The sequence below is a fragment of the Serratia ureilytica genome (assembly GCF_013375155.1).
In the GTDB taxonomy this organism is placed as follows: Bacteria; Pseudomonadota; Gammaproteobacteria; order Enterobacterales; family Enterobacteriaceae; genus Serratia; species Serratia ureilytica.
Map to the genome: position 1 here is coordinate 1 of NZ_JABXOF010000004.1, position 57,671 is coordinate 57,671.

A 57,671-nucleotide genomic window follows, 5' to 3' on the forward strand; every position below is an offset into this window, starting at 1 on the left:
GTGGTCCCACCTGACCCCATGCCGAACTCAGAAGTGAAACGCCGTAGCGCCGATGGTAGTGTGGGGTCTCCCCATGCGAGAGTAGGACACTGCCAAGCATCAAATAAAACAACAAGCCTCATGCGAAAGCATGGGGCTTTTTGTTTTGTCTGTTATCTGGCGTTCTGCTCGAGCATGGGCATGCGAAAGGCCCGTCGGGAACGGGCCTTAACGCCGCTTGCGGCGGCCCCGCAGGGGAGAGTCTCAGGATGAGACGAATACTGTAGGACACTGCCAAGCATCAAATAAGCCAAGAGGCCATCCGAAAGGATGGCCTTTTTGCTTTCCGTGCCTCTCATCCTCCCTGCCAAGATCCTGACGCAGATCGCGCAATGAAACATTTTCACCTTTCCGCTGAACGCTCGACATCGAAGGAAAAAAACGCTATCTTCGGGCATCTAGAAGTCTAAACGTATAAATGGATGTGTGAGGGTTAAGCAATGCCGATTCGTGTTCCTGATGAGTTACCTGCGGTCAATTTCTTGCGCGGTGAGAATGTCTTCGTGATGACATCCTCGCGGGCAAAAACACAGGAAATCAGGCCGCTGAAAGTGCTGATCCTCAACCTGATGCCAAAGAAGATCGAAACGGAAAACCAGTTTTTGCGCCTGCTTTCCAACTCGCCGCTGCAGATTGATATCCAGTTGCTGCGCATCGACAGCCGCGAGTCGAAGAATACGCCGGCCGAGCATCTGAACAACTTCTACTGCGACTTCGAGGATATCCAGAATGAGAACTTCGATGGCCTGATTGTCACCGGCGCGCCGCTGGGGCTGGTTGATTTCTGCGATGTTGCCTACTGGCCGCAGATCGAACGGGTCATTGACTGGGCCAAAAACCATGTCACCTCTACGCTGTTCGTGTGCTGGGCGGTGCAGGCGGCGTTGAATATCCTGTACGGCATTCCCAAGATGACGCGCGAAGTGAAGCTCTCCGGCGTTTATCCGCACCAAACGCTGCAGCAGCATGCGTTGCTGACGCGCGGCTTCGACGAAAGCTTCCTGGCGCCGCATTCGCGCTATGCCGATTTCCCGACCGAGGTGATTCGCCAATATACCGACCTGGACATCTTGGCCGAATCCGAGCAGGCCGGCGCCTACCTGTTCGCCAGCAGGGATAAGCGACTGGCGTTCGTCACCGGCCATCCGGAATACGATACAATGACGCTGGCGGGAGAGTATTGTCGCGACAACGAAGCTGGCCTCGATCCTGCCGTACCGCTCAACTACTTCCCCGATGACAACCCCGCACTGACACCGAAAGCCACCTGGCGCAGCCATGGCCACCTGCTGTTTTCCAATTGGCTCAATTATTACGTCTACCAGATCACGCCTTACGATCTGCGCCATATGAATCCGACTCTCGACTGATCTTTTCTGCCTGCCGGCGGCTGAATCGAGGCCGCCGCACTGCTCATCCTCTGCACGATCCTCTTTTTACCCGTCAATTCTCCCAAAAAACCATTGCCTAACAACGCGTTAGTCCGTCTTTGCAATTCTATTGGAACCGATTTCCTTACCTGTTGATCGTGTTTTTTATCCTAACCAATTGATAATAAAGTGTTAATAAAATATTTAATAATAAAATGGAAATGGTTTTTGATTTTTATTTTTTGTTGGGTATTCTTAACGCTATCGGGATGAGATCTGACCAGTTTAGGATCGTTTCATCCGCCCTGATCCACAGTGATTTCTGATGAAAATGCGCCGGTCGCCCGGGTGCAACGATGGGAAGGAGCAAGGTCATGACGCAACAGATAGCAGGCACGGAGTTAAGGTTTACGCAGGGTTTCGCCGCTGCGGAGCGCCAGGTGTTAACGGATGAAGCGGTTGAATTTCTGGCGGAACTGGTGGGGAAATTCACGCCACGTCGCAATGAGCTGTTGGCGGCGCGTGCCCGCTGGCAACAAAATATCGATCGCGGCGAATTGCCTGGGTTTATTTCGGAAACCACTTCCATTCGTGAAGGCAATTGGCAGATCCGCGGTATTCCGCAAGACCTGCGCGATCGCCGGGTAGAGATCACCGGGCCGGTCGAGCGCAAGATGGTGATCAATGCGTTGAACGCCAACGTAAAAGTGTTTATGGCGGACTTCGAAGACTCGCTGGCGCCAAGCTGGGACAAAGTCATCGACGGTCAAATCAACCTGCAGGATGCGGTTAACGGCACCATCTCCTACACCAATGAAGCCGGCAAAATCTACCAGTTGAAACCGAATCCGGCGGTGTTGATCGCTCGCGTGCGCGGCTTGCACCTGCCGGAGAAGCACGTGCTGTGGCGTGATGAAGCCATCCCCGGCGGCCTGTTCGATTTCGCGCTGTACTTCTACCACAACTATCGCCAGCTGTTGGCCAAGGGCAGCGGCCCGTATTTCTACCTGCCGAAAACCCAGTCTTGGGAGGAAGCGGCCTGGTGGAGCGATGTCTTCAGCTTTACCGAGGATCGTTTCGATCTGCCGCGCGGCACCATCAAGGCGACCGTGCTGATCGAAACTCTGCCGGCGGTGTTCCAGATGGACGAGATCCTGTATCACCTGCGCGATCACATCGTCGGTCTGAACTGCGGCCGCTGGGATTACATCTTCAGCTACATCAAAACGCTGAAGAACCACGGCGATCGCGTGCTGCCGGATCGTCAGTCGGTAACCATGGAAAAACCTTTCCTCAGCGCCTATTCGCGCCTGTTGATCAAAACCTGTCATAAGCGCGGCGCGTTCGCCATGGGCGGCATGGCGGCGTTTATCCCGAGCAAAGACGCCGAGAAAAACGCCTGGGTGCTGAATAAGGTGCGGGCGGACAAAGAGCTGGAGGCCAACAATGGCCACGACGGCACCTGGGTGGCGCACCCGGGCTTGGCGGACACGGTGATGGAGGTGTTCGGCAACGCATTGGACGATCGTCAAAATCAGCTGGACGTGCTGCGTGAGCAGGATGCGCCGATCAGCGCCGCCCAACTGCTGGAGCCGTGCGACGGCGAACGCACCGAAGCGGGGATGCGCGCCAATATCCGCGTGGCGGTGCAGTACATCGAAGCCTGGATCTCCGGCAACGGCTGCGTGCCGATTTACGGTTTGATGGAAGATGCGGCGACGGCGGAGATCTCCCGTACGTCTATCTGGCAGTGGATCCACCACGAGAAGAGCCTGAACGACGGGCGCCCGGTCACCAAGGCGCTGTTCCGCCAGATGTTGCAAGAAGAGATGTTGGTGGTGCGTGAAGAAGTAGGGGAAGCGCGCTTTAACGCCGGCCGGTTCGAAGAGGCGGCGGGCCTGATGGAGCGCATCACCACGCAAGATGAATTAATCGATTTCCTGACGTTGCCCGGCTATGAGCTGCTGGCCTGAACTTTCCCAATCAACCCTACATGACTGAAAGGATAAAAATTATGTCTACCTCTCGCTCTCAACAGATCCAGCAGCTGGAACAGGAATGGAAATCGGCCCGTTGGGAAGGCATTACCCGCCCTTACAGCGCTGAAGACGTGATCAATCTGCGCGGTTCGGTCAACCCGGAATGCACCCTGGCGCAAAACGGCGCCGCCAAACTGTGGGCGTTACTGAATGGCAAGGCGCGCAAAGGCTACGTGAACTGCCTGGGCGCGCTGACCGGCGGCCAGGCGCTGCAGCAGGCCAAAGCCGGCGTCGAGGCCATCTACTTGTCCGGTTGGCAGGTGGCGGCCGACGCCAACAGCGCGGCCGCCATGTACCCTGACCAATCGCTGTATCCGGTGGACTCGGTGCCGAAGGTGGTCGAGCGCATCAACAACACCTTCCGCCGCGCCGATCAGATCCAATGGGCGAACCAGATTGAGCCGGGCAGCAAAGGGTACACCGATTATTTCCTGCCGATCGTCGCTGATGCGGAAGCCGGCTTCGGCGGCGTATTGAACGCCTTTGAGCTGATGAAAGCGATGATTACCGCCGGGGCCGCCGGGGTGCACTTCGAAGATCAGCTGGCGGCGGTGAAGAAATGCGGCCATATGGGCGGCAAAGTGCTGGTGCCGACGCAAGAAGCGATCCAGAAACTGGTCGCCGCGCGCCTGGCGGCCGACGTGCTCGGCGTGCCGACGCTGGTGATCGCCCGTACCGACGCCGATGCGGCCGACCTGCTGACCTCTGACTGCGATCCGTATGACAGCGCCTTCGTCACCGGCGAGCGTACGGCGGAAGGCTTCTTCCGTACCCATGCCGGCGTCGAGCAGGCGATCAGCCGCGGTCTGGCTTATGCCCCTTACGCCGATATGGTGTGGTGCGAAACCTCAACGCCGGATCTGGATGCCGCCCAGCGCTTCGCCGACGCCATCCACGCCAAATACCCAGGCAAGCTGCTGGCCTACAACTGCTCGCCGTCGTTCAACTGGAAGAAGAACCTCGACGACCAGACCATCGCCCGCTTCCAGCAGGCGCTGTCGGACATGGGCTACAAGTATCAGTTCATCACGCTGGCGGGCATCCACAGCATGTGGTTCAACATGTTCGACCTGGCGCACGCCTATGCGCAGGGCGAAGGGATGAAACACTACGTCGAGAAGGTGCAGCAGGCGGAGTTCGCCGCGGTGGAGCGCGGTTACACCTTCGCGTCGCACCAGCAAGAGGTGGGCACCGGTTACTTCGACAAGGTCACCACCATCATTCAGGGCGGCGCCTCTTCGGTCACCGCGCTGACCGGTTCGACGGAAGAACAGCAGTTCTGATGCGGCAAGCTTGAAGACGTTTCACCCGGAGCCTGCATGCGCAGGCTTCTTTTTCTGGCGGGGGTAAGGATGGCGGCAAAACTGGAGTTGTTGATCGCACAGACGATCCTGCAGGGCTTCGATGCGCAGTACGGCCGCTTTCTGGAAGTGACCGCCGGCGCGCAGCAGCGCTTTGAGCAGGCGGACTGGCCGGCGGTGCAGCAGGCGATGAAAAAGCGCATCCATCTGTACGACCATCACGTCGGTCTGGTGGTGGAGCAGCTTAAATGCATCACCGGGCAGAAATATTTCGACGCCGACTTCCCCAGCCGGGTCAAAGCGGTCTATATCGACCTGCTGCCGGACTACCCGCGTTTTGAGATCGCCGAAAGCTTCTTCAACTCGGTCTATTGCCGGTTGTTCAAGCATCGCGATCTGACGCCGGACAAGCTGTTCGTCTTCAGTTCGCAGCCGGAACGGCGTTTTCGCGACATTCCGCGTCCGCTGGCGCGCGATTTTACCCCCAATGGCGATCTGCCGGCGATGCTGCGCAGCGTATTGAGCGATCTGCCGCTGCGGTTGCCGTGGGAGGATCTGACACGCGATATTCGCTACATCACTCAGGCGCTGCAACGCGCCTTCAGCCCACAGCAACTGACGGGGGCGACCTTCCAGATCGCCAACGAGCTGTTCTATCGCAACAAGGCCGCCTGGCTGGTCGGCAAGTTGCGCTTGGCCGACGGCGTTTACCCGTTCCTGTTGCCGATTCACCACAGCGAATCGGGCGCGCTGTTTATCGACGCCTGCCTGACCGGCAAGGCCGAGGCCAGCATCGTCTTCGGTTTCGCCCGCTCTTATTTCATGGTCTACGCACCGCTGCCGGCGGCGATGGTGGAGTGGCTGCGCGAGATCCTGCCGGGCAAGACCACCGCCGAGCTGTACATGGCGATCGGCTGCCAAAAACACGGCAAAACCGAATGCTATCGCGAATACCTGACCTTTATGGCGCACTCACAGGAACAGTTCATCATCGCGCCGGGCGTGAAAGGCATGGTGATGCTGGTGTTCACCCTGCCGTCCTTCGATCGGGTGTTTAAAGTGATCAAGGATGAGTTCGCCCCGCAGAAAGAGGTGACGCAGGCGCAGGTGATGGCTTGCTATCAGCTGGTGAAAGAGCACGATCGCGTCGGGCGCATGGCGGATACCCAGGAGTACGAAAATTTCGTCGTCGACAAGGCGCGTCTCAGCCCTGAGCTATTGGCGGAGCTGCGGCGTGAAGTGCCGGGCAAGCTGGAAGATCTCGGCGATCGCATCGTGATCAAACATCTGTATATGGAACGGCGCATGACGCCGCTGAACCTGTATCTGGAGCAGGCCAACGACCAGCAAATGCGCGATGCGATTGAAGAGTACGGCAACGCGATCAAGCAGTTGGCCGCCGCCAATATTTTCCCCGGCGATATGCTGTTCAAGAACTTCGGCGTGACGCGCCACGGGCGTGTGGTGTTCTACGACTACGACGAGATTTGCTACATGACCGAGGTCAACTTCCGCGACATTCCACCGCCGCGTTATCCGGAGGACGAGCTGGCCAGCGAGCCGTGGTACAGCATCGCGCCCAACGATGTGTTCCCGGAAGAGTTCCGCCACTTCCTGTGCGGCGATCGGCGCATTCGGCAGGTGTTTGAAGAGTTGCACAGCGATCTGTTTACCGCGGAGTATTGGCGCGGGTTGCAGCAGCGCATCCGCGAGGGGCATGTGGAAGACGTGTTCGCTTATCGTAAGAAGCAGCGGTTCAGCCAGCGCAGCGGGGCGGCGCTGCCGGCCGCCACCGCTGCGATGTAAATCAGGCCTGGGCGCCCGCGACGGCGGCGCGCGCCAGTTCGGTAATGCGCGCGTAGTCGCCGCTTTCGAGCGCGTCCGCCGGCACTAGCCAGGAGCCGCCGATGCACAGCACGCTTTTCAGCGCCAGATAGCTGCGGTAATTGTCCGGCGAGATGCCGCCGGTCGGGCAGAAACGCACCTGCGGGAATGGGCCGCCGATCGCCTGCAGCGTTTTTACGCCGCCGTTGGCTTCCGCCGGGAAGAATTTAAATTCGCGCAGGCCGTAATCCATGCCCTGCATCAGCTCGGAAACGGTGCTGATGCCCGGTATAAGGGGAATGGAACCGGCGGTGGCGGCTTTGAGCAGCTCGTCGGTCAGCCCCGGGCTGATGGCGAACTGTGCGCCGGCCTCGGTCACTTCCCGCAGCTGCTGCGGATTGATCACCGTACCGGCGCCGATGATCGCTTCCGGCACCTCTTGGGCGATGGCGCGAATGGCGTCCATGGCGCAGGCGGTGCGCAGCGTCACCTCCAGCACCCGCACGCCGCCGGCGACCAGCGCTTTCGCCAGCGGCACCGCATGTTCCAGCTTGTTGATCACGATGACCGGCACCACCGGCCCCGCCGTCAGGATCTGCTCGGCGCTTGTTGTCCACTTGTTCATGCTGACGTTCTCCTCTGTGGCCGCCGCCAGGCGGCGATGCGGCCAGGCTATCGATTAAAATTTGATGCAGCAGGCGCCCTGCTCGGCGCCTGACAGCTGGCTGCGCAGCGCGCCGAACAGCTCGCGGCCGCAGCCGATGTGTTCGGCGCTCAGATCGGGTTGGCAAGGCGTGCGCCGCGCCAACTCGTCGGCGTCGACCAGCACCTGCAGCTCGCCGCTGCGGCCGTTGACGCGGATCGGATCGCCGTCGCGCACTTTCGCCAGCAGGCCGCCGGTATAGGCTTCCGGGGTGACGTGAATGGCGGAAGGCACCTTGCCGGAGGCGCCGGACAGGCGGCCGTCGGTCACCAGCGCCACTTTGAAGCCGCGATCCATCAACACGCCCAGCGGCGGCATCAGCTTGTGCAGCTCTGGCATGCCGTTGGCCTGCGGCCCCTGGAAGCGCACCACCACCACGCAATCGCGATCCAGCTTGCCGGCTTCGAACGCCGGCACGATATCGTGCTGGCTGTCGAACACCACCGCCGGCGCTTCGATGATCTGGTTATCGGCGGGCACCGCCGAAGTTTTCATCACTGCGCGGCCCAGATTGCCGGCCATCACTTTGGTGCCGCCATGATGTTCGAACGGCTGGGCCACGCTGGCGATCACGCTGGCGTCGAGCGAGCCGGCCACGCCTTCGCGCCATATCAATTGGCCGTTGTCCAGCCACGGTTCCTGGGTGTAGCGGCGCAGGCCGAAACCGGCCACGGTGTGCACGTCTTCGTGCAGCAGGCCGTGTTGCAGCAGCTCGCGCACCACCAGCGGCACGCCGCCGGCGGCCTGGAATTGGTTGATGTCGGCCGGGCCGTTCGGGTAGATGCGGCACAGCAGCGGCACCGCCTCCGACAGCTCCGAGAAATCGTCCCAGGTGATGATGATGCCCGCCGCCCGCGCCATCGCCACCAGATGCATGGTCAGGTTGGTGGAGCCGCCGGTGGCCAGCAGCGAGACGATGCCGTTCACCACCACTTTCTCGTCCACCAGGCGGCCGATCGGCAGGTAGTTGCCGGCGGTATCGGTCAGTCGGGTCACCTGGCGCGCGGCGGCATCGTTCAGCGCGTCGCGCAGCGGCGTGTCCGGATGGACGAAGGAGGCGCCCGGCAGATGCAGACCCATCACTTCCATCACCATCTGGTTGGTGTTGGCGGTGCCGTAGAAGGTGCAGGTGCCGATGCCGTGATAAGAGGCCGCCTCGGCCTCCAGCAGCGCCAAACGGTCGGCCTTGCCCTCGGCGTACAGCTGACGCACGCGCACTTTTTCCTTGTTCGGCAGGCCGCTGCTCATCGGGCCGGCCGGCACGAACAGCGCGGGCAGGTGGCCGAAGGAGAGGGCGGCCATCACCAGCCCCGGCACGATCTTGTCGCAGATGCCGAGGAACAGCGCGCCGTCGAACATATTGTGCGACAGGCCGATGGCGGCCGACATGGCGATCACGTCGCGGCTCATCAGCGACAGCTCCATGCCGTCCTGCCCCTGCGTCACCCCGTCGCACATCGCCGGCACGCCGCCGGCCACCTGGCCCACGGCGCCGACCGCCTTCAGCGCCTGCTTCAGCCGCTGCGGGTAGTGTTCGTACGGCTGGTGGGCCGACAGCATGTCATTGTAAGCAGTGATGATGGCGATATCGCTGCGCACCATGTTTTTCAGCGACGCCTTGTCATCGGGCTGACAGGCGGCGAAGCCGTGGGCCAGGTTGCCGCAGGCGAGCTGCGCGCGGTGGACGGTTTGGGAGCGGGCCGCCTCGATACGCGCCAGATAGGCGGCGCGGCTGGCCTGGGAACGGTCGATGATGCGCTGTGTGACACGGGACAAGGTTGGATTAATCATGCCTTCCTCACATTGCTGTTGTTATAGTCGCCGCCTGTGGCGGTGCCCCCGGGGGTGATTTGCAGCCCTGGTGTGCAAGGCCGGGGGCGATTTAGGATTTAAAACATCGTGAATGCAATCATGCCGATGGCGCCGCCGACGCTGCCCAGAATGGTTTCCATCACCGTCCAGGTTTTCAGCGTTTGCAGTTCGTTGGCGCCGGTGAATTTGCCGAACAGCCAGAAGCCGGCGTCGTTGACGTGGCTCAGCACGATGGAGCCGCCGGCGATGCAGATGGCCAGCGCGGCCAGTTGCCCGCCGTTCAGACCGAGCTGACTGGTGACCGGCAGCACCAGACCGACGGTGGTCAGGCAGGCGACGGTGGCCGAGCCCTGAATCACCCGCACCATGGCGGACAGCGCGAAGGCGGCCACGGCGATCGGCAGGCCGGCGCCGATCATGGCGTCACCCAACGCCGGCCCGACGCCGGAATCCACCAGGATCTGCTTGAACACCCCGCCGGCGCCGGTCATCAGCAGGATGATCCCGGCCGGCTGCACCGCAGCTGAACAGATGGCCAGCGTCTGTTCGTTGCTCATGCCGCGCGGCTTCGCCAGACCGTAAATCACGATCAGGCAGGCCAGCAGGATGGCGGTGAACGGGTGGCCGATAAACTCCAGCCACTGCTGCAGCTGCGAGCCGGGGGTGACCAGCCGCGCGCCGATGGTTTTCATGCCGACCAGCACCAGCGGGCACAGCACCAGCGCCAGACTGAAGCCGAACGACGGCAGATTGCCCTTGGTCAGCGTCGGCTCATTCTCTTCCGGCGGCATCGGCCAGTTGACGAAACGGCTGATAAAGCTGCCGTACAGCGGGCCGGCGATCAGCATGCCGATCACCGCCGCCACCAGGCCGATGGCGATCATCCAGCCGAAATCGGCCTTCATCTGTGACGCCAGCAGCATTGGCACCGGCCCCGGCAGCAGGAAGGAGGCGGCGGCGGCCACGCCGGCGAACAGCGGGATGGCCAGCTTGACGATATTGCCGTCGGTGCGGCGCGCCACGGCGAACACGATGCCGATCAGCAGCACCACCGCCACGTCGAAGAACAGCGGCAGCGCGCAGATCAGCCCGGCGATGCCGAGCGCGTAGTGCGCCTTGCTTTGTCCGAATCGTTTCAGCAATTGCGCCGCAATTTGGTCGAGCGCGCCGACCTCATGCAGGATCTTGCCGAACATCGCCCCGAGCGCCACCACGATCGCCAGGAAGCCCAGCGTGTCGCCCATGCCTTTCTGCATGGTGTCGGCGATGTGTTCCAGCGGCATGCCGGAGAAAATGCCGGCGGCGATGGACACCAGCATCAGCGCGACGAAGGCGTGCATGCGCGCCTTCATCACCAGGAATAACAGCAGTAAAACCGAGCCGACTGCGGTACCGACCAGCGTTACGGTACTCACGCGCACACGTCCTGCGGCAGGAAGCTCTGGATATGGCGCACGGTATCGGCGATCACCGCGTCCAGCGGCTGATTGATGTCGATCGCCATCACGTCGTTCTCGTCGGCGCCCGGTTGCTCCAGCGCGGCGAACTGGGTGACCAGCATCTGCGGCTTGAAGAAGTGGCCGTTGCGCGCCGCCAGGCGGGATTCGATCACCGGGAACTCGCCGTGCAGATAGATGAATGACAGGTTGCCGTTGCCGGCGCGCAGGCGGTCGCGATACTGCTTTTTCAACGCCGAACAGACGATGATCGACACGTTGTTGGTGCGCTGCATGGCGAAGGCGGCGTCGTTGAGCGCGGCCAGCCACGGCGCGCGATCGTCGTCGTTCAACGCTTCCCCGGCGGCCATCTTCAGGATGTTGCTGCGCGGGTGCAGGAAGTCGCCGTCGAGGAAGCCGGCGGAGAGTTGGCGGGCCGCGGCGGCGGCGACGGCGGACTTGCCGCTGCCGGAAACGCCCATAACGACGTAAATGCGATTTTGATTGTTGGTCATGGCTTGGCTCCAAAACACCGGGTGACGTTACCTTCGTTCAGCTTGATTGTTACCGGTAACATGTTATCGGTAACATTGTCGAAGGAAGTTTGAGCGGTTGCAATGGGCTTTCGCCGTGAGGATCGTTAACTGTGATCGGCTTCAAGCTTTTTTCCTGTGCGCTAAACAGGATGCCGACAGCCTGTTACATGCTGACAACAGAGCATGGCAGGGGAGCAGGGGCGCACTGGGGCGCCCCTCGGATGAGCAGGATTAGCGCACGCCGCCGTAGGCCAGGCTGATCTCTTTCGCCGCGTGGATCACCAGCGCGCCCAGCTCGATCACGCGATCGTCGGTGATGCGCGACACCGGGCCGGAGATGGAAATGGCGGCGAAGGCTTCGCGGTGCTCGTCGAAGATGCAGGCCGCCACGCAGCGCAGGCCGAGCGCGTGCTCTTCGTCGTCAAAGGAGAAGCCCTGTTTGCGGATCTGCGCCAGCCCCTCTTTCAGGTTGTGCGGCGTCAGGGTATGCGGCGTGTAGGTGTGCATGCCTTTCTTGTGCAGCAGTTTGGTCACCTGATCGTCCGGCAGGGTGGCGAGGAACGCTTTGCCGGCACCGGAGGCGTGCATCGGCAGTTTGCCGCCGATCGGCGCCGACATGCGCATCAGCGCCGTGCACTGCACCTGATCGATGATGATCGCCTGGTACTCGCTGGTATCCAGCACCGCCAGGTTGACGGTTTCGCCGGATTCCTCCATCAGGCGGCGCAGCGTCGGATGCACCATCGCCAGCAGGTTGCGGCTTTGCAGGAAGCTGCTGCCGACCACAAAGGCGTGCGAGCCGATGGTCCACAGGCCGAGATCGCCGACCTGGCGCACGAATCCCTGCTGCTGCATGGTGGTGAGCAGGCGGTGAGTGGTGGAGTTCGGCAGGCCGGCCTGCTGGGCCAGATCGGTCAGCGCCACGTTGCCCTGGGCTTCCGAAATGTATTCCAACAGTTTCAGGCCACGGGTCAACGATTGTACCTGACCGGTCGCCGCACTGGCGGCGGGGGCTGCTGCGCGGGGCTTCTTGCCGCGCTTGGCGGGAGCAGGGGTGGCCATGGGTGAGATTCCTTTTTCCGTATGATGGAATTCATTTTCGTTTTTTGCCGATGAATTGCAAGCCGCCGTCAGCTCATCGGAGGTGTTGGCGCACAACCTGAAAAACTCTCAATTGTCGCCTGGCCCTTTGTCCTTACAAGCTGTGCTAGGATGACTCGTTGGTTTTTGCGGCAGTTGAGCAATGGGCTGGATGGCAATGGAAGGGGTTACAGTGACGAATCGAGTAGAACAACTGCGCCGCCAGTTAGCGCAGCGCATTTTGGTGTTGGACGGCGGCATGGGCACCATGATCCAGAGCTATCGCCTGAACGAGCGCGACTTCCGCGGTGAGCGTTTCGCCGACTGGCGTAGCGATCTGAAAGGCAATAACGATCTGCTGGTGCTGACCAAGCCGGAAGTGATCACCGCCATTCATTACGCCTATCTTGAGGCGGGCGCCGATATCCTTGAGACCAATACCTTCAACTCGACCTCCATCGCCATGGCCGACTACCATATGGAGTCGCTGTCCGCCGAGATTAACTATCAGGCCGCCTGCCTGGCGCGCGCCTGCGCCGACGAATGGACGGCGCGCACGCCGGAAAAACCGCGCTACGTCGCCGGGGTGTTGGGGCCGACCAACCGCACCGCGTCCATCTCGCCGAACGTCAACGATCCGGCGTTCCGCAACATCTCGTTCGATGAACTGGTGGCGGCTTACCGCGAATCGACCCGCGCGCTGGTAGAAGGCGGCGTCGATCTGATCATGATCGAAACCATCTTCGACACCCTCAACGCCAAGGCCGCCGCTTTTGCGGTGGAAACCGAATTCGAAGCGCTGGGGGTGGAACTGCCGATCATGATTTCCGGCACCATCACCGACGCCTCCGGCCGCACCCTGTCCGGCCAGACCACCGAAGCGTTTTACAATTCACTGCGCCACGTCAAGCCGCTGACCTTCGGCCTGAACTGCGCCCTGGGGCCGGATGAGCTGCGTCAGTACGTCGCCGAGCTGGCGCGCATCTCGGAGACCTACGTCACCGCACACCCGAACGCCGGTTTGCCGAACGCCTTCGGCGAGTACGATCTGGATGCGGCCGAGATGGCGCGCCAGGTCGGGGAGTGGGCGCAGGCCGGCTTCCTCAATATTATCGGCGGCTGCTGCGGCACCACGCCGGAACATATCGCCGCGATGGCCAAGGCGGTCGAGGGCGTGCCGCCGCGCCGGCTGCCGGATATCCCGGTCGCCTGCCGCCTGGCCGGTCTGGAGCCGTTGACCATCGACGCCAACACCCTGTTCGTCAACGTCGGCGAGCGCACCAACGTCACCGGCTCGGCGCGTTTCAAACGCTTGATCAAAGAAGAGAAATACAACGAGGCGCTCGACGTGGCGCGCCAGCAGGTCGAGAGCGGCGCGCAGATCATCGACATCAACATGGATGAGGGGATGCTCGACGCCGAAGCGGCGATGGTGCGCTTCCTCAACCTGATCGCCGGCGAGCCGGATATCGCCCGGGTGCCGATCATGATCGACTCCTCCAAGTGGTCCGTTATCGAGAAAGGCCTGAAGTGCATTCAGGGCAAGGGCATCGTCAACTCGATCTCGATGAAGGAGGGCGAAGAGGCCTTTATCCACCACGCCAGGCGGGTGCGCCGCTATGGCGCCGCGGTGGTGGTGATGGCGTTCGACGAAGTGGGCCAGGCGGACACCCGCGAGCGCAAGTTCGAGATCTGTCGCCGCGCCTATAAAATTTTGACCGAACGCGTCGGTTTCCCGCCGGAAGACATCATTTTCGACCCGAACATCTTCGCCGTCGCCACCGGCATCGACGAGCACAACAACTACGCCGTCGACTTTATCGAAGCCTGCGCCGACATCAAAACCCACCTGCCGCACGCGATGATCTCCGGCGGGGTGTCCAACGTGTCGTTCTCGTTCCGCGGCAACGATCCGGTGCGTGAAGCGATCCACGCGGTATTCCTGTATCACGCCATTCGCAACGGCATGGACATGGGCATCGTCAACGCCGGGCAGCTGGCGATTTACGACGATCTGCCTGGCGAGCTGCGCGAGGCGGTAGAAGACGTGATCCTCAATCGTCGCGAGGACGGCACCGAACGCCTGCTGGAACTGGCGGAAAAGTACCGCGGCAGCAAAGACGGCGAAGCGGCGGTGCAGCAGGCGGAATGGCGCGGCTGGCCGGTGGAGAAGCGGCTGGAATACTCGCTGGTGAAGGGCATCACCGAGTTTATCGAACTGGACACCGAAGAAGCGCGGCAGCAGGCCGAACGCCCGATCGAAGTGATCGAAGGGCCGCTGATGGCCGGGATGAACGTGGTCGGCGATCTGTTCGGCGAGGGCAAGATGTTCCTGCCGCAGGTGGTGAAATCCGCCCGCGTGATGAAGCAGGCGGTGGCCTACCTGGAACCGTACATCGAGGCCAGCAAGCAGCAGGGCACCTCCGCGGGCAAAATCCTGTTGGCGACGGTGAAAGGCGACGTGCACGACATCGGCAAGAACATCGTCGGCGTGGTGCTGCAGTGCAACAACTATGAAATCGTCGATCTTGGCGTGATGGTGCCGACGGAGAAAATCCTGCGCACCGCGCGCGAGGAGAATGTCGACATCATCGGCCTGTCGGGGCTGATCACGCCGTCGCTCGACGAGATGGTCAACGTGGCCAAAGAGATGGAGCGCCAGGGCTTTACGCTGCCGCTGCTGATCGGCGGCGCCACCACCTCCAAGGCGCACACCGCGGTGAAAATCGAGCAGAACTACAGCGGCCCGACCACCTACGTGCAAAACGCCTCGCGCACCGTGGGCGTGGTGTCGGCGCTGCTGTCCGCCACCCAGCGCGACGAGTTTGTGGCGCGCACCCGCAAAGAGTATGAAACGGTGCGCATTCAACACGCGCGCAAAAAGCCGCGCACGCCGCCGGTCGATTTGCACAAGGCGCGCGCCAACGCCATGGCGCTGAACTGGGCCGACTATCAGCCGCCGGCGCCGCGGCAGCTTGGCGTGTTTCCGGTGTCGGCCGGCATCGAGACGCTGCGCCACTATATCGACTGGACGCCGTTCTTCATGACCTGGTCGCTGGCGGGCAAATACCCGCGCATCCTCGAGGATGAGGTGGTGGGGGAAGAGGCCAAGCGCCTGTTCCATGACGCCAATCAGATGCTGGATCGGTTGGCCGCCGAGCGTAGCCTCAACCCGCGCGGCGTTTACGGCCTGTTCCCGGCCAACCGCGTCGGCGACGACGTGGAGGTATACCGCGACGAACGGCGTGACGAGGTGCTGGCGGTGAGCCGCCACTTGCGGCAACAGACGGAAAAAACCGACTTCCCGAACTACTGCCTGGCGGACTTTGTGGCGCCGAAAAGCAGCGGCAAAGCCGACTACTTCGGCGCCTTCGCGGTGACCGGCGGGCTGGAGGAAGACGCGCTGGCGGCGGCGTACGACGCGCAGCACGACGATTACAACAAAATCATGGTCAAGGCGCTGGCGGATCGTTTGGCGGAGGCTTTTGCCGAATACCTGCACGAACAGGTGCGCAAGCTGCACTGGGGCTATGCCGCCGACGAGAGCCTGAGCAACGAGGAGCTGATCCGGGAAAACTATCAGGGCATCCGGCCGGCGCCGGGCTACCCGGCCTGCCCGGAGCACACCGAAAAAGCGACCATCTGGCAGCTGTTGGACGTCAACCGCCACACCGGTATGGAACTGACGGAGTCCTTCGCCATGTGGCCGGGGGCGGCGGTATCCGGCTGGTACTTCAGTCACCCCGAGAGCAAGTACTTCGCGGTGGCGCAGATCCAGCGCGATCAGGTGGAAGACTACGCGGCGCGTAAAGGGATGAGCGTGAGCGAGGTCGAGCGCTGGCTGGCGCCAAACCTCGGCTACGACGCCGACTGACTTTCCTCTTTAAGGGCGCAGCGATGCGCCCTTGTCATTTACAGCGCTTCCACATCGATGTGCAGCGCGTCGTACCGCCAATACTCCAGGTCGCAATCGATCACCCTGTCGTGCTGATCGCGATTCACCCGCGTAATGAACAGCGCCGGGCTGCCGTAGGTCACCTTCAGCATGGCGGCGGCCTGCTGCGGCAGCAGGGTGGGCAGCATGTCGAAACGCACCCGGCCGTAGTGAATGCCGTAGCGCGCGGCGTACAGCGCGGTCAGCGACTGGGTGAGATCTTCGTCCAGAATGCCGGGGAAATAGGCCGGATTGAGGTAGTGCTCGCAGTACAGCACCGCGCGTCCGTCGATGTAGCGCAGCCGGCGAATGCGATAGGCCTGCGCGCCGGGAGGCAGCGCCAGGCGGCCGGCCAGCGGCGCGTCGAGCGTGACGACCGCGCTGTCGATCGCTTCGGTATGCGCGGCGCGCCCCTGCTGCTGCGCCATGGCGTGAAAATGGCTGCGCTGCAGCGGGTTGTAGATCAAACGTGGCGGCGAGATGAACCAGCCGCGCCGCACCTGGCGGTAGATGACGCCCTGCGCCTCCAACTGACCGAGCGCCTCCTGCAAGGTAATGCGGGTGGTGGCGAATTGCTCGCTCAGGGCGCGTTCGGAGGGCAGCTTGCCGCCTACGGCGAACTCGCCGGCGGTGATGCGGGCGCTCAGCGTTTGGCAGATGGTGGCGACGGTCGTCGGTGCTTCACTCATACAGCGGGTGTCCCGTTTCAGTGCGTTTGGCCTTCCTTAAGGTAGACCAGCGTCGCGTTTTCGCCGTTGCAATGGGTGATAAAACTGTCGCTTTTTTAAGCTGACATATAATTATCACATTCGTCCGTTAGATTGGTTTGGTCCTTGCTGGACTAGTCCAGCCATCCCCACACTACCACCTGGAGCATCAGTTATGAAACGTTTGTGCGCTTCTGTGTTAACCAGTGCCATCGTGTTATCCAGTCAGATGAGCTGGGCCGCGGATACCGATTTGGCGGCGCTGGAGCAGGCCGCGAAGAAAGAAGGCGAAGTCAACAGCGTCGGCATGCCGGACAGCTGGGCCAACTGGAAAGGCACCTGGCAAGATCTGTTGAGCAAGTACGGCCTGAAACATGTCGATACCGACATGAGCTCCGCGCAGGAGATCGCCAAATTTGATGCGGAAAAGAACAACGCCACGGCGGACATCGGTGACGTCGGCGCGGCCTTTGGCCCGGTGGCGGTGCAGAAGGGTGTAACGCAGCCGTACAAACCGTCTACCTGGGATCAGGTGCCGGAGTGGGCGAAAGACAAAGACGGCCACTGGGCGCTGGCTTACACCGGCACCATCGCCTTCATCATCAACAAGCAGCAGGTGAAAGACATCCCGCACAGCTGGGCCGATCTGCTCAAGGGCAGCTATCAGGTCACCATCGGCGACGTCGGTACCGCGTCGCAGGCGGCCAGCGGCGTGCTGGCGGCCACCTACGCCATGGGCGGCAACGAGAAAAACCTCAAGCCGGGCCTGGAATTCTTCGGCAAGCTGGCCAAGGCCGGCCGCCTGAGCCTGAGTAACCCGGTGATCGCATCACTGGAGAAAGGGGAAGTGCAGGTTGGCGTGGTGTGGGACTTCAACGGCCTGAACTACCGCGATCAGATCGACAAAACCCGTTTTGAAGTGCTGATCCCGTCGGACGGCTCGATCACCTCCGGCTACACCACCATCATCAATAAATACGCCAAGCACCCGAACGCCGCCAAGCTGGCGCGCGAATACATCTTCTCCGACGCCGGCCAGATCAACCTGGCGCGCGGCTATGCCCGCCCGATCCGCGCCGAACATCTGACGCTGCCGGACGACGTCAAGGCCAAGCTGCTGCCAGCCGAGCAGTACAAGAATGCGTACCCGATCGCCGATCCGGCGGCCTGGGAACAGAGCGCCAAAGCGCTGCCGCGCCTGTGGCAGGAAAACGTCATTATGTTTATGCAGCAGTGAGTTAACGCACCATGAAAACGATCCTCGTGCTGCTGGACGGCCTCAACTACCGGGTGGCGCACGACGCCATGGGGTATCTGCAGGCCGAATGCGCGGCGGGACGCGGGCGGTTGTACCTGCTGGAGAGCGAGTTGCCCTCGCTCTCCCGGCCGCTGTATGAATGCATCCTCACCGGCGTCACGCCAGTGGAGAGCGGCGTGGTGCATAACCACGTCTCGCGCCTTTCTCATCAACAAAGCGTGTTTCATTACGCGCGCGCCGCCGGGCTGAGCACCGCCGCCGCCGCGTATCATTGGTTCAGCGAATTGTATAACCGCACGCCGTTCGACGCCGCGCGCGACCGCCATACCGACGCCCCCGAGCTGCCTATCCAGTACGGGCATTTTTATTACGACGACGGCTATCCCGACAGCCATCTGTTCGACGACGCCGAAAGCCTGCGCCAGCGTCATCAGCCGGATTTCCTGCTGATCCACCCGATGAACATCGACGACGCCGGGCACCGCTTCGGCCTCTCTTCGCCGCAGTACCGCAACGCGGCGCGCCGCGCCGACGGCTCGCTGTCGCGCTACCTGCCCGAGTGGCTGGCGGCCGGTTATCAGGTGCTGGTTACCGCCGACCACGGCATGAACGACGATCGCAGCCACGGCGGGGTGTTGCCGGAAGAGCGCCAGGTGCCGCTGTTCGTGTTCGGCGCGGGCTTCAGCCTGGACGACGCCGATCCGCAGCAAACCGAGCTGTGCGGCACGATCTGCGATCTGTTGCAGGCGCCGCACGACAAGCCGCGCTGCCGGGCGCTGCTGGCGCAGGATGCGCGATGAACAGCAAAACCAAATGGATCGCCGCGCTGTGCCTGCTGCCGTTTATCGTGCTGTTCGGCGCGTTTCAGATCGCCCCGCTGGTGTGGATCGCGGTTCACAGCTTTTTCAGCGAGAGCAGCGGCTGGGGATGGGGCAACTATGTCGATATCCTCACGTCGCCGTTCTACCTGCAGGCCTTTCAGTTCTCGCTGGAGATCTCGCTGTGGTCGAGCGTCTACGGCTTGCTGATTGCATTAGTGGGCAGTTACTCACTTCGCCAGCTCGGCCAGACCCGCTTTCATGACTTCGTGATGTCGTTCACCAACATGACCAGCAACTTCGCCGGGGTGCCGCTGGCGTTCGCCTTCGTCATTCTGTTGGGGTTGAACGGCTGCCTGACGCTGCTGCTGCGCAAATACGGTTTGATGGAGAGCTTCAACCTCTATTCCAAGAGCGGCCTGATCGTGCTGTATACCTACTTCCAGATCCCGTTGGGCGTGCTGTTGCTGTATCCGGCGTTCGATGCGCTGCGCGCCGATTGGCGCGAGTCGGCGGCGCTGCTCGGCGCCGGCCCCTGGCGCTACTGGCGGCATATCGGCCTGCCGGTGTTGGCGCCGGCGCTGATGGGCACCTTCGTCATCCTGCTGGCCAACGCGCTGGGCGCCTACGCCACGGTGTACGCGCTGACCACCGGCAACTTCAACGTGATCCCGATCCGCATCTCAGCGCTGGTGGCGGGGGACATCTCCCTCGATCCGAACCTGGCCAGCGCGCTGGCGATGCTGCTGGTGGCGATGATGGCGTTTATCACGGTGATCCACCAATGGATGCTGCGCAGGAGTTACCTCAATGCGCGCTCATAATCGGATGGAGAATGCTCATGTCGCGTGTTGAACGCCTGTACCACCGCACGGTGACCGGCCTGCTGCTGTTGATTCTGCTGCTGCCGCTGGCGGCGACGCTGGTTTACGCGCTGGCTACCCAGTGGGGCGCCACCATTTTGCCGGACGGTTTTACCCTGAAGTGGCTGACGGCGCTGTGGAGCGATTCGCGCTTTTTGCTGGCGCTGTGGCACTCGCTGTTGATCTGCTTTGGCACGTTGCTGCTGTCAGTGGTGGTGATCCTGCCGGCGATGTTTGTGATCGCTTACTACTTCCCCAAGCTGGACGCGGTGATGAACGTGCTGATCCTGCTGCCGTTCGCCGTGCCGCCGGTGGTGTCGGCGGTGGGGCTGATGCAGCTGTTCGCCGCCGATCCGCTGCCGCTGCTCGGCACCCCCTGGATTTTGGTGGGCTGCTATTTCACCATCGCGCTGCCGTTTATCTACCGCGCCATCAGCAACAACATGCAGGCGATCAACCTGCGCGATCTGATGGACGCCGCGCACCTGCTCGGCGCCAGCACCTGGCAGGCGGCGCTGTGGGTGGTGCTGCCGAACCTGCGCAAGGGCGGAACGATCGCCGTGCTGCTGTCGTTTTCGTTCCTGATCGGCGAGTTCGTGTTCGCCAACCTGCTGGTAGGCAGCCAGTATGAAACGCTGCAGGTCTATCTGTTCAATATGCGCAACGGCAGCGGGCACTTTACCAGCGCACTGGTCATCTCCTATTTCGCCGTGGTGCTGCTCGTCACTTGGCTGGCGAACCTGCTGAATAAAAACAAGGGCTAACCCGATGGCTTATCTCAACGTCACCCGCCTGAACAAACACTATGGCCAGACCCAGGTGTTTCAGGATATCGATTTCACCGCCGAAGAGGGGGAGTTCGTCACCCTGCTGGGGCCTAGCGGCTGCGGCAAATCGACGCTGCTGCGCTGTCTGGCCGGCCTGACCCCGGTCGACAGCGGGCAAATTTTGCTGCAGGGCCAGGATCTGGTGCCGCTGGCGCCGCAAAAGCGCGGCATCGGCATGGTGTTTCAAAGTTATGCGCTGTTTCCCAATATGACGGTGGAAGGCAACGTGGCCTTCGGCCTGAAAATGCAGAAGCTGGCGGCCGGACAGATCGGCCAGCGGGTGCAGGAGGCGCTGGCGCTGGTGGAGCTGACCGATTTGGCGAAGCGCTATCCGCATCAGCTGTCGGGCGGCCAGTGTCAGCGCGTAGCGTTGGCGCGATCGCTGGTCACTCGCCCGCGTCTGCTGCTGCTCGACGAACCGCTGTCGGCGCTGGATGCGCGTATTCGCAAACACCTGCGCGAGCAGATCCGGCGCATTCAGCGCGAGCTGAACCTGACGGCGATCTTCGTCACCCACGATCAGGAAGAGGCGCTGACCCTGTCGGATCGCATCGTGCTGATGAACAAGGGGCAGATCGTGCAGAGCGGCGATGCGGAAACCCTGTATACCCAGCCGGCGGATGCCTTCGCCGCCGGGTTTATCGGCAACTACAACCTGCTGAGCGCCGAACAGGCCGGCCGCTTGACCGGGCGCAGCTATGTCGGCAAGGTGGCGATCCGCCCCGAATCGATCGGCCTGTTGCCGGCCGGACAGGGGATCGGCGGGGTGATCCTGGGTCACAGTTTGCTCGGGAATGTGGTACGGTATCGGATTCAGGTTTGCGAGGTAGAATTGCTGGTTGACGTGCTCAACCGTTCGGTGGCCGACCTGCGGCTCGACGGCGCGGAAATTGGGCTACACTTGGAACCTGTTGTATTGCGGGAAGTTGCATGACTTCGCAGCGCGGCGCCGGGGCCTTCCCGCCGCCGCATTAACCCTTCTCTTCTGCGGTCTGCCGCCCGCCCGCTGTCCTGCCAGACCCACGCCCGGCAGGCGGGACCGCGCGCTGTATCCGTCATCCTTTGGCTCGCCTCTCTGCGTCGCGTGACAAGCATCGGGTATCAGCCTCCTTTGGCCGGGCGTTAATGGAGCGTATCTTCCGTGCTGACCCTTCTTCACCTGCTTTCGTCCGTGGCGCTGTTGGTGTGGGGCACCCACATCGTGCGCACCGGGATCATGCGGGTTTACGGCGCCAATCTGCGGCGCGTGTTGAGCGACAGCGTTGAGAAAAAACCGCTGGCGTTCGTTTCCGGCATCGGCGTGACCGCGCTGGTGCAAAGCAGCAACGCCACCGCGCTGCTGGTGACCTCTTTCGTCGCGCAGGGGCTGTTGGGGCTGGCGCCTGCGCTGGTGATCATGCTGGGCGCCGACGTCGGCACCGCGCTGATGGCGCGCGTGCTGACCTTCGATCTTTCCTGGCTGTCGCCGCTGCTGATCCTGGTCGGCGTCTTCCTGTTCCTCAGCCGCAAGCAAATGCGGATCGGCCAGATCGGGCGCGTCCTGATCGGCCTTGGGCTGATCGTGCTGGCGCTGGAGCTGATCGTCGCCGCCGCCACGCCGATCACCCAGGCGGCCGGGGTGAAAGTGCTGTTCTCGTCGCTGACCGGCGACGTGATGCTGGATGCCCTGACCGGCGCGCTGTTCGCCATCGTCAGCTATTCCAGCCTGGCGGCGGTACTGCTGACCGCCACTCTGACCGCATCCGGCGTGATTTCGCTGAAGGTGGCGCTCTGTCTGGTGATCGGCGCCAACCTCGGCAGCGGCCTGCTGGCGATGATCAACGCCAGCGGCCAGAACGCCGCGGGGCGGCGCGTGGCGCTCGGCAGCCTGCTGTTCAAGCTGGTGGGCTGCATACTGGTGCTGCCGTTCGTCTCCTATCTGGCGGATTTGATGGCTCAACTGCCGGGCGGCAGCGAAGAGCTGGTGATCTATTTCCACGTGTTCTACAACCTGATCCGCTGCCTGGTGATGATCCCGCTGGCCGGGCCGATGGCGACGCTGTGCGAACGGCTGATCGTCGACGAAGCGGCCGACGATCCGCGCATGCGGCCGCGCCATCTGGACGCCAGCGCGCTGGACACGCCGACGCTGGCGTTGGCCAACGCGGCGCGCGAAACGCTGCGCATGGGCGACGTGGTGGAACACATGATGATCCTGCAGCGCGAAGTGCTGCACGGTAAGCAAGGCGTGGATAAAGAGGTGCGACGCCTCGACGATGACGTCGACGTGTTGTACACCGCCATCAAACTGTATCTGGCGCAGATCCAGAAGGAAGATCTGGGTGAGGAAGACTCGCGCCGCTGGGCGGAAATCATCGAAATGGCGCTCAACCTGGAACAGGCGGGCGATATCATCGAACGCATGGCCGGCGACGTGGGCGCCAAGTCGCACGCCGCGCGCCGCGCCTTCTCGACGGAAGGGCTGGCGGAGCTGGACGGGCTGCACGAACGGCTGATTGGCAATCTGCGCCTGGGGCTGTCGGTGTTCCTGTCCGGCGACGTCACCAGCGCCAAGCGCCTGCGCCGTTCCAAGCACCGCTTCCGTATTTTGGATCGCCGCTACGCGCACGCACACGTCGATCGTTTGCATCAGCAAAACGTGCAGAGCATCGAGACCAGTTCGTTGCATTTGGGATTGTTGGGGGACATGAAGCGCCTGAACTCGCTGTTCTGCGCCGTGGCCTACAACGTGTTGGATCAGGATGCCAAGGACGACGATCGCGACTGGGAAGACACCCCGAGCACGCTGTAAAAAAACGCCCCCGGTTTTAACCGGGGGCATTGCGTAGGGGAGGCGCGTTATTTGCCGCTGAACACGCCAGCTTTAGCATCCGCCTGTTTCGTTGAGGCATGGCCGCTGGCGAACGGCACGTTGCCGTCGACGCTTTGCTTCGCCGCGCCGCCTAGCAGCCCGCCGATCGTGGCGGCCGCATCGACGCGGCCGCCGCCCTGATAGCGCTGGCCGCTGACGTCCTGCTGGCTGACCTTGCCGCCGCCCAGTTCCACCTTGCCCTGCTGGCTGCGGATCTCGCCGCCGGTCAGTTGGGTTTGGCCGCCGACCTGCAGCGCCACGCCGTTCTTGCCGGTAATCGCCGACTGCTCGCCAACCGCGTTGTTGTTCACCACGTCGGCATTGACCTTGAGGTGCCCCTGGCGACCGGCCGGACCGGTGATGCTGTCTTTCACTGCGCCGCCGACGGTGCGTGCGCCGCGATCCCACAGCGGGCCTTGCGGTTTTTCACCGGCCGGCGTTGCCGGCAGCGTGACTTTGCCGTCGGCCTTGCTGAAGCTGACCGCGCCGGTGGTGTCCTGCTGCGGATCGAGGCGACGCGCCACGCTGTTGTACTTGTCGGTGGTGGCGTCGGCCACTTTGTTCACTCCGGCCTCCAGTTTCTCTTTCACCTTACCGGCGTAACGCGGTGTGCCGACCTTCGACAGCTTGGAGGTGATGCTGCTGCCCGGATCGTTGCTGTGGCTCAGGCCGGCATCCACATCGACCTTCACACCGTTCTCAACGTCTTTGCGGCTTTCAACGTGCAGATTGCCGCCCACCTTGCCTTGTACGCTGTCGGCATCGACGCGCGCCCCGGCGAGACGGGTGTCTTTGCCGCTGTTGATCGCCACGTCGCCCGCGGTGATGCCGGTGTTGGCGTGGATGGTTTTATCCTGCTGTTCCACGCCGACCTTCAGACCGGCGCCCAGCGTGTGGGTATCTTTGCCAGTGTTCGGGTCGACCTTGCCGCCGGCGTCCTTGTTGAAGGTTTGGCCGCCTTTGGCGTTGGCTTTGATGCCCAGGCTCCAGTTGTCCTTATGCTGCTCGTTTTTGGCGGACTCCAGCAGGATGCCGCCGTTTTTCGCCTCGAGCGCGGCACTGCCGCCGCTGACTTTGGCGCCCTGCAGATGCAGCGCGTCATCGCCTTTGCCGTTGGCGGACAGGGTGACCTTGCCGTCTGAGGCGATAGTGGCGCCCTGACGCTCGGTCGTGGACTCATTCACCTTGGCGATGTCGAAGGCGCCGCCGGCGGAGAGGTTGCCGCCGGTTTTTTCCTTGCTGTCGCTGCTGCCGGCGCCCAGATCGATATTGCCGGACAGCTTGCTTTCCTTACGCGTTTGGGTCGATTCCGCCGCCTGCAGTGCGACCTTGTTACCCGCGCTCAGGCTGACGTCGCCCTGGCTCTTGACGTTGGTGCCCTGCAGCGTCAGATCGCGGCCCGCCTTCAGCTCAACGCCCTGTTGGCCACTGACGTTGCCGACCTGCGCGGTGCTGCTGCTGCTTTCGCCGTTGTGGGTGCCGCCGCCGAACCCGGCGCCGAAGTTTTTACTGTCGGCGGTGAAACCGCCCTTGGCGGAGGCTTTGACGTTAAAGCCGCTGTGGCTTTCGCTCTGCTTGTCGCTGGCCTGATCAAGGCGGATATCGCCGCCGGCGTTGACGGCGGTTTTACCGCTGCCGCCGTTCAGCGCGGTGCCCTGATAGACCGCGTCTTTTTTCACGTTGACGTTGATGCCGTTGGCCGCGTCGATCGAGCCGGTCACCGCCTGGCTGGCGCTGCTGTTGCTGCGCTGGGTGCCGCCTTCGCCCTTGGCGTCCACGGTCAGATCGCTGCCGGTGGAGGTGTAGACGCGCACGCCGGCGCTGCCGCGGGTATCGCGGCTCTGCTCTTCCTGACGATTTGTCGCAGCTTCGCTGCGGTGGCTGTCCGCCGTCAGCGTGACCGCGCCTTTGCTCGCCTGATATTGCGTGCCCTGATCGCGCACTTCGCCTTTGGCGTTGATGCCGATGCTGCCGGCTTTCACCGAGCTGACCACCGCCTGCGAGCTGCTGCTGCGTTTTTCGCTGCTGCCGCCCTGTGCGCCGATATCCAGGCCGACGTTAGGCGCGCCGATGCCGCCGATGTCGTTGATGACGCCGGTGGCGTCCAGCTTGGCCGCCTTGCCGACCGCGCGTTCGACCGGACGGGTCACGGCGCTGTAATCGACGTTGGCGCCGATGTTCACGCCGACGTCGGTTTTGGTGGTGGTGCTGCTGGTGGTGTCGGCAGCGGCCAGGTGATCGACGTCCGCGGCGTTTTCTTGATAGGCGCCGCCGACGCTGTGCTGTGCGCCTTGCTGGGTCAGCTTGTCACGGGCGTTGACAGTCAGGTTGCCTTTGACGTCGCTGCCGGAGGTGACGGCCTTGCTGCTCTGCGCCTGCGTTTTGCTGTTCTCGTAACCGGCCTCTACGCCGCTGCCGAGCTTGTCGATGCCACCGGTGTAGTAGAAACCGCCACCGACCTTGGTCTGCTCGGTGTTCGAGGTGGTTTTGTCGTCGGCCGCCAGGAACGAAACCTTATTGCCGCTGACGCTGGCGTCGCCTTTGTCGGCGACCAATTTGGAGCCGCTGAAGGTCACGTCCTTATCCGCTTCGAGCTTCACGCTGCCGCCGCTGAGGGTGGCGCCACGGTTCTCGGTGCGGGTAGTTTTCTCGCTGTCGCGGGTGTGTTCGATGCGTACACCGGCGCGGTATTGCTTGTCGCCGGCTTCTTTGGCGTAGCCGTTGACGGTAAGCGCGGTCTTCTGCTCGTCGATGTTCTGCTGCTGCTCGGCGGCCTTGACGTTGATGTTGCCGGTCTGTGAGGTGACGTTCAGTTCGCCGCCGCTGGCGACCTGGCTGCCGATCACGTCGGTATCCTTACGGCTGACCAGCTTCAGGTTGGTGTCGGACTTCAGTTCGCTGGCGGTACTGCTCTGGTAGCTGTTGTCTGCCTTGTGCGAGCTGCTGGTGATGTTGAACACGGTGCCGGTGCGCGCGTCGATTTTGTCCACGGTGGTGCTCAGCGCGTTGTCGATGCGCAGGCCGCCGTGGGTGGCGGTGACTTCGCCACCTTTCTGGCCGCGCGCCTTGCTGCCGGTGATGGTGACGCCCTGCTGGCCGTTCAGGCGCAGGGTGCCGCCGCTGGTCAGTTCGGAAGCGTGGCTGACTTCGCGGCGGTTGCTGTTGTTCTTGTTGTCGCCGCCGCCGATGCCGCCCCAGGAGGTTTTGTCATCGCGCACCGCTTTGGCGTTGGCGGTTTTCTGCACCCCGATCTGGATCTGGTTGTCTGCGTCGATCGTCAGATCGCGCTGGGCGTGGACCCTGGCGCCCTGGGTTGCGACATTGCGGCCGGCTTTCAACGTCAGTTCGCCCTGGCTGCGCAGTTCGCTGGCCTTCAGGCTTTCGCTTTCGTCGCTGCTGCTCCAACTGCCGGTGCGCAGGCTGGAAGTGTGATTGCGCTGGTAGCCGCGTTCGGTGGACTTATCCTTCTCCACCAGCCCGGCGAGGTGCACGTCGCGTGCCGCTTTGATGCTCAACGCCCGGTCGGCGCTGACGTTGGCGCCCAACAGTTTCACATCTTCCTGGGTGCTGATGAGTTTGGCGTTGCCGCTGGCGGCGACGGTGCTGCCCGCCTGTTGTTGTTGCTCATGCTCGCGGGTGACGTCGTATTGCCAGGAATAGAACCAGCGGTCGTCGGTGTGACCCTGAGTCTGCTTCAACTGCTGACCGTCGAGCGTCAGCTTGCCGCCCTGGAGGGTGATGTCTTCGCCGCGAATATCGGTGGCGGTAAGGTGTGCGTGGTTATCCGCCACCAGACTGATGTTTTTGCCTTTCAGCTCGGTGCGGGTCAGCTTCTGGCTGCTGCTGCGATCGTTGACATAGATGCCGCCTCGGTAGTTCTGGTAGTTGTCGCCGCCGTTGCGGTTGCTGCTGGCATCCTCAACGCGGCTTTCGCTGCGAATATCGTAGGCCTTCACCTTGAGCTCGTCGCCGGCGGCCAGCGTGCCGGCCAGCTTAACGCCGCTGCCCTGCGCGGTGTTGATGATGTTGATGCGCCCGGCCTGCATGCTGCCGAGGTAGTAGCTGTCCAGCGCGGTCGTCGGTTGTTCGCTGGCCAGCACCTTGCCGTCGCGCGCCACGCGGTTAAGGCCGCTGATGGCGTTGATCGCCGCCGGCGTCACGCTGCCGTTGCGATGGGTGAAGTCTTGTACGATCACGTCACCACGGCTGTCGATCTTCGGTGCGATCAGATCCAGCACGCCGCCGGCGTTCAGTGTGCCGCTGAGGCTCAGGGTATTGCGGTTGCCCAGGGTGCTGTAGCCCTGCAGCAGGCCGTTCTCCACCAGCGGGTTGCCGACCACCAGCGAGGAGCGGCTGGTGTTGATGAACCCGCAGCCCTGGCAGCTGATGCCGTTCGGGTTGGCGAGCACGTAGTCGGCCGCCATGCCGAAGATCTCTTGCTGGCCGTGCAGCAGAGAAGGGTTACGGCCGATCACTTCGTTGAGGATCACGTTGGCTTCACGTCCGCCCAGATTGGGGTTGGCGCCCAGCTGGCCAGCCAGCTGCGACAGTCCCGCCTCGCGGGAGTTGTTCAGCACCGCGCCGGGCTGGTTGACGTTGAAGTCCTGATATTGGTTGTGCGACAGCCCGTTACCGTTCGGCGCGACGATGTCGACCACCTGGGCACCGGTCGCGGCGGTGGAAACGCCGGGGCCGTTGGCGCCGTTGGCCGCGACGATCTCACCGGCGTAGGCGCCGGCGGAAGCGGCGAGAATTATCGCCAGCGCGGCGGCCAGTTTGCCTGCCGCCGAAAGTCTGAAGTTATTATTTTTCATCCATGTATCTCCGTATATTGCCGTGGGGTCCTGCAAAACTGCTGATTAAAAGGTGTAAGAAAAGCGCGCCAGCACCTGAACGGGATCTTCAGGCGTGGCGTGGTTCGACAAAATCCAGCCGCGGCTGACCTCCAGATCGACCAGCGCCTGCCGGTAGCGTAACGTGGCGCCGCTGCTCACCCCGGCGCTGCTGCGCCAGCCCGAGTTGTCCTGACGCGGCAGAATGCGGCCGACGTCGGCGCCAAGGCGCGGCGTCAGCGTGGCGGCACCTAAATTGAAGCTGCGCGACAGCGTGTTCTGCAGATACCAGCCGTTGTCGCCGGACTGGGTGCTGCGGCTGAAGCCGCGCACGGCGCTGCGATCGGTAAGGCTAAGCCACTCCACGCCGGGCAGTGGGTCGCGGCTGTATTGGCCGTAGAACAGGTTGTTGAGCTGATAGGTGGCGTCACCCAGCTTGAGGCGCTGGCTCAGGTTGGCGAACAGCTTGCCCTTGGTGAATTGACTGTCGAGGTGCACCGAACTCGGGTGGCGATCGGCACCCAGCCAGGGCAGGCCCTGCTCGACGCTGAGGTTGGCGCTGAATACCCCATGGGGCAGAATTTGCAGGTGGCTGGCGCTCAGCTCGGCCAGGGTCAGCGTTGGGCTGCTGACCTCAAGACGCACGCTTTCGAAGTAGTTGTCGATGCGCTTGTAGGTTAACTGGCCGCTCAGGCTGTCTATCTGATCGTGATCGCGATAAAACACGTAATCGCTGCGCAGACCGTACTGTTGGGTCTGGCCGTGCAGTTTGACCACGTTGTGCGGCAGCTGCTGGTGGTTCTCATAGGACGAGAAGCTGGCGAACCCGCTGAAGGTGAACGCGCCGTACGGCAGCGAATAGAGCAGGGTGTAGGCGCGATTGTAGCGGTGAGCCGGGTTTTCCAACGTGCTGTTGGCGTTCAGGCTGACGAAGTCCGACAGGCCGAACGGGCTGTCCAGCGTGGCGGTGGCGCGTGCCAGCCACTGGCCGGTGCTTTTCTGGCCGTAATTATCCGTGCCGGCGGTAATCAGCCAGGGCTTGGCGTGCTGATTGCGCAAACGAATGACCGAGCCGCCAACCTGGCGGCCGGGTAATATATCCAGCTTGGTGGTATTCGATTGCAAACGATTGGCCTGATCCAATCCTTGATCGAGTTCGGTTAATTTCAGCGGCTTGCCTTCCAGCCCCGGAAATAATAAACGGCTGTTGACCCAGCGATCGCCGCCTTCTATTTTCTCGATAAATCCTTCGGTGACGCTTAACCCCAATTCTCCCTGTGAATTAGGGCGAACAATTTGCACGCGCGCGGTGATATAGCCTTTTTGCACATAAAGGCGCGTTAATTCGCGGGTCAGGCGATTGATATCATTGCTGCTGATGCAGTTTTCCGGCAGCGCGCTCAGGGCGGATAAATCGGTCGGCGAGAGCAGGGTGACGCCCTGCAGATAAACGCCGGCGATCGGCAGGCACTGCGCGGATTGCGGCAGGGCGGGCGCGGCCGGTTCCGGTTCCGCCAGCAGGCGCTGTTGCTTCAGTTGCTGATAGCGGCGCTGTTCAATCAGCTGGTTGACTTCACGCGTGCTGTCTTGCAGCGCGCGGCGTGATTCCCCCATCGACATATCCCGCATCATGTGGGAATCCGGCAGGGTTTCAGCGGAAAGGGCCGTGCTGACCAGCAGCATCAAGGCGGTGATTTTTTTTATCATTGTAATCCATTATGAGAGGCTGCCGGGGCAGCCAGCCCAATCCATGAGGTTAACCACGGGCGACCGACGGCCGGCCCGAAATAATGAGCGACATGCACATTGCGAGGTATCTCGATTTGCCGCAGCAAATAAGACGGTGGGTATAGATCTAAATAATAATTAGGCTGCTTCTTTTTTGGCGGGCAACCCTGGTGACTTAATTAATTAAAAAAAGTGGAGCATCTCTCCCCCTTGCCAACATTATCGGCATGGATAGGAAGAATCTGAATTTTTATTTTTAACGGATGATAGAGGATGGGGGGAATTATGACAATCCGACCAGTGGGAAATACGAAATTTCGCAGAGAAGAACGGGGGCGCAAATGTTTGCGTCCCCGCAGGCGGTTTATTTTTTCTTGATGGGGCGTCCAGACCAATAACCCGCCAGCAGCGAGCCGGAGAGATTGTGCCAGACCGAGAACAGCGCGCCCGGCAGCGCGGCCAGCGGCGAGAAGTAGATTTTGCCCAGCGTGGCCGCCAGCCCGGAGTTCTGCATGCCGACTTCAATCGCCAGCGTGCGGCAGGTGGATTCGTCGAAGCCGAACAGCTTGCCGCCCCAGTAGCCGCTCAACAGACCGATGCCGTTGTGCAGGATCACCGCGACGATCACCACCAGGCCGACCGAGGCGATGTGGCTTTGGCTGCCCGCCACCACCGCGCTGATGATCGCCAGGATGCACACCATCGACAGCGCCGGCAGCAGCGGCTCAATGCGCTTCACCGTTTTGGTCAGGGTATGGTGGACGATCAGGCCCAGGCCGATCGGGATCACCACGATCTGCAGGATGCTGAGCAGCATGCCCATGATATCGACGCTGATTTCGGCATCGACGTACAGGCGGGTCAACAGCGGCGTGGCGAACACCCCCACCAGCGTCGAGACCGCCGAGATGGTTACCGACAGCGCCACGTCCCCCTTGGCCAGGTAGATCATCACGTTGGACGCGGTGCCGCTGGCCACGCTGCCCACCAGCACCATGCCGGCGGACAGATCCGGCGGCATGCGGAACAACATCGCCAGGATCCAGGCCGCCAGCGGCATGATCAGATAATGCAGGAAGATGCCTGCCGCCACCGGGCCGGGGCGTGCCAGCACGCGTTTGAAGTCGTCGAGCCGCAGCGTGACGCCCATGGCGAACATGATCAGCATCAGCAGCGGGCTGACGTAGGGGCCGATGCCGGTAAAGGTGCTCGGCGTGTAATAGGCGGCGACGGACAGCAGTATCGCCCAGAGGGGGAATAAGCGCGTGAGTATTGCCAGCATGCAGGTTTTCCTTAGCCAGATTGAGAACGGTGGGTGTGGTTGTGTTTTTTTGCGGGTTCAACAAGCTGAACCCCTGCCGGTTTTGAACGGATTTTTTAGACGCAGGGGCGCAGCATGCTGCGCCCGCAATCAGGGATAATGACTTATTCGAACAGGTTGTGGTGCAGGGTGCGCACCACCTGCTCGGCTTCTTCGCCCGGCACCAGGAAGCACAGGTTATAGCTGCTGGCGCCGTAGCAGATCAGGCGGATGTTGAACGGATCGAGCACGCCGAACACCTCTTTGCCCACGCCGCAGGCCCGCGACAGCTGGTTGCCGATGATCGCCACCAGCGCCAGGTTTTCTTCCACTTCCACCCGGCACAGCGACGACAGCTCGGTCAACAGCGAGGTGGTCAGCAGGCTGCCGCCGACGGAGGTGGCGCCGGTGGTGTCCATGGTCAGCGCGATGCTGACTTCCGAGGTGGTGATCAGATCGACGGAGATATTGTGGCGCGCCAGAATGTTGAACACCTCGGCCAGGAAGCCGCGCGCGTGCAACATGTTCAGGCTGTGCAGCGTCAGCAGCGTTTGCTTGCGGCGCAGCGCCAGCGCGCGGAACAGCGGCGGGTTCTCGGTGGTGTTGCACACCAGCGTGCCGCCGGCCGCCGGATCCTTGCTGGAGCCGACGAACACCGGAATATCGCTGCGCACTGCCGGCAGCAGGGTGGCCGGATGCAGCACTTTGGCGCCGAAGGTGGCCATTTCCGCCGCCTCTTCGAAACCGATTTTATCGATGCGCTTGGCTGCCGGCACCACGCGCGGATCGGTGGTGTAGATGCCCGGCACGTCGGTCCAGATATCCACCCGGCCGACGCCGAGCGCCTCGCCGAGCAGCGCGGCGGTATAGTCGCTGCCGCCGCGGCCGAGCGTGGTGGTGCGGCCTTTCGGTTCGCTGCCGATAAAGCCCTGGGTGACCACCAGCGCTTCTTGCAGACGCGGCTGCAACTGCGCCTGCGCCAGTTCGCTGAGCGCGGCGCTGTCCGGCACGGCGCGGCCGAAGTGATCGTCGGTGCGCATCACTTTACGCACGTCGAACCATTCGGCCTGCACGTTGCGGGCGCGCAGGATTTCAACGAACAGCAGGGTGGACATCAGCTCCCCATGGCTGACCAGCTCGTCGGTCAACGCCGTCGAGGTGGCCAGCGACGCGGCCTCCGACAGCATGGCGATGTTTTCCAGCAGGCGGTCTATCTCGTCGCGGATCACCGCAGGTGCCGCGAGGCGATCGAGGATGGCGTACTGGATGCGACGAATTTCATCAAGCTGGTAGTTGCGCTTCTCGGCCTCGCAACCTTCGGCCAGGGCGACCAGCAGGTTGGTGACGCCCGCCGAGGCGGACAACACCACCAGGCGGACCTGCGGGTTGGCCAGCACGACGTCGGCGCTGCGGTTCATGGCTTCAAAGTCGGCGACGCTGGTGCCGCCGAACTTGGCTACCACGGTGGAATTCTGGGGTACTGCTTGGTTCATGTAGAAACCTCGTGTCAGGGATGCCCGTTTGGGGGCACTGTAATTCCATAGCCTTGGCACAAGGGGAGAGCGGTAAACAGGGGGCAGGCGTAGAGGTCAGGCTACGATACACCCAGAAGCGCCCCACCTTGTCGATCGCCCTGCGGGCGATCCCCTGGTGACAACCCAGGGGATTCAGCCCCTGTAGTCGATACGATAATGGCCGGCCATTACCCTACCTCGGCGTCGCTCCCCCTCGGGTGCCGTCAACGGAGAAACGGCTCCTCTGACACTCTACCTGGGCGACGCGCCTCTTCTGGCTTGCGCACCGGGTGCGCAAGTAGGCTGTTAGGAATAGCCGGTTATCGTCATTCTGTCAACGTACAGACGGTGAGGGATTTTCATCTTGCACCAGCGCGATAAGCGTACAGGGCATCGCAGGCGTGGAACCGGCGCCAATCGGTTGCAGAGAACCGTCTTCCTTTTGGCTGAATAACGGGATAACGCCCTGATGTTTTTCCAAATACTCCAACCAACCGAAATTTTCGTTCAATTTGGTCGCTTTGATGGTGGCCCCCCTGGCGAGCAGGCTGCTCAGACGGCCGTAGGTGGCTTCCTGATTAAATAAAATTTCGTGCCGGCGGAAACGCGAACTTTCCGCGCTGGCGCCGCGCCCTTTCAACGGCGCCCCCGAACGAATGGCGAACACGTGATCCTCGCCGAAGAGGTGGCCGAAGTGATAGACGGCCAGCGCGTTTTGGTGACGATTGGGCGACAGCGCCAGCACCTGGGCGATATTGCTCAGATCGAGATAGTTCTCGGCGTGTTCGGAGTAGGCGTGGCCATAGTAGGCCGGAATGCCGTCCATGCGCGCCTGACGGTAGTATTCCCAGCTGCTGTCGGTGACGATCACCGGCACGTTCAGCTTGATCAGCGCCTGCGCCAGCATGCGCGCCACGCTGTTGGCGCCGACGATCAGCACGCCGCGCGGTTTCTGCTGCTGCACCCGCAGCCAGCGCGCCATCATGCCGCTGGTCAGGCTTTGCAACACCACGGTGCCGATGATGATGGCGAACACCACGGTCACCAGCCGGTCGGCGCCCTGATAGCCGCTGCGCTGCAGCGTCAGCGCGAACAGCGAGCTGACCGCCGCGGCGACGATGCCGCGCGGGGCGATCCAGCACAGCAGCAGCCGATCGCGCCAGTGCAGGGAAGAGCGCCAGGTCGACACCGCGATGCACAGCGGCCGGGCGATGAACTGCACCGCCAGCAGCAGCAGCAGCAGCGGCCAGCCCATGTTCCACAGCGCCTGGATGTCGAGCCGCGCCGCCAGAATGATGAACAGCGCCGAGATCAGGATCGCCGACAGCTCCTCTTTGAACGCCAGAATATCGCTGGTATCCACGTCGCGCATGTTGGCCAGCCAGATGCCCATGACCGTGACGGTCAGCAAACCGGATTCGTCGGCGATGGCGTTGGAAACGCCGAAGGCGGTCAGCATGATCGCCAGCACCGCCAGGTTCTGCAGGTAGCGCGGCAGCCAGACGCGGCGCAGCGCCAGGCCGAGCAGGTAGCCGAACAGCGCGCCGGCGATCAGGCCGACGGCGGCGGTCACGCCCAGCGTCCAAAACAGGTGGGTATAGGATTCCGCATTCTGCTTCAGCACGATGAACTCGAACACCAGCAGGGTGAAGATGGCGCCGACCGGATCGATGACGATCCCTTCCCAGCGCAGCACCTGGTTGATATTGGCGTTCGGCCGCACGACGCGCATCAGCGGGGCGATCACCGTCGGCCCGGTCACCACCGTCACCGCGCCGATCAACGCCGCCAGCTCCGGCGGGAAATCCAGCAGCCACCAGCTGGCGAGGCTGATGACCAGAAAGGTGACCAGCATGCCGACGGTGACCAGATTGCGCACCACGCCGCCAAGGCCGCGAATTTCCTCGAAACGCAGCGTCAGCGCCCCTTCGAACAGGATGATCGCCACCGACAGCGACACCAGCGGAAACAGCAGATCGCCAAACAGCAGATCCGGCTGCACCAGATGCACCGTCGGGCCGAGCACGATGCCGAACAGCAGCAGCGGCAAGATGGCCGGCAGGCGCAGCAGCCAGGCCAGCCACTGCGCCAGCAGCGACGCCAGGCCGATAAGCACCAACATGAGTGGGGCGGATAATTCCATAAGCGAGATCCCTTTCAAATGACGAAATAAGCGACGATGACACAGCCTGATGACAATTCGGCAACCCCGATAACAGGCCGTTAGCCAAAAGTATAGAGTGAAAGCTGAAACGAGGCGGCAATGCGTTGACAGTTAGCGCCTATCGCAAGAAAAGCGATCATAATCACAGTCGAACAGGCTACAATCGGACAAACGCGTCATTTTTATTCTCAAGCCTAAGAGTGTTGCTATGAAAAATATCAATCCTAGTCAAACCGCTGCTTGGCAAGCCCTGCAGCAACATTATGCACAGATGAAAGACGTACGGATCGCCGACCTGTTCGCCGAGGACAGCGATCGTTTCTCCAGGTTCTCCGCGACCTTCAACGATCAAATGTTGGTGGACTATTCCAAGAACCGCATCACGCAGGAAACCCTGGAGAAGCTGCAGGCGTTGGCGAAAGAAACCGATCTGCAAGGCGCCATCAAATCGATGTTCGCCGGTGAGAAGATCAACCGCACCGAAGATCGCGCGGTGCTGCACATTGCCCTGCGCAACCGCAGCAACAGCCCGATCCTGGTCGACGGCAAAGACGTGATGCCGGAAGTGAACGCAGTGCTGGCCAAGATCAAACAGTTCTGCGCGCGCGTCATCGGCGGCGAGTGGAAAGGTTACACCGGCAAGCCGATCACCGACGTGGTGAACATCGGCATCGGCGGTTCGGATCTCGGCCCTTACATGGTGACCGAAGCGCTGCGCCCTTATAAAAACCACCTGAACATGCACTTCGTCTCCAACGTTGACGGCACCCACATCGCCGAAACGCTGCAGCCGCTGAACCCGGAAACCACGCTGTTCCTGGTGGCGTCCAAAACCTTCACCACTCAGGAAACCATGACCAACGCCCACAGCGCGCGCGACTGGTTCCTGAGCAGCGCCGTCGATCAACAACACGTGGCCAAGCACTTCGCTGCGTTGTCCACCAACGGCAAAGCGGTGGCCGAGTTCGGCATCGATACCGACAACATGTTCGAATTCTGGGACTGGGTCGGCGGCCGTTACTCGCTGTGGTCGGCGATCGGTCTGTCGATCGCGTTGTCCATCGGTTACGACAACTTCGAGCAGCTGCTGAGCGGCGCGCACGCCATGGATAAGCACTTCGCCGAAACGCCGGCGGAGAAAAACCTGCCGGTGCTGCTGGCGCTGATCGGTATTTGGTACAACAACTTCTTCGGCGCCGAAACCGAAGCCATTCTGCCGTACGATCAGTACATGCACCGTTTTGCCGCTTACTTCCAGCAGGGCAACATGGAATCCAACGGCAAGTACGTCGATCGCAACGGCAATCCGGTGGATTACCAGACCGGCCCGATCATCTGGGGCGAGCCGGGCACCAACGGCCAGCATGCGTTCTACCAGCTGATCCACCAGGGCACCAAGCTGGTGCCGTGCGATTTCATCGCGCCGGCCATCAGCCATAACCCACTGGGCGATCACCACGCCAAACTGCTGTCCAACTTCTTCGCCCAGACCGAAGCGCTGGCGTTCGGCAAGTCGCTGGAGACGGTGGAAGCCGAGTTCGCGGCGCAGGGTAAAACCCCTGAGCAGGTCAAACACGTGGCGCCGTTCAAAGTGTTTGAAGGCAACCGTCCGACCAACTCGATCCTGCTGCGTGAAATCACCCCGTTCAGCCTGGGCAGCCTGATTGCGCTGTATGAGCACAAGATCTTCACCCAGGGCGCAATCCTGAACATCTTCACCTTCGATCAGTGGGGCGTGGAGTTGGGCAAACAGCTGGCCAACCGCATCCTGCCGGAACTGGCGGGCAGCGAGAAAATCAGCAGCCACGACAGCTCGACCAATGCGCTGATCAACCGCTTCAAGGAATGGCGCTAATTGCCTGATCTGAGCCAATAAAAAAACCCGCCGCGGCGGGTTTTTTTACGTCTGCGAAAAGTTACAGGTTGATCGGCACTTCGAAGCTGACGCCGGCGCCCACGTCATCGGCGGTGCTGTGATCGTTGTCGGTGTACCACAGGCTGGTGTCGAACTTAACTTGAGACGGGAAGGTGTAACCCCAGCCGAGCTGAATGCCCTTCAGCGTATCGGATTTCGGGAACGCCTGGTTGATGCTTTGGCTCAGTGGGTTCACCTTGGCGTAAACCACGCGGGTGCTCCAACGCTGGCTGTCGTCCAGCACCAGCTCGACGCGGCCGGACAGCATCTGGCCGTCGCCGCCCATCGCGTGGCCCAACGGGTAACCCTGTTGGTAGTAGCCGCCTTTGTAAGTGTAGTGAGTGTACACATAGTTTTTACGGCTCATATCCGAACGGGTGTCTGACCCTTCGATATACCAGTTGATGGTGGTCGGACCCCATTCCGGGTGACCTTCCAAACCGAGCAGATAGGTATTTTGCGACGGCAGATAGCCCGCTTCATCTTCGCCCACCAACTGACCGTACAGGCTGACCGGCAGGCCGATCAAAGGCTGCATTTTCAGCTTGAAGTCGAAACCGGCCAGCTGGTTGCCCGGATCGTTGCCTTTACCTGAATCATCGTTATCTTTACCGGTAAAACCATCCCAGAACGAGCTCCATGACTGCGGACGGCCTTCACCACCCCACATCATGATGCGCGATGCCCCTAATTCCAGGAAGTCGGTCGGCATCATGGTGAAACGGCCGCCGATCAGTTTGGTGTGCGGTACAGAACTGTACTGCGACAGCTGGCCGGCGGACAACTGGTATTGCCAGCGGCCGATCCACGACAGCCACGGCGTTTCAAACGGCGATTGGTCGGCGCGCTGCAGCATAAAGCCGGCGACCGGGCGCGCGGCGTCGGAGCGGATCAGGCTGCCGTCGTAACCCGGGCCCCACCACTGGGAGACCTCGCCGAAGGAGAGCCATTGGTTCCAGATTTTCACCGCGCCGTAGGAGCCGTTCATATTGAATTTGGAGCCGTCGCTGACGCGCTGGTCGCCTTCCACCGAGCCCTGCAGACGCACGTCCCAGAACTCGCCGTTGGCGCCGGCGCCGATGGTCAGGCGATCGTCGGCGTACTCGTTTTGGCCGAAGCCCTGCGGGGTGCCGGGTTTATCGGTCGAGGCGTAACCGCTGACGCGGATGTTGGCTTTCAGGGCGTCAACGCGGCGTTGCACGCGGTCGATGACGTTTTTCTCGGTATTGGTGACCGGTTTGGCCTGCGCGATAACGGAACTGATCTCTTCCTGACTCAGCGGCCAGGTGGACAGGCTGACGTTGATGACGCCGCGGTCAGACAACCAGGCGAGATCGTTACGCAGATCGTTGTCAGGGGCTACCAGGCCGGCGGCGTGGCCGGACAATGCACAGGTAAACAGGCCCGCAGCGACCAGTCCGTTAAGTTTAGCGCGCATAAAGAATTCCCTTGTTAATTCGAGGTTATTGGTTTTATGTAAAGATCTCTGTGACCCATGATAGTTGACATTTCGATTTGCTACAAATCTATAAGTCAGAAACATCTTATTATAACTTTATGAATTAAATGGGGTTTAAAGTGCTTTCGCGAAGGGCGTAATTTTTAGGACAATGCCTATATTGGCAAGCTTGAATCATATAAGCGGTATTCAGAGAGAGGTTTTATGGCAAAAACGTCGCGTTCGATAATGATAGCGAAAGGGCTGCAGCGAGTGCTGAACGTGGGCCTTCTGCTGTTGGCGGCAATTCTGGTGGTGTTTCTGGTCAAGGAAACCATCCATCTGGCGAAGGTGTTATTTATCAACAGCGAAGAGTCGTCTTCTTACCTGTTGATTGAAGGCATCGTGATTTATTTTCTGTACTTTGAATTTATCGCCTTGATCGTCAAGTATTTTGAGTCGGGTTATCATTTCCCGCTGCGCTATTTTATTTATATCGGCATTACCGCGATTATTCGTTTGATTATCGTGGATCACAAAAATCCCATCGACACCCTGATCTACGCGGCGGCGATATTGGTGCTGGTGGTGACGCTCTATCTGGCCAACACCGATCGGCTGAAACGGGAGTAGCGATAAAAATGGCGGCCAGAGGCCGCCAAAGACACAGGATATAATTACCCGTCGTCTTTCAAGCGACAGCGTTGTTGACTGCACTCGCTAACCCCAGTTACTTACTGAAGTAAGCGCCTGGGCTTAGCGAGCTGGTCGCCTGGCTGTAACTTGAAATCCATAGGGTAAAAGATAAGGAAAAACATCAAACGCACTGCAGTGGCACAAATTACCCCTTCACGCCGCCGGCCGTCAGGCCGCCCACCAACCAGCGTTGCGCCAGCAGGAACACGGCGGTAATCGGTATCGCCGACAGCACCGCGGCGGCGGCGAAATCGCCCCACAGGTAGTTCTGCGGGTTGAGATATTGCTGCATGCCCACCGCCAGCGTGTAACTGTTCACATCGCGCAGCAGCAGCGACGCCACCGGCACCTCGGTGATGGCGGCGATAAACGACAGAATGAACACCACCGCCAGAATCGGCACCGACAGCGGCAGGAGCACCAGCCGGAACGCCTGCCACGGCGTGGCGCCGTCCAGCGCCGCCGCCTCTTCCAGCGAATTGTCGATGGTTTCGAAATAGCCCTTGATGGTCCAGACATGCAGCGCGATGCCGCCCATATAGGCGAAGATCACGCCGCCGTGGGTGTTCAGGCCGATAAACGGAATGTACTGGCCCAGGCGATCGAACAAGGCGTACAGCGCCACCAGCGACAGCACCGCCGGAAACATCTGGAAGATCAGCATGCTTTTCAGCAGCGTGCTCTTGCCGCGAAAACGCATGCGGGCGAAGGCGTAGGCGCAGGTGGTGGACAGCGTCACGATGCCGATGGCGGTGATCGCCGCGATCTTGATGGAGTTCCACAGCCACAGCAGCACCGGGAACGGCGGCGGCGTCACGCTGCCGTCGGCGTGGGTGACGCTGAAGCCGAGCGCCAGCCGCCAGTGATCCCAGGAGAGGGTTTCCGGTATCAGGCTGCCGGTGGCGAAGTTGCCGGCGCGCAGCGAGATGGCCACCACCATCAGCAGCGGGAACATGATCAGGGCGATAAAGCACAGCATCAAAATGTGGGTCATCCACAGGCGCAGGCGCTGGGATTTGGGTCGAACCATGGCCATCGTTATTCTCCCTAATCGAAGTTCATCTTGCTGGCTTTCAAATTCAGGATCGCCAGCGCGCCCACCAACAGGAAGATCAGCGTGGCGATGGCGGCCGCCAGCCCGAAGTCTTGCCCGCCGCCGCCTTCGAAGGCGATGCGGTAGGTGTAGCTGACCAGCAGATCGGTATAGCCGGCCGGCGTGGTGGTGCCGATCATGTCCGGGCCGCCGTTGGTCAGCAGCTGGATCAGCACGAAGTTGTTAAAGTTGAAGGCGAAGCTGGCGATCATCAGCGGCGTCAGCGGCTTGATCAGCAGCGGGAAGGTGATGCGGAAGAAGTTTTGCCACGGGTTGGCGCCGTCCATCGCCGAGGCCTCGTACAGATCGTCCGGGATGGCCTTCAGCAGCCCCATGCACAGGATCATCATGTACGGGTAGCCGAGCCAGGTGTTGACGATCAGGATCATGCTCTTGGCGGTGAGCGGATCGCTGAACCAGGCCGGTTTGATGCCGAACAGGTGGCTGAGCATCATGTTGATCTCGCCGAAGCTCTGGTTGAACAAGCCTTTGAAGATCAGGATCGAGATGAACGACGGTACCGCATAGGGCAGGATCAGCAGCACGCGGTAGATAGCCTTGCCTTTCAGCGCCTCCCACTGCACCACGCAGGCAAGCACCATGCCGACCGCCACGGTAAGGATCACCGTCATCACCGAGAACACGAGGGTCCAGATGAAGATCGACACGAACGGTTTTTTGATGCCCTCGTCCTGCAGCACCCGCAGGAAGTTTTTCCAGCCGGTGGTGACGGTATAGCCTGGGCTCAGGGTTTCCTGCGCCCAGCCGCCGTCGGCGTTGATCGCCTGATAGAAGCCGATGTCGCCGTTCGGCCGGTAGCGCACCTGAGTCTGGTTATTGGTCAGCGTGCTGCCGTCTTTGTCCAGCGCATACAGCGGACGGGTGCCGGAGAACTGGCGCAGGGAGCTCATGCGCAATTCATCGCCGTCCGGCAGCTGCGCCACCAGTTGGCTCAGCGCCTGCCGGTTCTGGGTGATCACCCGCAGCGTGGCGGGTTCGCCCTGCGGCGCGGCGCTCTGGGCCGTCAATTTCAGGGGGAGCGGCGGCGTCGCGTCGAGGCGGAAAGGCCCGGAAATCAGCGGCTGTTCACTGTCCGGCGAGGTCAGCTGCAGGCGCCACTGCTGGTTTTCCGCCGGGTAGAGGCCGAAGGTGAACGTTTTGCCGCTTTGGAACTGACGCTGCATCAATACCGATTGCGCGCGCTCAAACGTCAGCTGGTTGGTGCTGCTGTAGTTGGTAAAGGCGATGGCGATGGTGCAGATCAGCGGGAACAGGACAAACAATCCCATGCCGGCGACGCCGGGATACACATAGCGCCAGGCGTAGGCGCGGCGGTTGGCGAAGACGTAAAGCCCGGCGCTGACCAGGATCAGCGTCAGGATAGCGAACAGGTATTCACCCTGTGCATACATCAACACAATCAGGTAGCAGGTCACCAGGCTGAACAGGCCGACCACCAGCCATTTCAGCGCGTCGCTTTGCCACCACTTCGATTTTTTACGCGCAGGCGTCCCGGCGTGAGCGAATTGCATAGGGCGTTCCTTTCTGTGAAGCAACGGCGGGGTGCCACGGCGCCCCGCACGACGACATTACTTGGTGATACGGGTCTGCACATCGTCCAACGCGGCTTTCACCGTTTGGCGGCCGCTGACGGCGTTGAGCACCGCGCTGCGTTCGGCGTACCAGAAAGCGCTCATCTGCGGAATGTTCGGCATGATCTCCCCGTTTTGCGAGTTCTGCATGGTGGCGGCGATCTTCGGATCTTTGGCCAGCGTTTCCTGATAGGACTTCAGCGCCACCGCGCCCAGCGGTTTGTCTTTGTTGACGTTCGCCAGCCCTTCGTTGGTCAGCAGATAGTTCTCGAGGAACTCGGTCGCCAGTTCTTTATTCGGGCTGGCGGCGTTGATGCCGGCGGTCAGTACGCCGACGAACGGTTTGGACGGTTTGCCTTTGAAGGTCGGTAGCAGCGTCACGCCGTAGTTGATTTTGCTCTGCTCGATGTTGTTCCAGGCCCACGGGCCGTTGATGGTCATCGCGGTCTGGCCTTTGTTGAACGCGGCTTCGGCGATCGAGTAATCGGTATCGGCGTTGATGTGTTTGTTTTTCACCAGATCGACGATGAACTGCAGGCCGGCCTGCGAACCGGCGTTGGCGACGCCGACATCCTTGATGTTGTATTTGCCGTTCTCATACTTGAAGGCATAACCGCCGTCGGCGGCGATGATAGGCCAGGTGAAGTAGGGTTCCTGCAGGTTCCACATGATGGCGCTTTTGCCGCTGGCGCGCAGCTGTTTGTCCAGCGCCGGGATCTCTTCCCAGGTCTTCGGCGGCTGTTTGACCAGGTCTTTATTGTAAATCAGCGACAGCGCTTCGACGGCGATCGGGTAGCCGATCAGCTTGCCGTCATAGCGCACGGCGTCCCAGGTGAACGGGAACAGCTTGTCCTGGAAGGCTTTGGACGGGTGGACTTCGGCCAGCAGGCCGGACTGCGCATAGCCGCCGAAGCGATCGTGGGCCCAGAGGATGATGTCTGGGCCGTCGCCGGTGGCGGCCACCTGCGGATATTTCTCTTCCAGCTTGTCGGGATGCTCGACGGTGACTTTGATGCCGGTGTCTTTTTCGAATTTCTTGCCGACTTCGGCCAGGCCGTTATAGCCCTTGTCGCCGTTGATCCAGATAACCAGTTTGCCTTCCTCTATCTTGGCGAAGGCGGAAGAAGAGAGCACCAGAGTAGCCAGTGCCGAGAGCGCCAGCGTACGGGCGAGGGTAATGCTGCGAGTCATAATCCAGTCCTTCTTTTTGTGGGCACATAAATCAAGGAGAGACGTTTCGCGATCATAGTGGGTCACAACGCGACATATTCTCATCCTCCCCCCCTCTACGCCCCTGAGATGAGGAGTGTGATCCAGTTAACGTTGCGCTCTATTCTGTGGCGTCAGGCACAAAATAGGGGGGCGATTTTTGCCGGCTTGATCACAGATTTGCCTTAAGCGCGGAACTTCTCATCGCCGCGGTCGTTCTCTCATCCTCCCGTCTCCTCCCCCATGAAAAATCCTGTTACGGATGATTACCCTTTCCGGCGACTCCCGCACTATCGGCCCATTGATTTTTAACGCCACGCGCAGCAGGGATACCGGATTTATGTCGTCAATGCCTATCGCCACTCAGCCCACCCTGTACCGGATCCATCCGGCCAGTTTCCGTGACGGAAACGGGGACGGCGTGGGCGACGCGCACGGCATGCTGGCGGCGCTGCCGTACCTGAAAGCGCTGTCGATCGACGGTCTGTTGCTGCCGCAGACGCTGGCGCCGGAGGCCGAAACGGCGGTGACGGGCGAAGGGCTGACGCTGTGGTACGCCGATGAAGCCCATCGCGTTCGTCATGCCGCCGACGTGCAGCGGTTCGTCCACGGCGCGCTGGCGCTCGACGTGATGCCGTTCAGCGCGGAAAAGCTGGTGGCGGTGCTGCATGCCCGCCGCGCCACGTTGGCGGACAGCCTGTGGAGCACCGGCGACGCCGATCAGCCTCGGGTGGTCAGCCGCTGGGGGCAGGGCGACCTGCGTTCCGCCGCCGCCTTTTTGACGCTGCTGGCGATGTTGCCGGCGCCGATCTGCCTGTACCAGGGCGAGGAGTTGGGGCTGCCGCACGCCGCCGGCCTGCAGGATCCGCGCGGCGCGCAAACGCCGATGCCGTGGCATGAAGCCCCCGAACAGGTCACCGCCGGGGAGATCAGCTGGTATCAGCAGGTGGCGATCGAACACCGCGCGTTGGCCATCAGTCGCCAACAGCACGACAGCCACTCCACCTTGCGTTACTGCCAGACGCTGCTGGCCCTGCGCCGTTTGCCGCTTTTCCAGCGCGGCGAACTGAGCGCGGTCAGCCAGCGCGATGGCGTGGTGCGCTTACTTATTACCCATCAGGATCAATGCCTTGAAGCGCTGATAAACCTGCAGCCTTATACTCAGGCGGCCGCGCCGTCTGAGGCGACCTTGCCGTTGGCATGGCAGCACGGCGCGCAGCAAGAGGGTCATCAATGGGTTTTGGCGGGCTTTGCCTCCGCCATTTTCACACGACATGTTAACTGCGAAAGCAGGGGAGTAACGCATGGCTAGCGTGACACTGCGCAGCGTTTATAAGGCCTTCGGTGAGGCCGTGATTTCCAAAGACGTCAATCTGACCATCGAAGACGGCGAGTTTGTGGTGTTTGTCGGGCCGTCGGGCTGCGGCAAATCGACGCTGCTGCGCATGATCGCCGGGCTGGAGGACATCACCTCCGGCGACCTGCTGATCGGCGAGAAACGCATGAATGAAGTGCCGCCTTCCGAGCGCGGCATCGGCATGGTGTTCCAGTCTTACGCGCTGTATCCGCACCTGTCGGTAGCGGACAACATGTCGTTCGGCCTGAAGCTGGCCGGCGCCAAGAAAGCGGAAATCAATCAACGGGTGAACCAGGTTTCCGAGGTGCTGCAGTTGGCGCACCTGCTCGATCGGCGGCCGAAGGCGCTGTCCGGCGGGCAGCGTCAGCGCGTGGCGATCGGCCGCACGCTGGTGGCCGAGCCGGACGTGTTCCTGCTCGACGAGCCGCTGTCCAACCTCGACGCCGCGCTGCGGGTGCAGATGCGCATCGAGATCTCCCGTCTGCACAAGCGCCTGCAGCGCACCATGATTTACGTCACCCACGATCAGGTCGAAGCGATGACGCTGGCCGACAAGATCGTGGTGCTCGACGCCGGTCGCGTGGCGCAGGTCGGCAAGCCGCTGGAGCTGTATCACTACCCGGCCAACCGCTTCGTCGCCGGGTTTATCGGCTCACCGAAGATGAACTTCCTGCCGGTCAAGGTCACCGCGGCGGAGCCGCGACAGGTGCAGGTCGAACTGCCCAACCGCCAGCTGGTCTGGCTGCCGGTGGAAGGCGCGGGCGTCCAACCCGGCGCCAACCTGTCATTGGGCATTCGCCCTGAACATCTGCTGCCCGGCGAAGCCTCTGAAGTGCGGCTTACCGGCGACGTGCAGGTGGTGGAGCAGCTCGGCAACGAGACGCAAATCCATATCCAAATCCCGGCCATCCGTCAAAACCTGGTGTACCGCCAGAATGACGTGGTGCTGGTAGAAGAAGGTGCCACATTCGCCATCGGCCTGCCGCCTCACCGCTGCCACCTGTTCCGTGAAGACGGTACGGCATGTAAACGGCTGCACCAGGAGCCGGGCGTTTAAAGCATCAAAGTCGGTATAACAGGAGAATAATGATGACTACTCTGCGCAAACTTCCTCTGGCACTGGCTGTCGCCGCCGGTGTTCTCTCTACTCAGGCGCTGGCCGTGGATTTCCACGGTTACGCCCGTTCCGGCATCGGTTGGACCGGCAGCGGCGGTGAGCAACAGTGCTTCAAGGCCACCGGTGCCGCGAGCAAATACCGTCTCGGCAACGAGTGCGAAACCTACGCCGAACTGAAACTCGGGCAGGAAGTGTGGAAAGAAGGCGACAAGAGCTTCTATTTCGACACCAACCTGGCCTATTCGGTCTCGCAGCGTTCTGACTGGGAAGACGTGACTCCGGGCTTCCGCGAAGTGAACGTGCAGGGTAAAAACCTGATCGAGTGGCTGCCGGGCTCCACGCTGTGGGCCGGTAAGCGTTTCTATCAGCGTCATGACGTTCACATGATCGACTTCTACTACTGGGATATCTCCGGCCCGGGCGCCGGTCTGGAAAACATCGATCTGGGCTTCGGCAAGCTGTCCGCCGCCGTGACCCGCAACTCGGAATCCGGCGGCTCTTACGGCTACCTGGATAACGAATGGAAACAGCGTCCGACCGTCAACGATACCTTCGACGTGCGCTTGGCCGGGCTGGAGCTGAACCCGGGCGGCACCCTGGAGCTGGGCGTGGACTACGGCCGAGCCAATGCGCAGGATAACTACCGCCTGGCCGACGGCGCCAGCAAAGACGGCTGGATGTTCACCGCCGAACACACGCAAAGCATCCTGAACGGTTACAACAAGTTCGTGCTGCAGTACGCCACCGACTCGATGACCTCGCAGAACAACGGCCGAAACGAAGGCGCCACCATCGATAACAACGGCAAGATGATCCGCGTGTTGGATCACGGCGCCATCGACTTCAACGATCAGTGGGCGCTGATGTACGTCGCCATGTTCCAGGACATTGACCGCGACAACAACAACGGCACCACCTGGTACACCGTGGGCGTGCGTCCGATGTACAAATGGACGCCGATCATGAGCACCCTGCTGGAAGCCGGCTACGACAACGTCAAATCTCAGCGCACCGGCGATCGCAACGGCCAGTATAAAGTGACCCTGGCGCAGCAATGGCAGGCGGGCAACAGCATTTGGTCGCGTCCGGCCATCCGCCTGTTCGCCACCTACGCCAAGTGGGACGAGAAGTGGGGCTACGCCACCGGCGATGACACCGGGTATAACGCCGGCACCGCTTACAACGACACCAGCATGCATACCTTCAGCCGCGGCAAGGATGACGAAGTCACCTTCGGCGCCCAGATGGAAATTTGGTGGTAACGACAGGGCGGGGAGGGCCGCCGGCTCTCCCCCAACCGCATTCGCCGCGACCCGATCTCTTGCCTGATCCGCCGCGGTGCTGAAAGAGGATATAACGATGAAAAAGAATCTGCTGTCACTCTGCCTGTCGCTGGCGCTGACCGTCGGCGCGCCTTTGGCGGCCAACGCCGATACGCCGGCCAACGTTTCCGTCGCCCCGGCCATCAGCGCCGCCACGCTGCAAAGCCTGCCGTGGCAGCCGCTGCAACCGCCGGTGTCGCAAGAAGTGAAGCTCGACGCCGTTAGCCCGCAGCTCAATCAGGGCGACATTCAGGGGGCGATCGCCGCCTATACGCTGCCGGCCGATCGCGGTTCGCTGGAAGTGACGCTGAGCAGCCTCGCCAAGAACAATTCGCTGTACGCGCCGAGCGTGCTGGTGCTGGACGAGCATCTGCGCCCGGCGGCGTATTACCCGAGCAGCTATTTCCCGTATCAGCCGCCGGGAGCAATGTCCTCCGATCGCCTCGAAGGCACGTTGAAACTGACGCCGGCGCTCGGTCAAAAACAGATTTACCTGCTGGTGTACACCACCCGTCAGGATTTGGCGAAAACCACGCAGCTGACTAACCCGGCCAAGGCCTACGCGCAGGGCGTGGGTAACGCGGTGCCGGATATCCCGGATCCGATCGCCGGCCACGCGACAACCGGCACACTGAAGCTCAAGGTGACCGCGGAACAGGGCACCGGCAACGTGATGATCGGCATGCTGCAACCTGCGCCGACCGTGGCGCCGGTGGTGGTGGGATCAACCGCACCGGCCGCCGTGGCGGCGCCTGCACCGACGCCGGAGAAACCGGCGGAGCCGATGCTCAACGATACCGAAAGCTACTTCAATAACGGCATCAAGCAGGCGGTGAAGGCGGGCGATATCGACAAGGCGCTGAAACTGATGAATGAGGCCGAGAAACTGGGCTCGACCACTGCGCGTAAAACGTTTATCAGCAGCGTAAAAGGCAAGGGGTAACACCCGACGCTGCCGATGCTGGCTCGATGATTGGTGCGCTTTGGCGCACCTTTTTTCATCCGTGGGCCAGCGTTGCGCCGATCAACGCCAGCAGACGGGCGTTATCGACCTGCTGCATGATGCGCACCGGCTTGCCCTGCGGCGCCGGCATGCCGACCGTCAGGCGCAGGCTGTCCGGCCGCCAACGGCGTGAGCTGCCGCGCGTCAGCGCCCCTTCCAGCGCCACATCCACATGGAACATCTCGGTCGTGACCAGCTGCGGTGCCAGCAGCCAGGCGATTACCAGCGCATCATGGATCCAGCAGCCCGGCAGGCGCCGCGTATGGCGCGAATAATCGATCCACGGCTGCGTGGTGGCGCGCAAATAGCGGCACAGCGGCGTATCCGGCTGCGTCAGTGCGGCCAGATCCGCCTGGGTCAGCATGGTCTGGGTGGTGACGTCCAGCGGCGCCAGCGTGATAGCGGCGCCGCTGTTCAGCACCAGCCGCGCAGCTTCCGGATCCAGGCCGAAATTGGTGTCCTTGATGTATCCCTCGACGTTGAACACGCCGCCCATGATCACGATCTCTTTCACCGCCTGCGCCATCTGCGGGTACAGCTGCATGGCGTGCGCAACGTTGGTCAGCGGGCCGATCGCCGCCAGCGTTATCTCGCCGGGATGGCGGCAGATCAGCTCGCCGATGGCGATGGCGGCGTCCGGTGCGGGCGCGTTGGCGAGTGAGGGCGCGGGCAAGTCGCGCCACAGCGCTGCCAGCTTCGGATCGGCGATCGGCCTGTCCAGATGCGCGCGCCATGGCTCCGGCGGCTCGATCAGGGCGCGCGCCGCGCCGAGGGCGACCGGCACCTGGTAGCCGCTTTGCGCCAGCAGCTCGCTGGCGACGGCGAAGCCCACTTCGCGCGGGGTGTTGCCGGCCACGATGCTGATCAGTTCCAGCTGCAGCTGCGGTTTGGCCGCCAGCGCCAGGGCCAGCGCCAGGCCGTCGTCGACGTTGGCGCCGGGAACGCCGTTGCCGGGATCGCAATCAATGATCAAACGCATAGAAGGTGTCCTGAAAAACCGCTAACAGCCGCACGAGCGGCGGATGCGCAGTTGAAAAGCGAATTCATGCAGCTCGGCGGGCGCGGCACCGGCGGCCAGCATGGCGATGGCCCGCTTGGCCATGGCGTCGATAGGCTGCTCGACCGCGCTGAGCGGCGGCACGCTGAATTCGGATTGCTGCGTGCCGTTAAAACAGATCAGCGCCAGATCGTCCGGCGCGCGCAACCCATGCTCCGCCAGCGCCGACAGGCAGCCGAGCGCCTGCTGCTCGTTGGAGGTGAAAACGGCGCGCGGGCGCGGGCCTTGCACCATGCGCTGGGTGGCCTGGTAGCCGCCCTGGCGGGTGTAAGGCGCCTCGAAAATCCACTCGTCGCGCGGCGCAATGCTCGCCTCCAGCAGCGCATCGCGCCAGCCGTTCAGGCGATCCTGCGCGTTGAGCATGGTTAGCGGACCGATAAAAATGCCGATGTCGCGATAGTCGTGCTGCAGCAGATGGCGGGTCGCCTGGCAGGCGGCGTCGCGCTCGTCGACGCGGATGGCGCAGACGCCAGCCTGGCTGTCGATAGTGTCTATCATCACGCAGGGCGTGCCGGAGGCGCGGATCAGCTCGAACCACGGATGGCGATCGACGCTGGTGTACAGCAGGCCGTCGACCTGGCGACGCAGCAGGTTATTGATCAGCTCATACTCGCGCTGCCGGTCATCGCCGGCGTCGCCCAGCAGCAGCACGCGGCCGCGGCTGAAGGCCTCCTGCTGTAGCGCCCGCGCCAGCGTGGCGAAGAACGGGTTGGAAATATCCGGCACCACCAGCCCGTAGGTTTGCGTGCTGCCGGAGGCCAATGCCCGCGCGATGTCGTTCGGCCGGTAGCCGGTCTGCTCGATCGCCGCCAGCACGCGCAGCCGGGTGGCTTCCGCCACCGGGCGCGGGCCGTTGTTGATCACATAGCTGACCACGGCGACGGAGGTGCCCGCTACGCGGGCCACGTCGGCGCGGGTAACGCGTCGCGCGGAGTGATTATCCAAATTGAGGTCCTGTTCGCCTTCTCGCTACGCGGCATCCTGCGGCAGGTTGAGATCGCGGCCGCGGGTTTCGGGAGCAAAGAAGGTGGTGATTAAGCCGATGGCCGCCATTACAACAAAATAGCAGGCGACAGGCCACCAGTGACCGAAACCGGACAGCAGCGCGGTGGCGATCAGCGGCGCGGTGCCGCCCGAGAGGATCGAACCGAGCTCTTTGGCGAACGCCATCTTGGAGTAGCGATTCTTCACGCCGAACAGTTCGACGCCGTAGGCCGCCTGAACGCCGAAGATCCCCAGCGACGCGATGCACATGCCGACCACGATCACCGAGATGACGATAGCCGGTTCACGGCTGTCGAGCAGCCAGAACGCCGGGAAGGCGTACAGCACCAGCAGCAGGCAGAACCAGCGGTAGGTGATGCGGCGGCCGAAGCGATCGGACAGCCAGCCGGCCAGCGGGATCACCAGAAAACCGCACAGCGAGGCGATCAACACCGCCAGCGCCGGCACCGATTTATCGACCATCAGCACCTTGGCGACGTAGCCGACGATAAAGCCCTGGCACAGGTAGGAAGGGCCGTTTTCGCCGATGCGCAGGCCGAGCATCACCCAGAACGCTTTGGTACGTTGCAGGTAGCTGCGCGTATCCGGCGCGGCCTGGGCGGCGTCCAGCATGCGCTGGTGGTTTTGCTGCAGCTCGCGTTCGAACACCGGCGTTTCCCGCACGTGACGGCGCAGGTACAGCGCCACCCCGGCGATCAGAATGCTGGCGAGGAACGGAATGCGCCAGCCCCAGCTCATCAGATCTTCCTTGTCCAGCTGCAGCACCAGCAGCCATACCAGCGACGCCAGCAGGGTGCCGCTGTTGGAGCCGATGGCGATGATCGACGCCACCAGCCCGCGCCGCTTGGCCGGCGCGTATTCCGCCAGCATCACCGCGCCGCCGGACAGCTCCGCACCGGCGCCGAACCCCTGCGCGAAGCGCAGGATCACCAGGCAGGCGGGCGCCCAGACGCCGATTTGCGCATAGGACGGGATCAGGCCGATCAGCGTGGTGGAGAGGCCCATCAGCGCCACGGTGGTGATCAGCACCACGCGGCGGCCTTTGCGGTCGCCGATCCAGCCGAACACCAGCGCGCCGATCGGCCGCGCGACGAAGCCGACGGAGTAGGTGGCGAAACTGGCCAGCAGCGCCACCAGCGGCGTGGCTTCCGGGAAGAACACGTCGCCGAACACCATGCCGGCCGCCAGGCCGTACAGCGCGAAGTCGACGTATTCCATGGCGGTGCCGAGCCAGCAGGAGAAGGTGGCGCGCCAAAATTGGCTGCGCCCCTCTTTGGTCGCCAGGCGTTCATCGGCCGCCAGCGCGGCGTCGGCGGTCTGTGAAGGGGCAAGCGTTGTTTCGCTCATGGCAGTGCTATCCTCTTTTGTTCTGCGCCTGGAGGGGCGCGGTTAAAGATGGTTTCCCTGGTGCCGGCAACAAAGGTGTGCCGACAAATCATGTCGGACGCATGGCGATTCAACGCTGCTGTATCAGGGTATCTACGCGCGTAGATAACACAACGCGAGGAAGCTGAAACTTTGCGGGCGATCACAGAATCGTCAGCGCGCCGGGAAATGAAGATAGAGAATGCGGATGGCAAAAAGATGACAGAACCCCGGTTTTTCCGGCCGATAGGCCTGCCGTTTTCGCCACGAATCAGCCTGCCGCTTTCGCATTTCTGCGCTACAATGGGGGCCTGTTAACAGTTTGTATCGTCTGGCGCGCCGTACCGGCTGCGGTTCAGGCGAGGAGTAAAGCAATGTCTGGCATCAGGGATTCCATCCTGCCGCCGCTGGAGTGGTTATCCGAACAGGATCCTCCGGCGCCCGCCGCCGTCAGCGACTGGCTGATGGAGTTAGGCTCCATGACCCGCCGATTTGAACGCCATTGCGCCCAGGTGCGCGTTGAACCGCAGCGCGAATGCTTCGTCACGCGCGAGGCGCTGGGCGACGAGGCGAACCACCTGCCCGACAGCCCGCGCTACTGGCTGCGCGAAGTGGTGCTGCTGGGCGACGACCAGCCCTGGCTGCTGGGGCGCACGGTGATCCCGGAACATACGCTGACCGGCCCCGATCAGGCGTTGGTGGATCTGGGGACGCTGCCGCTCGGGCGCTATCTGTTCAGCAGCGGCGATCTGACCCGCGACTATATCCATATCGGCCGGCAGGACGCGCTGTGGGCGCGTCGTTCACGGCTGCGGCTGGCGGGCAAGCCGCTGCTGCTGACCGAACTGTTTTTACCGGCTTCGCCGCTGTATTCAGCGGTTCCCGCATAAGAGAGGAGAGCAAGACGTTGGAGGGAAGCGTGACTCAAAGTAAATGGCGGGCTTACAGCCATTTGATGCGCATTGATAAACCGATCGGCACGCTGTTGCTGCTGTGGCCGACGCTGTGGGCGCTGTGGCTGGCCGGGAAAGGCGTGCCGCCGCTGTCGATTCTGGTGGTGTTCGTGCTCGGCGTGTTCCTGATGCGCGCCGCCGGCTGCGTGGTGAATGATTACGCAGATCGCGCGGTGGACGGCTACGTAAAGCGCACCGCCGGGCGGCCGATGCCGAGCGGCCGGGTGAGCGCGAAAGAGGCCAAGGTGCTGTTCGTGGTGCTGGTGCTGATCTCGTTCTGCCTGGTGTTGACGCTGAATGCGATGACCATCTGGCTGTCGCTGGCGGCGCTGGCGCTGGCCTGGGTATATCCTTTTATGAAGCGGGTGACCAACCTGCCGCAGTTCGTGCTGGGCGCCGCGTTCGGCTGGGGCATTCCGATGGGCTATGCGGCGGTCAGCGAATCGCTGCCGTTCAGCTGCTGGCTGCTGCTGCTGGCGAACATCTGCTGGACGGTGGCCTATGACACGCTGTATGCGATGGTCGATCGCGACGATGATCTGAAAATAGGCATCAAGTCCACCGCTATCCTGTTCGGGCGTTATGACAAGCTGATCGTCGGGCTGTTGCAGTTCGCGACGCTGCTGCTGCTGGTGTGGGTCGGTTATCTGGCGCAGCTCGGCGGGGCGTTTTACTGGTCGCTGTTGCTGGCGGGCGCGCTGTTCATTCACCAGCAGAAGCAGATCGCCGGGCGCGAGCGCGAGGCCTGTTTCAAGGCCTTCCTGCAGAACAATTATGTCGGGCTGGTGGTGTTTATCGGCATCGCGCTCAGCTATCTGCCGGCGTAACGGTTTCCTGCAGCAAGAAAAAAGGCACCCCGAGGGGTGCCTTTTGTGTTTCCGCGCCGGGCGAAATCACTCGTCTTTCTCTTCTTGCGCATTGGTTTGCGGCAGAGCGTTGGTCTCTTCCGGCATGTTGACGCTTTCGATGGTCAGCTTGATTTCCGGCGTGATCAGATCGCTCAGCATGTTGTACACCTCGAGGGTGTGCTCGCGGATCGCATCGCCGCTGTCGTTGATGTAGCCTTCTTCGCGCAGCGTCGCCACCAGGGTGGAGAATACCGCCTTGTCGAAGAACTCCGGCGCGTTGATGCCGTGCAGCACCGACAGACGCTGTGCCATGATGCGGCTCTCTTTCTCCAGCGCGCCGCGGTTGATGCTCGGGTTGGCGCTGAGGATCGACATAGTGATGGCGTAGCGTTGCAGGGTTTCGCGCACCCCGGCGGCCAGCAGCTGCAGCGGGCGAATGCGCGCCGGGTTCAGCACCAGCTCGTCGCCTTTGTCGCAGATCAGCTGTTGGCGGATCAGCTCGTCGATCATCGGCCGCAGCACGTCCGGCAGCTGCTCCTTGTCGTTATGCAGGAACAGCTCGGCTTTCAGCATCGGGTAAATCATGCCAATCTGGCGCAGCAGTTCGGCGCGCGATACCCGGCGATGATGCATGACGATGCTGGCGATCAGCGACGGCAACACCAGCAGGTGGTGGATGTTGTTGCGGTAATAGGTCATCAGCACCGCCTGCTCGCGCGGCAGAATGATGATGTCGCCGATGTTGTCCTTTTCCACCTCGAACTTGTTCATGTTCAGCGCGTGATCCAGCAGCTCGTCCGGCGTCTGCGTCGGTACGGTGACGTCATGCGCGTAAGGCGCGTTGCGCATCAGCTGCAGGTAGCACTCGAGCTGCTCGAGCAATTGTTCGCGGGTCAGCGAACGCTGGCGCGAGGCCAGCAGCGCGGTGGAACACAGGTTCATGGCGTTGGCCGCGGCGGCATTGTTGATGCGCACCATGATCTGGCCGGCGAGATCGTTGACCGTCGGCGTCAACCAGCTTGGGCGCTGAGCCTCGATCGGATCGATCGACTCGCGCCACTGCGGCACGTGCTGGTTGAGGTAAGCGGTCAACGGCAGCGGTTCGCCGAAGTTGACGTAACCCTGGCCCAGATTGCGCAGTTTGCGCAGGCCGCGCAGCATCTGCAACAGGCTCTCTTTTTCCTTGGTGGCGCCGCGCAGCTCTTTGGCGTAGGTGCCCACTTCCATCACATGCTCGTAGCCGATGTAGATCGGCACCAGCGTGATCGGACGGGCGCCGCCGCGCAGCATCGCCTGGATGGTCATCGACAGGGTGCCGGTTTTCGGTTCCAGCAGACGCCCGGTGCGGGAGCGGCCGCCTTCCACGAAGTATTCCACCGAGTAACCGCGGGTGAACAGCTCGCCGAGGTATTCGCGGAACACCGTCGAGTAAAGCTTGTTGCCCTTGAAGGTGCGGCGGATGAAGAACGCGCCCAGGCGACGGAAGATCGGACCCGCCGGCCAGAAGTTGAGGTTGATGCCCGCAGCGATGTGCGGCGGCACCAGGCCCTGGTGATACAGCACGTAGGACAGCAGCAGATAGTCCATGTGGCTGCGGTGGCAGGGCACGTAGACGATCTCGTGGCCGTCCTGCGCCAGCTGGCGCACGCGCTCGGCGTTGGTGACGTTGATGCCCTGATACAGCCGGTTCCAGGTCCAGCTCAGCACGCGATCGGACAGACGCACGGTTTCGTAGGAGAAGTCGGCGGCGATCTCTTCCATCAACGCGATGGCGTTCTGCTGGGCCTTCTCGTGAGAGATCTTTTTGCTGCGCGCTTCGTCCTCGACCGCTTTTTCGATCGCTTTGGACGCCAACAGCTTGTTGAACAGATCCTGACGGGCCGGCAGGCTTGGGCCTACAGCGGCCAGGCGCTGACGCGAGAAGTGCATGCGCGCCACGCGCGCCAGTTTCTGCGCGATGGTTTTATCCGTGCCGTGTTCGGTGGCCATGCGGCGCAGCGAAACGGTGTTGGAGAAGCGCACGAAGCTGTCGCGGCCGAGCCACAGCACGGCGAAGAATTTTTGCACGCCGTTCAACAGACGCAGGTGCGGCGTGCCGTGGCCTTCGCGGCCCGGCGAGCGGCCGAACATGACCGAAACCGGCAGCATTTGAATGTCGAGATCCGGATTGCTGCGATGCAGATCCAGGTAGTCGTGGAACAGCTTTACCGACTCTTCTTTCGGGGTGTAGTAGCGGAACACGCGCGGGCCGTCGTGAATGAACACGTAGCTCGGCAGCACGGTGCCGTCGATCTCCAGCGCGTTGAGCGGATCGGGCAGATCCTGCGCCAGGCACTGGGTGCGCAGCGTCAGCAAATCCGCCTTGGAATTGTAAGGTAAAACATACAAAATCGGCCGTGAGGGATCCAACCCTAACTCGGTAACCGGATCTGAAGGGATGACCTTACTTCTTACCAACAATTTAAGTGGTAAATTCAATATTTTATAATAAATTTTACGCCAACCTGACATAACAACGTGAAGCCTCTTGTTAGCAATGCGCCGCAAGCATACCAGAAACCGGGTAGCAGATCTGTGGTGTTCGAAAACCGAGAGCCGTCAGCGCGGACTGTTCTAGACTCTTTTTATTATGACCGACCTCTGAGAAAGGCACGAAAACATGGCAAACCAAGCAACCGGATTGACCCGCATCATCAAGGCCGCCGGCTATTCTTATAAAGGGCTTTCCGCCGCCTGGCAACACGAGGCGGCGTTCCGCCAGGAACTGGTGGTGACCCTCCTGGCTATCATACTGGCTGTCTGGCTGGACGTGGGTGCGATAGCGCGCATTTTATTGATCGGATCGGTGGCGCTGGTGATGATCGTCGAGATCCTGAACAGCGCGATCGAGGCGGTGGTGGATCGCATCGGTAGCGAACACCATGAGCTGTCCGGGCGGGCCAAGGACATGGGATCGGCGGCGGTGTCGCTGGCGATCGTACTCGCGCTGTTCGTTTGGGGCACGGTCTTGTGGCAGCATTTTGGCTGACGCAAAGCGCCTACTGACTGATTTTTATTTATTCTTCGGTTCCCAATCCGCGCTTACCTGTATATACTCACAGCAAGACTGTATAAACAAACAGGGGGCGGAATGAAAGCACTAACTACCAGACAGCAAGAGGTCTACGATCTGATTCGCGATCATATTTCGCAAACGGGCATGCCGCCGACGCGTGCCGAGATCGCGATGCGTCTGGGGTTCCGTTCGCCTAACGCCGCCGAAGAGCACCTGAAGGCGCTGGCACGCAAAGGCGTGATCGAAATCGTCTCCGGCGCGTCGCGCGGTATCCGCCTGCTGATGGAAGAAGAAGAAGGGCTGCCGCTGATCGGCCGCGTCGCCGCCGGCGAGCCGCTGCTGGCGCAGCAGCACATCGAAGGGCACTACCAGGTGGATCCATCCCTGTTCAAACCGAGCGCCGATTTCCTGTTGCGGGTGAACGGCATGTCGATGCGCGACATCGGCATTCTGGACGGCGATCTGCTGGCGGTGCACAAAACGCAAGACGTGCGCAACGGCCAGGTCGTGGTCGCGCGCATCGAAGACGAAGTGACGGTCAAACGCTTGAAAAAGCACGGCAACGTGGTTGAACTGCTGCCGGAGAACAACGAATTCCAACCGATCGTGGTCGATCTGCGCCAGCAGAATTTCACGATCGAAGGGCTGGCGGTCGGCGTGATCCGCAACGGCGACTGGATTTAATCGCCGCGCCATTACCGCCGCTCCCTGTATCAATCGCCCCTGTTTTGGGGCGTTTTTGTTTCTGACTTCGCCCTTCGTCACTCTGTCACAGGAACATCCCATCATGCGCCTGATTTCCGCCTTCACCAGCGACACCGATAAAGCCCTGTGGCGCCTCGCCCTGCCGATGATTTTCTCCAATATCACCGTGCCGCTGCTCGGGCTGGTGGACACCGCGGTGATCGGCCACCTCGACAGCCCGATCTATTTGGGAGGCGTGGCGATCGGCGCGGTGGCGACCAGCTTCCTGTTCATGCTGCTGCTGTTCCTGCGCATGAGCACCACCGGCCTCGCGGCGCAGGCGCTGGGAGCGAAGAACCCGCAGGCGCTGGCGCGCGCCTTTATGCAACCGCTGCTGCTGGCGTTGTTGGCCGGGGGGGCGATCGTCCTGTTGCGCTACCCGCTTATTGAACTTGCGCTGCGGATCGTCGGCGGCGATGGCGAGGTGCTGGAGCAGGCGCGGCGTTTTCTTGAGATCCGCTGGTTGAGCGCGCCGGCGGCGCTGGCCAACCTAGTGCTGCTGGGCTGGCTGCTCGGCGTGCAGTACGTGCGTGCGCCGGTGATCCTGCTGATCGTCGGCAACCTGCTGAACATCGTGCTGGATATTTGGCTGGTGATGGGCCTGGGTTGGAACGTGCGAGGGGCGGCGGCGGCCACCGCCATCGCCGAATATGCCACGCTATTGCTCGGCCTGTGGCTGGCGTGGCGGGTGATGCGTCTGCGTGGTATTACCCTGGCGATGTTGCGTCAGGCCTGGCGTGGCGATCTGCGTCGCCTGCTGGCGCTCAATCGCGACATCATGTTGCGTTCATTGCTGCTGCAGCTGTGCTTTGCGTCGCTGACCATTTTCGGCGCTCGCCTGGGGAGCGATGTGGTGGCGGTTAACGCGGTGTTGATGAACCTGCTGACGTTTACCGCCTATGCGCTCGACGGCTTCGCTTATGCGGTGGAGGCCCATTCCGGCCACGCCTACGGCGCCCGGGACGG

At 61.9% G+C, this 57,671-nt stretch carries 41 protein-coding genes, 1 rRNA gene and 1 riboswitch (1 of these 43 running past the window's edge); of the genes, 23 read left to right on the plus strand and 19 right to left on the minus strand.

Annotation, left to right across the window (positions count from 1 at the left end; translation table 11 throughout):
- The 5 genes from rrf to aceK all read left to right on the plus strand — a co-directional run.
- Positions 1-98, plus strand: a 5S ribosomal RNA gene (gene rrf / locus HWW83_RS08900); the annotation flags it as partial.
- Positions 99-479: 381 nt separating this feature from the next.
- Complete coding sequence (gene metA, locus HWW83_RS08905; RefSeq protein ID WP_033644374.1) at positions 480-1,409, plus strand: homoserine O-acetyltransferase MetA; 930 nt, start codon at positions 480-482, stop codon at positions 1,407-1,409.
- Positions 1,410-1,783: 374 nt separating this feature from the next.
- Positions 1,784-3,382 (plus strand): malate synthase A, encoded by a 1,599-nt coding sequence (aceB, locus tag HWW83_RS08910; RefSeq protein ID WP_176589216.1) that lies wholly within the window; start codon positions 1,784-1,786, stop codon positions 3,380-3,382.
- Between the two features lie 41 nt (positions 3,383-3,423).
- Positions 3,424-4,731 (plus strand): isocitrate lyase, encoded by a 1,308-nt coding sequence (gene aceA, locus HWW83_RS08915; protein ID WP_033639246.1) that lies wholly within the window; start codon positions 3,424-3,426, stop codon positions 4,729-4,731.
- Between the two features lie 69 nt (positions 4,732-4,800).
- On the plus strand, positions 4,801-6,555 hold the full coding sequence (gene aceK, locus HWW83_RS08920; protein WP_033651196.1) for a bifunctional isocitrate dehydrogenase kinase/phosphatase: 1,755 nt from the start codon (positions 4,801-4,803) through the stop codon (positions 6,553-6,555).
- A 1-nt stretch (position 6,556) separates the two neighbouring features.
- Here aceK and HWW83_RS08925 read toward each other — a convergent pair whose 3' ends face one another.
- From HWW83_RS08925 to iclR, 5 genes are all read right to left on the minus strand, one after another.
- Positions 6,557-7,198 carry a bifunctional 4-hydroxy-2-oxoglutarate aldolase/2-dehydro-3-deoxy-phosphogluconate aldolase gene (locus HWW83_RS08925; RefSeq protein WP_101452753.1) on the minus strand — a complete coding sequence of 214 codons (642 nt, stop codon included), beginning with the start codon at positions 7,196-7,198 and terminating at the stop codon, positions 6,557-6,559.
- A 54-nt stretch (positions 7,199-7,252) separates the two neighbouring features.
- Positions 7,253-9,067 (minus strand): phosphogluconate dehydratase, encoded by a 1,815-nt coding sequence (gene edd, locus HWW83_RS08930; RefSeq protein WP_176589217.1) that lies wholly within the window; start codon positions 9,065-9,067, stop codon positions 7,253-7,255.
- Positions 9,068-9,165: 98 nt separating this feature from the next.
- Positions 9,166-10,503 carry a gluconate transporter gene (gene gntU, locus HWW83_RS08935; RefSeq protein ID WP_025304479.1) on the minus strand — a complete coding sequence of 446 codons (1,338 nt, stop codon included), beginning with the start codon at positions 10,501-10,503 and terminating at the stop codon, positions 9,166-9,168.
- A complete protein-coding gene (gene gntK, locus HWW83_RS08940; protein ID WP_004936645.1) occupies positions 10,500-11,039 on the minus strand; it encodes a gluconokinase in 540 nt (179 codons plus the stop codon). Before gntK ends, gntU begins: the two co-directional genes overlap by 4 nt.
- Before the next feature lie 252 nt (positions 11,040-11,291).
- Positions 11,292-12,122, minus strand: a complete 831-nt coding sequence (gene iclR / locus HWW83_RS08945; protein WP_004936648.1) for a glyoxylate bypass operon transcriptional repressor IclR — start codon at positions 12,120-12,122, stop codon at positions 11,292-11,294.
- Positions 12,123-12,318: 196 nt separating this feature from the next.
- Here iclR and metH point away from each other — a divergent pair, with 196 nt between their 5' ends.
- Entirely contained in the window at positions 12,319-16,014 is a 3,696-nt protein-coding gene (gene metH, locus HWW83_RS08950; protein ID WP_176589218.1) for a methionine synthase, read from the plus strand.
- Between the two features lie 38 nt (positions 16,015-16,052).
- Here the strand turns inward: metH and HWW83_RS08955 are convergent, their stop codons facing one another.
- A complete protein-coding gene (locus HWW83_RS08955; RefSeq protein WP_047573483.1) occupies positions 16,053-16,763 on the minus strand; it encodes a UTRA domain-containing protein in 711 nt (236 codons plus the stop codon).
- A gap of 193 nt (positions 16,764-16,956) precedes the next feature.
- On the opposite strand from HWW83_RS08955, the gene HWW83_RS08960 reads away from it, so the two are divergent.
- From HWW83_RS08960 to HWW83_RS08985, 6 genes are all read left to right on the plus strand, one after another.
- Positions 16,957-18,018 carry an ABC transporter substrate-binding protein gene (locus tag HWW83_RS08960; RefSeq protein WP_176589219.1) on the plus strand — a complete coding sequence of 354 codons (1,062 nt, stop codon included), beginning with the start codon at positions 16,957-16,959 and terminating at the stop codon, positions 18,016-18,018.
- Between the two features lie 11 nt (positions 18,019-18,029).
- The gene (locus HWW83_RS08965; RefSeq protein WP_176589220.1) at positions 18,030-18,839 is read left to right on the plus strand and encodes an alkaline phosphatase family protein; all 810 of its coding nucleotides are present in this window, start codon (positions 18,030-18,032) and stop codon (positions 18,837-18,839) included.
- Positions 18,836-19,681 carry an ABC transporter permease gene (locus HWW83_RS08970; protein ID WP_033651199.1) on the plus strand — a complete coding sequence of 282 codons (846 nt, stop codon included), beginning with the start codon at positions 18,836-18,838 and terminating at the stop codon, positions 19,679-19,681. The genes HWW83_RS08965 and HWW83_RS08970 overlap by 4 nt, the downstream gene beginning before the upstream one ends.
- Positions 19,682-19,698: 17 nt before the next feature.
- Complete coding sequence (locus tag HWW83_RS08975; RefSeq protein WP_033644383.1) at positions 19,699-20,484, plus strand: ABC transporter permease; 786 nt, start codon at positions 19,699-19,701, stop codon at positions 20,482-20,484.
- Between the two features lie 4 nt (positions 20,485-20,488).
- Positions 20,489-21,481 (plus strand): ABC transporter ATP-binding protein, encoded by a 993-nt coding sequence (locus HWW83_RS08980; RefSeq protein ID WP_176589221.1) that lies wholly within the window; start codon positions 20,489-20,491, stop codon positions 21,479-21,481.
- Between the two features lie 207 nt (positions 21,482-21,688).
- Positions 21,689-23,338: a sodium-dependent inorganic phosphate transporter gene (locus HWW83_RS08985; protein WP_176589222.1), complete on the plus strand. Its 1,650-nt coding sequence runs from the start codon at positions 21,689-21,691 to the stop codon at positions 23,336-23,338.
- A 47-nt stretch (positions 23,339-23,385) separates the two neighbouring features.
- Here HWW83_RS08985 and HWW83_RS08990 read toward each other — a convergent pair whose 3' ends face one another.
- The 5 genes from HWW83_RS08990 to HWW83_RS09010 all read right to left on the minus strand — a co-directional run bounded on the left by HWW83_RS08990 (position 23,386) and on the right by HWW83_RS09010 (position 34,915).
- Entirely contained in the window at positions 23,386-28,212 is a 4,827-nt protein-coding gene (locus tag HWW83_RS08990) for a hemagglutinin repeat-containing protein (RefSeq protein ID WP_176589223.1), read from the minus strand.
- 45 nt (positions 28,213-28,257) lie between these two features.
- The gene (locus HWW83_RS08995) at positions 28,258-29,937 is read right to left on the minus strand and encodes a ShlB/FhaC/HecB family hemolysin secretion/activation protein (protein ID WP_176589224.1); all 1,680 of its coding nucleotides are present in this window, start codon (positions 29,935-29,937) and stop codon (positions 28,258-28,260) included.
- A 385-nt stretch (positions 29,938-30,322) separates the two neighbouring features.
- Entirely contained in the window at positions 30,323-31,240 is a 918-nt protein-coding gene (gene panS, locus HWW83_RS09000) for a ketopantoate/pantoate/pantothenate transporter PanS (protein ID WP_033651203.1), read from the minus strand.
- Positions 31,241-31,383: 143 nt separating this feature from the next.
- Complete coding sequence (lysC, locus tag HWW83_RS09005) at positions 31,384-32,751, minus strand: lysine-sensitive aspartokinase 3 (RefSeq protein ID WP_033644389.1); 1,368 nt, start codon at positions 32,749-32,751, stop codon at positions 31,384-31,386.
- Between the two features lie 108 nt (positions 32,752-32,859).
- Positions 32,860-33,054, minus strand: a riboswitch (Lysine riboswitch).
- A gap of 52 nt (positions 33,055-33,106) precedes the next feature.
- On the minus strand, positions 33,107-34,915 hold the full coding sequence (locus HWW83_RS09010; protein ID WP_004936687.1) for a cation:proton antiporter: 1,809 nt from the start codon (positions 34,913-34,915) through the stop codon (positions 33,107-33,109).
- 229 nt (positions 34,916-35,144) lie between these two features.
- Here HWW83_RS09010 and pgi point away from each other — a divergent pair, with 229 nt between their 5' ends.
- Entirely contained in the window at positions 35,145-36,791 is a 1,647-nt protein-coding gene (gene pgi / locus HWW83_RS09015; protein ID WP_033644392.1) for a glucose-6-phosphate isomerase, read from the plus strand.
- Between the two features lie 61 nt (positions 36,792-36,852).
- Here pgi and HWW83_RS09020 read toward each other — a convergent pair whose 3' ends face one another.
- A complete protein-coding gene (locus tag HWW83_RS09020) occupies positions 36,853-38,289 on the minus strand; it encodes a capsule assembly Wzi family protein (protein ID WP_033644394.1) in 1,437 nt (478 codons plus the stop codon).
- Between the two features lie 225 nt (positions 38,290-38,514).
- Here HWW83_RS09020 and psiE point away from each other — a divergent pair, with 225 nt between their 5' ends.
- A complete protein-coding gene (gene psiE / locus HWW83_RS09025) occupies positions 38,515-38,922 on the plus strand; it encodes a phosphate-starvation-inducible protein PsiE (RefSeq protein WP_015379238.1) in 408 nt (135 codons plus the stop codon).
- A 208-nt stretch (positions 38,923-39,130) separates the two neighbouring features.
- On the opposite strand, the gene malG is transcribed toward psiE, so the two are convergent.
- Genes malG through malE form a run of 3 tightly spaced genes read right to left on the minus strand, consistent with a single transcriptional unit; the run spans position 39,131 to position 42,861 of the window.
- Positions 39,131-40,021: a maltose ABC transporter permease MalG gene (gene malG, locus HWW83_RS09030; protein WP_176589225.1), complete on the minus strand. Its 891-nt coding sequence runs from the start codon at positions 40,019-40,021 to the stop codon at positions 39,131-39,133.
- 11 nt (positions 40,022-40,032) lie between these two features.
- Positions 40,033-41,610 carry a maltose ABC transporter permease MalF gene (gene malF / locus HWW83_RS09035; protein ID WP_046687897.1) on the minus strand — a complete coding sequence of 526 codons (1,578 nt, stop codon included), beginning with the start codon at positions 41,608-41,610 and terminating at the stop codon, positions 40,033-40,035.
- A 57-nt stretch (positions 41,611-41,667) separates the two neighbouring features.
- Positions 41,668-42,861 carry a maltose/maltodextrin ABC transporter substrate-binding protein MalE gene (gene malE, locus HWW83_RS09040; RefSeq protein WP_033644397.1) on the minus strand — a complete coding sequence of 398 codons (1,194 nt, stop codon included), beginning with the start codon at positions 42,859-42,861 and terminating at the stop codon, positions 41,668-41,670.
- A gap of 358 nt (positions 42,862-43,219) precedes the next feature.
- Between malE and HWW83_RS09045 the strand changes: the two genes are divergently transcribed.
- The 4 genes from HWW83_RS09045 to malM all read left to right on the plus strand — a co-directional run bounded on the left by HWW83_RS09045 (position 43,220) and on the right by malM (position 47,618).
- Positions 43,220-44,191 carry an alpha-amylase family glycosyl hydrolase gene (locus HWW83_RS09045; RefSeq protein WP_069100425.1) on the plus strand — a complete coding sequence of 324 codons (972 nt, stop codon included), beginning with the start codon at positions 43,220-43,222 and terminating at the stop codon, positions 44,189-44,191.
- Entirely contained in the window at positions 44,184-45,293 is a 1,110-nt protein-coding gene (malK, locus tag HWW83_RS09050; RefSeq protein WP_016930284.1) for a maltose/maltodextrin ABC transporter ATP-binding protein MalK, read from the plus strand. Before HWW83_RS09045 ends, malK begins: the two co-directional genes overlap by 8 nt.
- A 32-nt stretch (positions 45,294-45,325) precedes the next feature.
- Positions 45,326-46,615, plus strand: coding sequence for a maltoporin (locus HWW83_RS09055; RefSeq protein WP_025304461.1), 1,290 nt, complete (start codon positions 45,326-45,328; stop codon positions 46,613-46,615).
- Between the two features lie 97 nt (positions 46,616-46,712).
- The gene (gene malM, locus HWW83_RS09060; protein WP_069100417.1) at positions 46,713-47,618 is read left to right on the plus strand and encodes a maltose operon protein MalM; all 906 of its coding nucleotides are present in this window, start codon (positions 46,713-46,715) and stop codon (positions 47,616-47,618) included.
- Positions 47,619-47,673: 55 nt separating this feature from the next.
- On the opposite strand, the gene HWW83_RS09065 is transcribed toward malM, so the two are convergent.
- Genes HWW83_RS09065 through HWW83_RS09075 form a run of 3 tightly spaced genes read right to left on the minus strand, consistent with a single transcriptional unit; the run spans position 47,674 to position 51,087 of the window.
- Positions 47,674-48,657, minus strand: coding sequence for a nucleoside hydrolase (locus tag HWW83_RS09065; RefSeq protein WP_176589226.1), 984 nt, complete (start codon positions 48,655-48,657; stop codon positions 47,674-47,676).
- Between the two features lie 21 nt (positions 48,658-48,678).
- Positions 48,679-49,680: a LacI family DNA-binding transcriptional regulator gene (locus HWW83_RS09070; RefSeq protein WP_176589227.1), complete on the minus strand. Its 1,002-nt coding sequence runs from the start codon at positions 49,678-49,680 to the stop codon at positions 48,679-48,681.
- A gap of 24 nt (positions 49,681-49,704) precedes the next feature.
- Positions 49,705-51,087, minus strand: coding sequence for an MFS transporter (locus HWW83_RS09075; protein ID WP_033651213.1), 1,383 nt, complete (start codon positions 51,085-51,087; stop codon positions 49,705-49,707).
- 392 nt (positions 51,088-51,479) lie between these two features.
- Here HWW83_RS09075 and ubiC point away from each other — a divergent pair, with 392 nt between their 5' ends.
- Positions 51,480-51,995, plus strand: a complete 516-nt coding sequence (gene ubiC / locus HWW83_RS09080; protein WP_033651214.1) for a chorismate lyase — start codon at positions 51,480-51,482, stop codon at positions 51,993-51,995.
- A gap of 17 nt (positions 51,996-52,012) precedes the next feature.
- Entirely contained in the window at positions 52,013-52,885 is an 873-nt protein-coding gene (gene ubiA, locus HWW83_RS09085) for a 4-hydroxybenzoate octaprenyltransferase (RefSeq protein WP_069100420.1), read from the plus strand.
- A gap of 66 nt (positions 52,886-52,951) precedes the next feature.
- Here ubiA and plsB read toward each other — a convergent pair whose 3' ends face one another.
- A complete protein-coding gene (plsB, locus tag HWW83_RS09090; RefSeq protein ID WP_046687896.1) occupies positions 52,952-55,417 on the minus strand; it encodes a glycerol-3-phosphate 1-O-acyltransferase PlsB in 2,466 nt (821 codons plus the stop codon).
- A gap of 148 nt (positions 55,418-55,565) precedes the next feature.
- On the opposite strand from plsB, the gene HWW83_RS09095 reads away from it, so the two are divergent.
- The 3 genes from HWW83_RS09095 to dinF all read left to right on the plus strand — a co-directional run.
- Positions 55,566-55,934: a diacylglycerol kinase gene (locus HWW83_RS09095; protein ID WP_015379225.1), complete on the plus strand. Its 369-nt coding sequence runs from the start codon at positions 55,566-55,568 to the stop codon at positions 55,932-55,934.
- Positions 55,935-56,036: 102 nt separating this feature from the next.
- A complete protein-coding gene (gene lexA, locus HWW83_RS09100; RefSeq protein ID WP_025160136.1) occupies positions 56,037-56,645 on the plus strand; it encodes a transcriptional repressor LexA in 609 nt (202 codons plus the stop codon).
- Positions 56,646-56,748: 103 nt separating this feature from the next.
- On the plus strand, positions 56,749-57,671 hold the 5' portion of the coding sequence (gene dinF, locus HWW83_RS09105; RefSeq protein WP_033644406.1) for an MATE family efflux transporter DinF. It continues 415 nt past the right edge of the window; the window shows 923 of its 1,338 coding nt (coding positions 1-923); its start codon is at positions 56,749-56,751; its stop codon lies beyond the right edge, outside the window.

Bases quoted from the DNA above. Each gene is read 5' to 3' on its own strand.
- metA (WP_033644374.1), top strand. From the start codon at position 480: ATGCCGATTCGTGTTCCTGATGAGTTACCTGCGGTCAATTTCTTGCGC.
- aceB (WP_176589216.1), top strand. From the start codon at position 1,784: ATGACGCAACAGATAGCAGGCACGGAGTTAAGGTTTACGCAGGGTTTC.
- aceA (WP_033639246.1), top strand. From the start codon at position 3,424: ATGTCTACCTCTCGCTCTCAACAGATCCAGCAGCTGGAACAGGAATGG.
- aceK (WP_033651196.1), top strand. From the start codon at position 4,801: ATGGCGGCAAAACTGGAGTTGTTGATCGCACAGACGATCCTGCAGGGC.
- HWW83_RS08925 (WP_101452753.1), bottom strand. From the start codon at position 7,198: ATGAACAAGTGGACAACAAGCGCCGAGCAGATCCTGACGGCGGGGCCG.
- edd (WP_176589217.1), bottom strand. From the start codon at position 9,067: ATGATTAATCCAACCTTGTCCCGTGTCACACAGCGCATCATCGACCGT.
- gntK (WP_004936645.1), bottom strand. From the start codon at position 11,039: ATGACCAACAATCAAAATCGCATTTACGTCGTTATGGGCGTTTCCGGC.
- iclR (WP_004936648.1), bottom strand. From the start codon at position 12,122: ATGGCCACCCCTGCTCCCGCCAAGCGCGGCAAGAAGCCCCGCGCAGCA.
- metH (WP_176589218.1), top strand. From the start codon at position 12,319: ATGGAAGGGGTTACAGTGACGAATCGAGTAGAACAACTGCGCCGCCAG.
- HWW83_RS08955 (WP_047573483.1), bottom strand. From the start codon at position 16,763: ATGAGTGAAGCACCGACGACCGTCGCCACCATCTGCCAAACGCTGAGC.
- HWW83_RS08960 (WP_176589219.1), top strand. From the start codon at position 16,957: ATGAAACGTTTGTGCGCTTCTGTGTTAACCAGTGCCATCGTGTTATCC.
- HWW83_RS08965 (WP_176589220.1), top strand. From the start codon at position 18,030: ATGAAAACGATCCTCGTGCTGCTGGACGGCCTCAACTACCGGGTGGCG.
- HWW83_RS08970 (WP_033651199.1), top strand. From the start codon at position 18,836: ATGAACAGCAAAACCAAATGGATCGCCGCGCTGTGCCTGCTGCCGTTT.
- HWW83_RS08975 (WP_033644383.1), top strand. From the start codon at position 19,699: ATGTCGCGTGTTGAACGCCTGTACCACCGCACGGTGACCGGCCTGCTG.
- HWW83_RS08980 (WP_176589221.1), top strand. From the start codon at position 20,489: ATGGCTTATCTCAACGTCACCCGCCTGAACAAACACTATGGCCAGACC.
- HWW83_RS08990 (WP_176589223.1), bottom strand. From the start codon at position 28,212: ATGAAAAATAATAACTTCAGACTTTCGGCGGCAGGCAAACTGGCCGCC.
- HWW83_RS08995 (WP_176589224.1), bottom strand. From the start codon at position 29,937: ATGATAAAAAAAATCACCGCCTTGATGCTGCTGGTCAGCACGGCCCTT.
- panS (WP_033651203.1), bottom strand. From the start codon at position 31,240: ATGCTGGCAATACTCACGCGCTTATTCCCCCTCTGGGCGATACTGCTG.
- lysC (WP_033644389.1), bottom strand. From the start codon at position 32,751: ATGAACCAAGCAGTACCCCAGAATTCCACCGTGGTAGCCAAGTTCGGC.
- HWW83_RS09010 (WP_004936687.1), bottom strand. From the start codon at position 34,915: ATGGAATTATCCGCCCCACTCATGTTGGTGCTTATCGGCCTGGCGTCG.
- pgi (WP_033644392.1), top strand. From the start codon at position 35,145: ATGAAAAATATCAATCCTAGTCAAACCGCTGCTTGGCAAGCCCTGCAG.
- HWW83_RS09020 (WP_033644394.1), bottom strand. From the start codon at position 38,289: ATGCGCGCTAAACTTAACGGACTGGTCGCTGCGGGCCTGTTTACCTGT.
- psiE (WP_015379238.1), top strand. From the start codon at position 38,515: ATGGCAAAAACGTCGCGTTCGATAATGATAGCGAAAGGGCTGCAGCGA.
- malG (WP_176589225.1), bottom strand. From the start codon at position 40,021: ATGGCCATGGTTCGACCCAAATCCCAGCGCCTGCGCCTGTGGATGACC.
- malF (WP_046687897.1), bottom strand. From the start codon at position 41,610: ATGCAATTCGCTCACGCCGGGACGCCTGCGCGTAAAAAATCGAAGTGG.
- malE (WP_033644397.1), bottom strand. From the start codon at position 42,861: ATGACTCGCAGCATTACCCTCGCCCGTACGCTGGCGCTCTCGGCACTG.
- HWW83_RS09045 (WP_069100425.1), top strand. From the start codon at position 43,220: ATGTCGTCAATGCCTATCGCCACTCAGCCCACCCTGTACCGGATCCAT.
- malK (WP_016930284.1), top strand. From the start codon at position 44,184: ATGGCTAGCGTGACACTGCGCAGCGTTTATAAGGCCTTCGGTGAGGCC.
- HWW83_RS09055 (WP_025304461.1), top strand. From the start codon at position 45,326: ATGACTACTCTGCGCAAACTTCCTCTGGCACTGGCTGTCGCCGCCGGT.
- malM (WP_069100417.1), top strand. From the start codon at position 46,713: ATGAAAAAGAATCTGCTGTCACTCTGCCTGTCGCTGGCGCTGACCGTC.
- HWW83_RS09065 (WP_176589226.1), bottom strand. From the start codon at position 48,657: ATGCGTTTGATCATTGATTGCGATCCCGGCAACGGCGTTCCCGGCGCC.
- HWW83_RS09075 (WP_033651213.1), bottom strand. From the start codon at position 51,087: ATGAGCGAAACAACGCTTGCCCCTTCACAGACCGCCGACGCCGCGCTG.
- ubiC (WP_033651214.1), top strand. From the start codon at position 51,480: ATGTCTGGCATCAGGGATTCCATCCTGCCGCCGCTGGAGTGGTTATCC.
- plsB (WP_046687896.1), bottom strand. From the start codon at position 55,417: ATGTCAGGTTGGCGTAAAATTTATTATAAAATATTGAATTTACCACTT.
- HWW83_RS09095 (WP_015379225.1), top strand. From the start codon at position 55,566: ATGGCAAACCAAGCAACCGGATTGACCCGCATCATCAAGGCCGCCGGC.
- lexA (WP_025160136.1), top strand. From the start codon at position 56,037: ATGAAAGCACTAACTACCAGACAGCAAGAGGTCTACGATCTGATTCGC.